Below are 56,571 nucleotides of genomic sequence, written 5' to 3'. Positions count from 1 at the left end.
TTCGGGGTACGGACGCAGCATCACCGTTTCACCTTCGATGCCGAGCACCGGCCGCACGTGCTGCCAGATTTCCTCGGTGACGAAGGGGATCAGCGGATGCAGCGCGCGCAGCAGCGTCTCAAGCACGTGCACGAGCGTGTAGCGCGTGGACGCGATCTGCGCGGCGTCGCCGCCGTTGAGCGCCGGCTTCGACAGCTCGAGGAACCAGTCGCAGAACTCGTTCCAGGTGAACTCGTACAGGGCCTGCGCGGCCTGGTCGAAGCGGTACAGCGCGAACTGCTCCTTCACCGTCGCCAGCGTGTCGCGCAGGCGCGTGAGGATCCAGCGCTCGGCTTCCGTCGTCGGCTTCGCGACCGCGACCGGACCGTCGCCGAGGTTCATCAGCACGAAGCGCGACGCGTTCCAGAGCTTGTTGACGAAGGCCTTGTAGCCGCCGCAGCGTTCGAGGTCGAACTTGATGTCGCGACCGTGCGTGGCGAGCGAGGCGAAGGTGAAGCGCAGGGCGTCGGCGCCGAAGGCGGGGATGCCGTCGGCGAACTCCTTGCGCGTGGCCTTCTCGATCTTCTCGGCCATCTTCGGCTGCATCAGCCCGCGCGTGCGCTTGGCGAGCAGCTCGTCGAGGGTGATGCCGTCGATGAGGTCGAGCGGGTCGAGGACGTTGCCCTTCGACTTCGACATCTTCTGGCCGTCCTTGTCGCGGATCAGGCCCGTGACGTAGACGTCCTTGAAAGGAACTTCGCCGGTGAAGTGGTCGGTCATCATGATCATCCGGGCGACCCAGAAGAAGATGATGTCGAAACCGGTGACCAGCACGTTCGTCGGCAGGTAGCGATCGAAGCCGCGCTCGGCCTGCGCTTGTGGATCCGGCCAGCCGAGCGTCGAATGGCTCCACAGCGACGACGAGAACCAGGTTTCGAGCACGTCGTCGTCGCGACGCAGCGGGCCGGCGTGGCCGAGCGCGTCGGCCTTCGCCCGCGCCTCGGTCTCGTCGTGCGCCACGACGATCGCGCCGCCGTCGGTGTACCACGCGGGGATCTGGTGGCCCCACGTGAGCTGGCGGCTGATGCACCAGTCCTGGATGTTGCCGAGCCAATGGCGATACGTGTTGATCCAGTTCTCGGGCACGAACTTCACGTGGCCCTGCTCGACCAGCTCGAGGCCGCGCGCGGCGAGCGTGTCCATGCGGATGAACCACTGCCACGTGAGGTACGGCTCGATGACCTGGCCCGTGCGGTCGCCGCGCGGCACCTGCAGCTTGTGCTTCTTCGTCTCGACGAGGAGGTCCTGCGCCTCCAGGTCGGCGAGCACCGCCTTGCGCGCGACGTAGCGGTCCATGCCGCGATACTTCTCCGGCGCCGCGTCGTTGATCTTCGCGTCGTCGGTGAGGATGTTGATCATCGGCAGGTTGTGCCGCTGGCCGATGGCGTAGTCGTTGAAGTCGTGCGCGGGGGTGATCTTCACGCAGCCGGTGCCGAAATCCTTCTCGACGTACGTGTCGGCGATGATCGGGATCTGCCGGTCGGAGAGCGGCAGCGCGAGCATGCGGCCGATCAGGTGCGCGTAGCGCTCGTCTTCCGGATGCACGGCCACGGCGACGTCGCCCAGCATCGTTTCCGGGCGCGTCGTGGCGACGACGAGTTCGCCGCTGCCATCGGCCAGCGGATAGCGGATCGACCAGAGCGACCCGTCTTCTTCCTCGCTGACCACTTCGAGATCCGAGATGGCGGTCTTCAGCACCGGGTCCCAGTTCACGAGCTTCTGGCCGCGGTAGATCAGGCCCTCGTCGTACAGGCGCACGAAGGTTTCCACCACGGCCTTGGACGGGCCCGGGTCCATCGTGAAGACTTCACGGCTCCAGTCGCCGGACACGCCCATGCGACGCATCTGGCGGCCGATCGTGCCGCCGGATTCTTCCTTCCACTGCCAGACGCGCTGGATGAACGCCTCGCGGTCGAAGTCGGCGCGCTGCTTGCCTTCGGCGTTCAGCTGGCGCGTCACCACCATCTCGGTGGCGATGCCGGCGTGGTCGGTGCCGAGCTGCCAGAGCGTGTCGTAGCCGCGCATGCGGTGGTAGCGCACGAGCGTGTCCATGATCGTGTGCTGGAACGCGTGGCCCATGTGCAGGGTGCCCGTGACATTGGGCGGCGGCAGCATGATCGTGTACGGCGTGCCCTTGCCGGACGGCTTGAAATAGCCGTTGGCCTCCCACTGGGCGTACCACTTCGACTCGATCTGGCTGGGCTCGAAACTCTTGTCCATGCGTGGGCTCTCGGCGCGCGCCGCGGCGGCGCGCTTTGGAAGACGTAAAGACCGCCATTGTAGGCGATACTTGCCTGATGACTGAACTCGAAGTGGCCGCGATCCTCGGCGCGGAGGGCCCTTTCGCCCGTGAAGTACCGGGATTCGCGCCCCGCGAGGCCCAGCAGCGCATGGCGGCCGCCGTGGCCACGGCCATCGGCGAGCGCGACATGCTCATCGCCGAGGCGGGCACGGGTACCGGCAAGACCTTCGCGTACCTGGTTCCCGCCCTGATGTCGGGGCGCAAGGTCATCGTTTCCACCGGCACCAAGGCGCTGCAGGACCAGCTGTTCTTCCGCGACCTGCCGCGCGTCCACGCGGTGCTGGGCAGCCGGGCCCGGACGAGCCTGCTCAAGGGGCGCGCCAACTACCTCTGCCTGTACCGCCTGGACCAGGCGGTACGCGAGGGCAATCCGGACCGCCAGCTGGTCTCCCAGCTCTCCGCGATCCGGGCATGGTCGGCGCGGACCCGGCGGGGCGACCGCATGGAAATGGTGGACATCCCGGAGGATTCGCCGGTCTGGCCGCGCGTGACCTCCACGCCCGAGAACTGCCTCGGTTCGGAATGCCGGTTCTTCGAGGAGTGCCACGTCGTGAAGGCGCGGCGCGAAGCGATGGAGGCCGACATCGTGGTGGTCAACCATCACCTGCTCATGGCCGACCTGGCGCTGAAGCAGGAGGGGTTCGGCGAGATCCTGCCGGGCGCCGACGCGTTCATCCTCGACGAGGCGCACCAGATTCCCGAACTGGCTGGCCAGTTCTTCTCGCAGAGCGTGAGTTCGCGGCAGATCGTCGAGCTCGGCCAGGATGCCCTGGCGGAGGCGCAAGGTGTCACCGGCGCGACGAGCCAGCTGCTGGAGCCCGTCGAGGTCATCGGCGATCTCGTGAAGCGGCTGCGCCTCGCCATGGACCCGTTGCCGAACCGGGGCCCGCTCGGCGCCCTCGATCGTGACCCAATGGTGCGCGAGACGCTCGTCGAGCTGCGCGACGTGATGGCGGCGCTGTCCGACCTGCTGGCGGCCCTCGGCGAGCGCTCGCGGGGACTGGCGAACGCTTACGAACGCGCGCAGATGCTGAGCCTGCGGCTGGATCGCATCGCCGAGGAGCATTCGGCCAGCGACGTGCGCTGGTACGAGACCTGGCCGCGCGGCTTCGCGCTGCATGCGACGCCGCTGGACCTCGCCTCGCCGCTGCGGGCGATGCGCATGTCGACCGACGCGGCGTGGATCCATACGTCGGCGACGCTGTCGATCGCGGGCGACTTCGGCCACTTCGCGCGTCAGCTCGGCCTCGAAGACCCGCGCACGTTGCACGTGGAGAGCCCGTTCGACTACCGGCGGCAGGCGCTCGCGTACCTGCCCAGGGATCTTCCGGACCCGGCCGCGCGCGATTACACCGATCGCGTGATCGCGGCCATCCGTCCCGTGCTCGAGGCATCGGACGGGCGGGCATTCCTGCTGTTCACGTCGCACCGTGCCCTGCGCCGTGCGGCGGAGTTGCTGGAAGGGCGCGTGCCGTGGCCGCTGTTCGTGCAGGGCACCGCGCCGCGCCACCGTCTTCTGGAGGAATTCCGCGCGAGTGGCCGCGGCGTGCTGCTGGGCGCGGCGAGCTTCTGGGAAGGCGTGGATGTCGCCGGCGAAGCGCTCAGCGTCGTGGTGATCGACAAGCTGCCGTTCGCGATGCCCGACGATCCCGTGCTGCAGGCGCGCCTGGAAGCCCTGGAGGAGGCCGGCATCAATCCGTTCATGGGCTGGCAGGTGCCGACCGCCGTGATCGCGCTCAAGCAGGGCGCCGGACGCCTGATCCGCGACGTGCACGATCGCGGCGTGCTGGTGCTGTGCGATCCGCGCCTGAGCACCAAAGGCTACGGGCGCCTCTTCCTGGCCAGCCTGCCACCGATGCCGCGGACGCGCGAGCTCGCCGACGTGGTTTCGTTCTTCGCGAAGGACGCCGCGCCGGGTTGATCGCCGATACGATCGGCTCCCACCCTTCGGTAGCAAGGTGCCGCCGCGATCGACGCGGCGATCTCATGAAGCGCCTTCGTCCTGGACGATCATCACCGTCGCGCCGGCCGGACCCGCCACGCCGTGATGCGGCGAACCGGCCGCAGGCTGGATGCTGTCGCCGGGACGGATCACCTGCAGGTCGCCCGTCGGCGCCTGGACGCGGAGCTCGCCCGATACGACATACCCGGCGTCGCCATGCCGCCATGGCAACGACGCGCCCGGTCTGATCGACACCTGCAGCATGCGCAACGCCGGCCGGCCGTCGATGAGCCCGGACACGCCCGCGTTCCCCTCGCCGGAAAGGCGAAGGGTGCTGGCGAGTTCGCGAACGTCTGTTCGTGGCGGTGTCGTCGTGGCGGCGATGGCCGCGCCGATCATGAGGGCGGCGGGTAGCGCTAGCTGGACGGGCGGCATGGCGGCGATCCTTGCGACGTGGGGTGCGGGCATCGTCCTTGCCCGCGTGTGCGCTGTCATGAGAACACTCTCATTCGCATGACTTATTCAGCGTTCGGCCAGCGAACGCCCGCTTCCCGCCACAAAGCCAGCCGCTCCGCAACACGCCGGGCCGCGACGATCCGGGTTCCCATGCCAAGGAGTTCCGCCATGTTCCGCTGGACGCAATCGATCACCGCGAAGGTGCTGGGCATCGGCGCCCTCGCACTGATCATGCTCATTCCGCTCACGCAGGCCGATGGACTGGTGCGCGAGCGCCAGGCGATGCGCGAAGCCGCGTCGGTGCGCGTCGCCGAGGGCTGGGGAGGGCCGCAGACGATCGGCGGGCTCGTCGTCGCCGTTCCGACGCGGCACGAGATCGCCGGCAGCGACGGGCGAATCGCAAGCGTGCGCGACGGCACGGAAATCGTGCTCGCCGATCAGCAGTCGACCGTCGCGGACCTCACCGTCGAGCGCCGGCACGTCGGCATATACGAGGTGCCTGTGTACACGGGCGACGTGACGCTGCGCGGCCGCATCCTTCCCGACGATCTGCGCCGTTTCGCCGCCGACACGGGCTCGACCTGGGCGATGGGCAAGGCCGAGCTGCGCCTGCTCGTCGCCGACACGCGCGGCGTGCAGGACATCACGTCCGTGACGGTCGACGGGCGGCCCGTGCGGTTCGCGTCGTCCGCGGCGCGCATGGGACCTTACACGGTGCTCTCCGCGCCGCTTCCGATCGACGCCGGGCGGACGACACCCATCGATTTCGCGGCCACCCTGCGCATCGCCGGCACGGAATCGTTCTCGGCGTTGCCGCTGGCACGCACGAACAGCGTGCGCATCCGCTCGGCGTGGCCCGACCCCGGGTTCACCGGCGCGCTGCTCCCGGCCAAGCGCAGCGTGACGAAGGAGGGCTTCGACGCCGCATGGCAGGTGCTCGACCTCAATCGCGACTACGGTCAGCACTGGGACGCGGCGAACACGGAAGTTGCCGGCCGCCTCGCGTCGTCGACCTTCGGCGTGAAGCTGCACCAGCCGGGCGGCGTCTACCAGCAGAACGACCGCGCGGGGAAATACGGCCTGCTGTTCATCGCGCTGACGTTCGTCGCGTTCTTCCTCTTCGAGATACTCAAGGGACTGCGCCTGCATCCCGTGCAATACCTGCTCGTGGGCGCGGCCATGACGAGCTTCTACGTGCTGCTGCTCGCGCTCTCCGAGCAGATCGGGTTCGGGGCCGCGTACGCCGTGGCGGCCTCGACCGTGGTGCTGATCGTCGGCGGTTACGCGACGGCGGCCCTACGGGCGCGTGGCGCGGGGCTCTGCCTCGGCGGCGTCCTGGCGCTCGTTTACGTCATACTCTACGGCCTGATCGGCGCGGAACAGTACGCGTTGCTGATCGGTTCGGTGGTTCTGGTGACGGTGATCGCGCTGCTGATGTACCTCACCCGCCGCATCGACTGGTACGCCTACGGCACGCCGCCCCTGCCTTCGACGGAATCGCCATGAACTTCCTCGCCATCGAAACCTCCACGGAAGCCTGCTCGGTCGCGCTCGTCCACGGCGACGAAGTGATCGAGCGCAGCGAGATCGCGCCACGCCGACACGCCGAGCTGGTGCTGCCCATGGCGGACGAACTGCTCGCCGAGGCCGGCCTGAAGCGCGAGGCCCTGAACGGCATCGCGGTGGGTAGCGGCCCAGGTGCGTTCACGGGCGTGCGTCTCGGCGTCTCCCTCGCGCAGGGCATGGCCATGGCGCTCGACGTGCCCGTGGTCACGGTCTCGTCGCTGGAGGCGCTGGCGCTGGAAGCGCCGGAGGACGATGCGGCGATCCTCTCGGTGATCGATGCGCGCATGGGCGAAATCTACGTCGCGGCCTGGCGTCGCGAAGGCGACGGCAGCGTCACGCTGATGGATCGCGAACGCGTGGATACCGCGGCCGCGCTCGTGCTGCCCGAGGCGTCCGGCTGGCACGTGGTGGGTACCGGCTGGGCGACCTACGAAGCCGCGCTGCGCGAACGCATCGCCGCGCCGATCCGCTCGGCGGACGGCGCGCGTTTCCCCCAGGCGCGGCACGTGGCGGAGGTCGCCGCGCGCCGCTTCCGCGACGGGCGGGCCGTGGCGCCCGAACTCGCGCTGCCGGTCTACCTGCGCGACAAGGTGGCGCTGACGCTGGTGGAGCAGGGCAAGGCCTGAGCGGGACCCGCTGCCTTTCGCCAGGAGCTGCAGGTCCTGTTGCCGGGCGTCGAAAAGCTGTCGCGGCCAGGTCCGCTCCCACCAAAGGCCGTGTCCCTCTGACTGTGGGAGCGGACCCGGCCGCGACGGCTCTTCGCGAAGAGCGGCAGGTCCTGCTGCCGGGCGTCGAAAGCTCTCAGCGGGACACAAGCACCGCTTCGATCACGGAGCACACGTGCTCGAACGCGGGGTCGTCGAGCCAGGGACTGTTGGTGATCGTCAGCGTGCGCGCCGCGAAGTCGTGCGCGTTCGGCACGTCGTCGCCGCCGGCCATCCCGCCGAGATAGTCGTAACCGGGCAGCGCGTGGATGAACATCCGCGCCACGCCGTGCCGCGACGACCACAGTCTCGCCAGCACGGCGTCGCGCGTCGTGCGGTCGGGGAGTAGCAGCATGAAATACGGCCAGGTGCCGCCGTCGTCGCGGAACACGGTGACGCCCGGCAGCGTGGCGAGCGCCGGAAGGCGTGACTGCGCCTGCGCGGTCGTCGCGGCGATGAACGGAGGCAGCCGCGCGAACGCCCTGGCGCCGACCGACTGACGCCAGCGGCCCACGCGGTGCAACGGGAAGTCCGGATCGAAGTGCTCGCCCGCGGCGCCGAGCAGATCGTCGCGCCGCAACGCGCGCCGCATCGGACGTCCGTACGCCAGGCCGAGCCCGCGCGGGCGATACAGCGCCGCGTATCCGGTCAGCTCGATCATTCGTCGGGCCTCCCATACCGGGTGCCAGCGCGCGATGCGCCGCGAGGTCCGGGCGAAGCGCTCGCGCCATGCCGCGTCGCGGGAGACGAGGAGTCCGCCTTCGAAGATCGACAAGCCCTTGCCCGCGGCGAGGCTGAAGAAGCCGACATCGCCGAGCGTGCCGGCGAAGCGTTCGCCGCTGCGCGCGCCGAGGGCCTGCGCGGCGTCCTCGACGGTGAGGGCGCCCACGGCGTGAGCGATGGCGTTCGCCGTCGTCACGTCGGCGAGGCGGCCGCCGAGGTGCGTCGGAACGACCGCCAGCGTGCGCTCGCCGCATGCGGCGGCGAGCCGGTCCGGGTCCATGTCGAAGTGACCGGGCGACAGGTCGACGAGCCGCGGCACGAGCCCGGCCCGGCGCACCGCCAGCGGCACGAGCGGGCAGGTGAACGCGGGAATCGCCACCTCGGTGCGGGATCGCGCGTGCTCCGACAGCGTGCGCAGCGCGACCGTCAACGCGGCCGTCCCCGAGCATTCGAGCTGCGCGCCATCCGTGCCGAGCCAGTGCGCGGCGAGGGCCGTCAGGGGAGCGGGCACGTCGCCGCGCAGGTCGGCCAGCCGCAACGGCAGGCCGGCGGTTGGCGGCGCCTCGCGCTCAGGCCGGAACGGCATGGGCGTCGGCCTCTTCGTCGCCTTCCGCGATCGCGAGGCAGACGATGCCCGCGACGATCGCGATCGCTCCGGCGATCTGCGTCGGCGTGACGGGTTCGGCGAAGAGCCACCACGACAGCGCCATCACGCTCACCACTTCGAGATGCGACGCGGCGAACGCGGGCCCGATCGGCGCGTGCTTGAGCAGGCTCATCCAGGTGACGAACGCGCCGATGTAACCGAGCACCGCGCCGTAGATCCAGGGGTGCGCGAAGACGCGCGCGAGCCATGCCGTGCTCACCTCGACGGGCAGCGCGTGCGCGCCCGCCATCTTGAAGCAGACGAGGTTGAGCGAATCGAACGCGAGCAGCAGCGCGAAGCCGACGAGGTAGAACCGTTTCACGATCCCGCTCCGACGATGGCCACGCCCGCGGCGACGAGCAGGATGCCGGTCACGCGCAGCGGGCTGAGTTTCTCGCGGAACAGGATACGGCCCGCGATCATGATGGCCACGATGTTGATGGAGCCCAGCAGCACGCCCTCGGACAGCGGCACCAGCGAGAGGAACGCGATCCACACGACGAATTCGGCGACGTAGCAGGCGATGCCCGTCCAGATCCAGGGGCGCGCGAACATGTAGCGCCAGCGCGCGAGGCCGTCGCCGGCGCGTTCGTCGCCGGCCGCCGCCTTGAACGCCAGCTGGCCGGCCGTATCGAGCAGCACGTTCGCGATCCATAGGGCGAGCACCAGTCCGTGCATCGTCACGCCGCCATGCGCGGCGAACGCGTGTCGCGTGCGACGCGGTTGAAGAAGTCGGCGGTGCGCTCGATCAGCATGCGGCGTTCTCGGTCGATCGTGATCATGTGGTAACTGTCGGCGAGCAGCAGCATTTCGATCGGGCCGCGCACGCGTCGCGCCACGAGGTCCGCGTTCGCGATGCTGGCGACGTCGTCGTCCGCCGCGTGCGCGATGAAGCACGGCGCGACCACCTGCGGCAGCCGGCGGCGCACGTCGCGCGACAGCTTCACCATCTCGGCGAGCGCGGGCCACGGATTGCCGGGCAGGCCGGCGGCCTCGCTGTCGCCCGAGAACATCGCCGCGCTGACCTGCGCGCGCAGTCGCTCGTCGCGAATGCCGTAGGGCGGCTGTTCGATGAAGCTCCGGCGCTGGCCGATGCCGAGGCGCTTGAACAGCGGGAGCAGGAACGAGAGCCTGCCCGTCCAGCCGATGGACCAGCCGTCGTAACGGAAGGTGGCGCCGAAGACGCCGACGCCGTCGATCCAGTCCGGCCGCATGGCGGCCAGCCGCAGCGCGAGCAGGGCGCCCATGGACAGGCCGGCGACGAACAGGCGGTCGACGCGTCCGCGGAGTTCCTCGGCGGCGGCTTCGACGCTCGCGTACCAGTCCTGCCAGGTGGTGGCGAGCAGGTCGTCCTCGCTGCCGCAGTGGCCGGCCAGCTGCACGCCCACGACGGTGTAACCCGCGCGGTTCAGGCCCTTGCCGACCAGACGCATCTCCGTGGGCGTGCCGGTGAGTCCGTGGATGAGGAGGACACCGTCACGACCGCCTTCGAACTGGAATGCCGCCGAATTGCTCACACCGACGCCTCGCGCCTTCGCTTCGATGTGCCCATGGTCCCAGCGAGGAGTTTCAGGCGCCTTTCCGGCCCTGTTACCGTGGGAGCGCACCTGGGCGCGATGGGGGCTCGCGGCACGTTCCCATCGCGCCCAGATGCGCTCCCACGGGCTAGGCGGTCGTCGCGGCCGGGAAGTGGAGTTCGACGCGCAGGCCGCCGGACGCGGCGTGGCGGAAAGCCACCCGTGCGGCGTGGCGTTCGGCGATGCTCTCCACGATGGCGAGGCCGAGGCCCGTGCCGTCCTCGTCGACGCCGGGCACGCGGAAGAAGCGTTCGCCCAGCTGGTCGAGGAACGCGTCGTCGACGCCGGGGCCATCGTCCTCGACGGCCAGCAGGGCCTCGTCGTCCGAGCGTCCGAGCGAGACGGTCACCGTGTGTCCGCGGCCGGCGTAGTGGAAGGCGTTGTCCACGAGGTTGTCGATCACCTCCTGGATCTGCAGCGCGTCCCCGCGGATCGGCACGGGTCCGTCGACGCCCTCGTAGCCGAGGTCCACGCCGAGGTTCAGGGCCTGGTGGACGCGCATGCCCACGGCCTCGGGCACGACGCCCGCCAGGTCGATGATCGCCATGCCGTCGTGGTCGGGCAGGTCGGGCGACTGCGTGCGCGTGAGGGCCAGCAGCTGCGCCGACGTGCGCGCGGCACGCGCGGCGAGGCGGTGCACGTGCGCCAACGCGTCGGCCCGCGATGCCGGGTCGTCGGAGGCTTCGAGCCGCTCGACATGCAGCTGGATCCCGGCCAGGGGCGTGCGCAACTGGTGGGCCGCGTCGGCGATGAAGCGTTCCTGCAGCCCGAGCATGTTGCGCATGCGGGCGAAGAGATCGTCGATCGTGCGGGTGAGCGGGAGTATTTCCACCGGCACATCTTCCTCGCCGATCGGGCCGAGATCGTGCTCGCGCCGCCGCAGGCGGGACATCAGCGGCTCCAGCACGCCGAGACCGTGGCTCACGCCGAACCACACGAGCGAGAGCACCGCGACGATGAGCAACGCCTGCATGGGCAGGCTGAGGAAGAGGATCTCGCGCGCTCGGATGTGGCGGTCGCGCAGGTTCTCGGCCACGGTGATCGTGAGCGTGTCGCCGGGATCCTGGTGGCTGGGCACGCGCATCACGGCGGCGCGCAGCGGCCGATGGCCGAGCATCGTGTCGTACAGCAGCGGCACGGCGTCGACGGCGACCTTGCGCTCCGGTCCCTTCAGCTCGGCATTGCCGATCATCCGTCCGTGGCGATCGCTGATCACCTCGTAATAGTTGCGGCCATCCGGGTCGTACTCGAGCAGGAAGCGCGCCTGTGCGGTCAGTTCGCCGCGCAATGCGTCGTTGCCGATCATCTCGGAAAGGGTCAGCGCGGAGTCCGAGAGATCGGCGTCGTGCACCCGGTTGGAGTACGCCAGCGCCGCGTAGTACGCGATGACGGCGTCGAGCAGCAGCACGCCGAGCACGGGAACGAGGAGGAACGTGAGCAGGCGCCGGCGCAGGCTGGGACGTGCCGGCCGGCGCGGGGCCGCGTGGCGGCGTTCAGGCATCCGCCGATTCTTCGAGCATGTAGCCGAGGCCGCGTATGGTCCGCACGCTCGTGCCGGACCCTTGCAGCTTCTTGCGCAGCCGGTGCAGCGCGATGTCCAGACCGTTGTCGGTGAGGTCCTCGTCCCAGTTGCACAGGGCTTCGACCAGCTGCGCGCGGCTGGTCACCTTGTCCGCGCGCGCGGCCAGCGCTTCCATCAGGCCGAATTCGCGCGCGGTGAGGTCGAGGGCGGCGTCGCCGATCCAGGCGCGGTGGCCGGGAATGTCCAGGCGCAGCCTGCCGATGCGGAACTCCGGCGTGCCGTTGGTGGTGCGGCGACGGAGGAGGGCGCGCACGCGCGCTTCGAATTCCGCCAGGGCGAAGGGCTTCACGAGGTAGTCGTCGGCGCCGAGGTCGAGCACGCGCACACGTTCCTTGAGGCCTTCGCGCGCCGTGACCACCAGCACCGGCACGCCCGAGCCGCGCTTGCGCGCGCGGGCGAGCACGTCGCTGCCGTCCACCATGGGCAGGCCCAGGTCGAGCACCAGGAGGTCGTAGTCGTGATCGCGCAGGGCGTGGTCGGCGCTGGCGCCGTCGGCGACGTGATCTACGGCATGGCCGCCCTGCTGGAGGGAGCTCTTCACGGCCGCGGCGATCGCGGCGTCGTCTTCGGCGAGAAGGATGCGCATGGCGGGAGGATACGCTCCGGAGTGGGTGCGGCGCATGCTGCCGCGGGAGGCTTTCCGGCGTCTTTCCTGCCACTGCGGCGGCTTGCACCGGGCAACCGTTGCCGCTCAATTGCGAACGATTCGCATTGTGGTTTACCATGACCGCCTGTCGAATCAGCGTTTCACAGGGGCGTTCCAGCACATGCGCGATACCGTCGACCGGCAACGCCGCGCGTTCTGGCTGAAGCACCTGCACCGCTGGCACTGGATCAGCTCCGCGGTCTCGCTGGTCGTCCTGCTGCTTTTCTCGGTGACCGGCTTCACGCTGAATCACGCCGCGCGGATCGAAGCGTCGCCACGTGTCGAGCGGCATGCCGCGACCCTTCCGGCGCCGATGGTCCGCACGCTGGCCGGATCGCATGGCAAGTCTGGCCCTCTACCCGATGATGTCGCCGCCTTCGTGGCCGACCGCACCGGCGTGGATCCCGCCGGCCATTCCGGCGAGTGGAGCGAGGACGAGGTCTACGTCTCGCTGCCGCGTCCCGGCGGCGATGGCTGGGTCAGCGTCGACCGGGAGACCGGCGAGGTGGAGTCGGAGGTGACGGACCGCGGCTGGCTCGCGTACCTCAACGACCTCCACAAGGGTCGCAACACCGGCCCCGTCTGGAGCTGGTTCATCGACGTGTTCGCGCTGGCCTGCCTGGTGTTCGCGATCACGGGACTGCTGCTGCTCAAGATGCACGCCGGCCAGCGCGGCATGACGTGGCCGATGGTCGCGCTCGGCTTCGTGCTGCCGGCGGTCATCGCCCTGATCTTCATCCACTGACGGGAACCCCCATGCGTCGACGCCTGCCGCTCGCCCTCTGCCTTGCCTTCGCCGCGCCGGTCGGCGCGGCGGACCTGAACATCACCGTGGAGATCCCCACGCTGAAGGTCAGCGAATACCACCGGCCGTATGTCGCGGTGTGGATCGAGCGCGACAACGCGACGGTCGCCAACCTCGCCGTCTGGTACGAGATGAAGAAGGGCGACGGCGAAGGCACCAAGTGGCTGAAGGACATGCGCCAGTGGTGGCGCCGCGGAGGCCGCGACCAGACGATGCCGATCGACGGCGTCTCCGGCGCCACGCGTCCGGCGGGCCAGCACCAGTTGCGCTTCACGGAAGGCAAGGCGCCGCTCGGCACGCTGGCGCCGGGCCATTACGAACTCGTCGTCGAGGCCGCGCGCGAAGTCGGTGGGCACGAAACCCAGCGCATCGCATTCGACTGGCCGGCGAAGTCCACGCAGCACCTGTCGGCGAAGGGCGCGGAAGAGCTCGGCCAGATCACCCTCGACATCAATCCCTGAGAACCGGAGCTTATCGATGAAGCACGCCATTGTTCGCACCGCGCTCTGCGCCGCCCTCGTCCTGCCGCTCGCCGCGCACGCCCACAAGATGTGGATGGTGCCGTCGGCCACCGTGATCTCCAGCGACGACGCCTGGGTGACCGTCGACGCGGCGGTGTCCAACGATCTCTACTACCCGGATCATTTCCCGGCGAAGCTCGATCAGCTGGTCATCACCGCGCCGGACGGCTCGACGGTGAAGCCCGAGAACGCGTCGACCGGCAAGTACCGCAGCACGTTCGACCTGGCCGTGCCGCAGAAGGGCACCTACCGCCTCGCGCTGGTCAACCAGGGTGTGTTCGCGAACTACGAGGTCGACGGCAAGAAGCAGCGCTGGCGCGGCACCGCCGACGAACTGAAGGGCGCGATTCCCGCGAACGCGAAGAACGTGCAGGTCGCCGAGATGGCCTCGCGCGTCGAGACGTTCGTGACGCAGGGCTCGCCCAGCGTCGGTGCGCTGAAGCCGACGAACAAGGGCCTGGAACTCGTGCCGGTCACGTCGCCGAACGACCTGATGGCCGGCGAGAAGGCGACGTTCCAGCTGCTCATCGACGGAAAGCCGGCGGCCAACCTCAAGGTCGTCGCGATCGACGGCGGCACGCGTTACCGGAACAAGCAGGACGAGCTCGACACCACGACCGACAAGGACGGCAGGTTCAGCTTCACGTGGCCGGAAGCGGGCATGTACTGGGTGAACGCCTCCACGGAAGACGACAGGACTTCGGTCAAGGATGCGAAGCAGCGTCGCCTCGCCTATACGGCGACGCTCGAAGTGCTCCCGCAGTAAAAGCACGATGACGCACGACGACAGGAGCGGCCCCGGCCGCGACAGCACTTCGCGAGGAAGCTTGGGCTCCGTGGCTCGTGGCGTGGCAAGACGCGGCGCGCTCGCCGTGTTCATGGCGTTCCTGTCGTTCGCGTCCATCGCCTCCGCCACGGATGTCCGTCGTTTCGAAGGCGAGACCATGGGAACGACATGGTCGGTGAACGCGGTGCTGCCCGATGGCGCGGACGACCGCGCGATCGAGCGGGGCATCCAGGCCGAGGTGGATCGCGTCGTCGCGCAGATGAGCACCTACGAACCCGACTCCGACCTGAGTCGCTTCAACCGTGCTCCCGCCGGCACGTGGCAGACGCTGCCGCCGGAGTTCTTCGCGGTGCTTCGCTACGCCCTCGGTCTCGCGAAGGATTCCGGCGGCGCCTACGATCCCACCGTCGGCCCGCTGGTGAACCTCTGGGGCTTCGGACCCGACCACCGCCCGCACGAACCACCGGACGCCGCGGCCATCGCCGCCGCGCGCGCACGCGTCGGCTGGTCGAAGATCCGCCTCGACGAGCCGGGGCACCGCGCGTTCCAGCCCGGCGGCGTGTACGTGGACCTGTCGTCCGTCGCCAAGGGATTCGGTGTCGATCAGGTGGCGCGCTTCCTCGACCGGTCGGGCGTGCGGGCTTACCTCGTGGAGGTGGGCGGCGAATTGCGCGCGCACGGACGCAAGCCGGACGGCACGCCGTGGCATGTCGGCATCGAACGGCCCGGTGCGGCCACCGGTGCGGTGGACGATCCCGACCAGGTCGGGCGCATCGTGTCGCTGACGGACAAGGCGATCGCCACGTCGGGCGACTACCGGCACTTCTTCGAAAGCGGCGGCCGGTTCTTCTCGCATCACATCGATCCGCGCACGGGTCTGCCGGTCGCGCACCGGGTCGCCTCGGTGAGCATCGTCGCGGACGACTGCATGCACGCCGATTCGCTCGGTACGACGATGACCGTCCTCGGTCCGGAGGCCGGCATGGCGTACGCGACGAAGCACGGCATCGCCGTGCTGTTCATCCTGTACGGCGAGGACGGTCGTTTCGAGGAACGCGCGTCACCGGCGTTCGTGGCGGCGGCGAAGTCGTGAGCACGTCGTGAGGGCGCTCCTCGGTCAGCTGGCCATCGGACTGGCGCTGCTCGTCGTCGCGGCGTGCTGCTGGCGCCTGCAGGCACCGGCGAGCATCGGCGTTGGCTCGCCGCGGAACGTCGCCGCGGCCGGCGCCATCGCGCTCGCGTGGATCGGCTTCACCGTCCGGATGGCGGCGCGACGAACACCCGACGAACCCCATGACGCGGGCGGCATCCTCGTCGTCCACGCGTCGCAGACGGGTTTCGCGACCGAACTGGCGATGAAGACCGCCGACGAACTGCGCGCGGGCGGAAAGCCCGTCGACATCCGCGGCATCGACGACGTCACGCCCGCCATGCTCGCGCAGGCGACGCGCGCGCTGTTCGTCGCGAGCACCACGGGGGAGGGCGACGCGCCGGATGCGGCGACCGCGTTCCGCCAGCGTGCGATGCGCGCGCCCGCGGCACTCGGTGGACTCGCCTACGGCGTGCTCGCCCTCGGCGACCGCGATTACGACGACTTCTGCGCCTTCGGCCGCGAGCTCGATGCCTGGTTGCGCGCCAGTGGCGCAACGCCGCTGTTCGATCGCGTCGATGTCGACAACGGCGACGAGGGCAGCCTCCGTCACTGGCAGCACCAGGTCGCGCACGTGGCCGGTACGACCGGACTCGCCGACTGGCGCAGGCCCGCATATCAGCCGTGGCGTCTCGTCGAGCGGCGCCTGCTCAATCCCGGCAGTGCCGGCGGACCGTGCTTCCATGTCGCGCTCGCGCCGAGCGACGAGACACATCTCGCATGGGACGCCGGCGACATCGCCGAGGTCGGGCCTCGGCGGCACCGTGCGGATGAAGCGACGCACCCCCATCGCGAGTACTCCATCGCGTCGCTGCCGACGGATGGTGCGATCCACCTGGTCGTGCGCCAGATGCGTGGCGAGGATGGCGATCTCGGCATCGGGTCGGGCTGGCTGACCGAGCATGCGGCCATCGGCGACACGATCGATCTCCGCGTGCGTCGCAACGCGGGGTTCCATGCGCCCGCCGACGACCGGCCGCTGCTGCTCGTCGGCAACGGCACCGGTATCGCGGGACTCCGTGCCTTGCTCAAGGCGCGCATCGCGCAAGGGCGATATCGCAACTGGATGGTCTTCGGCGAGCGGCATAGCGCGGTCGACCGTCTGCATGTCGACGAGCTGGTCCAGTGGCATGCGGAGGGCGGGATCGAGCGCCTGGACCTCGTCTGGTCGCGCGAATCGGCGACGGAGCGCTACGTGCAGGATCGCCTGCGTGCCAGCGCGGAAGCGCTGCGCGGGTTCGTCGCGGACGGCGCGAGCATCCACGTCTGCGGCAGCCTCGCCGGCATGGCGCCGGGGGTGGATGCCGTGTTGCGTGCCACCCTGGGTGACGTCACGGTCGATGAACTCGCGTCGACGGGGCGCTATCGGCGCGACGTCTACTGACGCTCTCGCGAGCACCCATCGCCGATCGTATCGGCGATCCCGCGGCAGCGGGCCGAATGCCGGTGTAGCAGGATCGGCAGGAGGTCCTCAGACCACCCGAAGCAGCACCTTCCCTTCCCGCATGCCATCGAACCGCAGCGACGTCAGGTCCGTCACCCACTCGACGTTCGGGGGCACCTCTTCCGGATGATCGCCCGCGATGGCGATGACCCGCGCACCCGCGGCGAGGCCGGCGTCGATGCCCGCCTTCGCGTCTTCGAACACCAGGCAGTCCTTCGGATCGGCACCCATGCGCCGCGCACCGAGCAGGTAGCCCTCGGGATCGGGCTTGCCGAGCGTCACGATCTCGCCCGTCACCATGCGAGGCGGCGGCACGATGCCCGCGGCGCCGAGACGTGCCTTCGCCAGTACGGTGTCGGCCGAGGTGACGATGGTCCACGCCTCGGGCGGCAGCGAGGCGAGGAGTTCCACGGCGCCCGGAATCGGCACGATGCCGTCGACATCTTCGACCTCCTCGCGATAGAGGCGCTGGTACACCGCCTCCACGTCCATGCCGGGCTTCGCGAACATCTCGACCGAATCGCGCATGCGCACGCCATGCAGTCGCGGCAAGACCGTGTGCCAGTCGATGCCGTTCTCGTCGCACCAGCGCTTCCAGATCTTCTCGACGACGACGCGCGAATCGATCAGCGTGCCGTCCATGTCGAACAGCAGGGCCTGTGCCTCGATGACCGTGCCCGATTGAAGTCGCATGATGCCTCCGGAAGGTGGAAAGCCTTCCACCATACCGGAGCATCGTCGTCGCGTCAGCGCACCGCGGTGGCCGCGCGGTTGCGGATCGCCTCCGCGACGATCGCGTTCACCTCGTCGGCGGCCTTGCGCGAGGCGGCGGCCTGCTGGCGGCCCCATTCGGCCTGCGTCTTTCCGTTCATCGCACGGAGTTGACCCAGTTCGGCCATCTTCTTCGCGAGCTCCGCCTGCTCCTTGCCGATCGCCGCGTGGCCCGCCGCGTAAGCGGCGCGGTCGTCGGGACGCATCGGCATCGTCTCCTTCACGGCGAGCTCCGCCTGGCGATGCGCGAGCTTCGACATCTGCTCGTTGAGGATGGCCTGCTGGCGATCGATGTCCGCCATCTTCTCCGCGCTCATCCGGCCCGACTCGGCGGGAACGGCGCTGCGTGCGAAGGCTTTTTCGATCCGCTTGAGGTAGGCAGGATCCTTCAGCACCCACGCCTGCGCACCGTCGCGGTACCAGACGAACTCGCCCGCGCCGGCCCGCGCCGCTTCCGCGCGCTGGAAGTCGACGTTGCTGCCGTTCATCACGTGGATGTCGTCGCCGAAGTAGATGAACGCATGGTCGGGCAGGTGGCCTTGGCCGGGATGGTAGGCAGTCGCGGGTGTGGGCGGCGCCATGGGGGCGACGGGCGCGGGCGGCGGCACGGGCATCGCTACCGGATCCGCCATCGGAGCGGCAGGCGCGGCGGGTGCCGGCGGCGGCGCCGGCGCGGCGTCCATGAAGGCGACCGGCCGGGTCGTGGCGCTGTCCGCGGCGACCACGCGCCAGGGCGTGACACCGACGACCGCGATGGCGGCGACGAGGCAGAAGGCGAATACGGGGCGCGATGCCTGGGTGGCCTGACCGAGCATGTCGAGTCTCCTTTTCAGAGTGCGGAACGTGGGTGAGGCGCCTGCCAGCGCGTGATGCGGGTGCGGCGTGACGCCGAGGCGCAGGAGCATGCGTCCATAGGTCCGCGCCGCCTGACGGCCGCGCGAGACGACCAGGGCGTCGCAGGCCGCCTCGCGGCAGATCGCGTACTCGCGCGTCGCCAGGTGGACGAGGGGGTGGAAGAAGAACAGCGTGCGTGCGAGCACGGGAACCCAGCCGAGGACGAGGTCGCCGCGGCGCACGTGCGCGAGCTCGTGCATGAGCGCCATGTCTAGTTCGTCGTCGTCGAGACGCTCGTCCAGCGGCAGCAGGATCGTCGGGCGCAGGAAGCCGACCACCTGCGGCGAATCCACTTCGCGCGAGACCGCCAGCCGCGGCGAGCGACGCAGGCCGAGTTCGCGGGCGCGCTTCGCGCAGAGCGTGTCCACGCGGACGTCGTCGTGCGCCAGCGAGCGGCGCAGCACGCCGGCGAGCCGCGCGCCGCGCACGGCGGCGACGATGAGCTGCCCGAGAATTCCAATGGCCCAGAGGCCGAGCACGATGGCTGTCCAGGAGACTGGACCGGCGCCACCGGCGGTGGTCTGCAGCGCGCCAGCGTCGGGAACCGGCGAAGCGTCCATGACGACCGCTCGCGGACTCGCGGGTGCAGGTAGCCACGGCAGTTCGAACGGCGTGGGGGCGACGATGCCCACGATCAGCTGTGCGCCGAGGAGCCACCACAAGAGGCTGCGCGTCGACGCGGATAGTGACGGGAACGACCGGCAGACGGCGTAGACGAGCGCACCGAGCAGCAGGGCCTGCGCGGAGGCGAAGGCGAGCCGGGTGGACAGCGTGTCGAGGAAGGCGTCCATGTCAGCGCTTCTCGCGACGCGACTGCAGGGTATCGACCAGTGCCTCGAGTTCGGCCAGCTCGCTGTCGCTGACCTGGCCGCGTTCGGACATCCACGCGACGAACGGCGAGACCGATCCCTGCAACGTGTTCTGGACGAAGCGCGCGACCGCGCCCGTCATCACCACGCCGGTGCCGTTGATCGCGCTGTAGCGGAAACTGCCGTCGATCCGGCGGCGGGTGAGGTAACCCTTCGCGCGGAGGCGCTCCATCATCGTCAGCACCGTCGACCGCGCGAGGCCGCGCGACTCGCCATACCCCGCGACAACCTCCGCCACCGAACTCTTCGGGGCATCCTCGATGTACTGCAGCAGCGCCAGTTCCTGGTCGCCGATCGTCTTCTTGCTCATGCCGCCCGCTCCTGACTACAGCTGTAGGCAGAGTGCGCCTGACGACAGCTGTAGTCAAGCATGACTTCCGGGAGGGGCACCGGTGTGGGAGCGGCCCTGGCCGCGACAGCTTCTCGCGAAGAGACACAGGTCCTGCGGCTCTTCGCGAACGGCTGTCGCGGCCAGGGCCGCTCCTACAGGCGGTTTCTTACCAGCGGTACGCGACCCGCGTGTAGAGATAGCGGCCGCTGTAGCCGAACGGCGAGTAATCCGGGTACGGCCAGGTGCCGCCGACGGCACCGTCGCTGCCCGCCTTGTACTTCTGCGGATACACGTTGGTCAGGTTGTCCACGCCCGCCGTGAACGTCCATCCGGCCGTGGCGAAGCTGGCCGACAGGTCGAGCAGCCAGCGGGCGGGGAAGACCTGGTCGTAGCCCGAATTGCTGATCGGATCCTGGTTCTGGCGGAACTGCCCGTAACGCGTGAGCGCGCTGTGGAAGTTCCACGCACCGAGCGTGTAGTCGCCGCCGAGCGCGATCTTGTCGCGTGGCGCGCCCTCGGTGATGTAGCCCTGCGCGATATGGCCCACGCGCACCAGTTCGAGCCCGTTCTGTGCGAGCTGCGGCGGATTCGGCGCCACCGACAGGATCGACGTGTGGTTGCGGTTGTACGCCGCGGTCAGCTGAAGCAGCCCGGCGTTGCCGAGGTCGAGCCGGTAACCGCTGCTGAAATCGACGCCGCGGGTGCGCGTCTTCAGGGCGTTGGTGAAGTAACTGCCGCCCTGGATGTTGGTGTAGCCCTGGCTCGTCAGGTAGGCGCGGACGTCGTCGCCGACGAGGTTCTCGGAGGGCACGATGCGATTGCCGATCGTGATCTGGTAGACGTCGAGCGAGAACGTCCAGTTGCCCGGCAGGTACGTCGCGCCCAGCGTGTAGTTGTGCGACTTCTCGGCTTTGAGCGGTTCGGCGCCCAGTGCGCGAGCGACGGGATCGCTCACCGCGAAGTTTCGGATCTGTGTCGGCACGCCGCCGATCACGTTGGTCGACGTCGTGGTGTAGAACTGCTGTGCGAGCGACGGCGCCCGGAATCCGGTGCCGGCCGTGCCGCGCAGGGCGAACGTGTCGGTGAAGTCGTACCGTGCCGAAAGCGTGCCGGAGGTCGTGTTGCCGAAGTCGGTGTAATCCTCGTGGCGCACGGCGAGCGAGCCGCTCAGTTTGTCCGTGATCTGGTTCTCGAGGCTGATGTACTCCGCGACGTCGTGTCGGGCGTGGTAGCCGGAGTCGCCGGGTGTGAAGCCCGGGAATCCCTGCGACCCCGTCCCGAAGTACGACGACGGATCGCCCGCTTCGATGCCATAGCGCTGGTAGAGGTATTCGACGCCGAACGCGAGGGTGACCGGGTTCTGCAGCCAGCCCACCGCGAGGTCCTTCGCGATGTTGACGTCGAACGCCTTCTGCGTGGCGATGAGCCGGCCCGCGTTGAAACGCGTCGGGCTCGTCGCGCCGAGATCCACGTTGAGCGTGTGGATCGGGTCGATGCTTACGTGGTCGCGTCCGTAGTTGCCGCTGACGTCCCATCGCCATCCGCTCGCGGTCGTGCCGCGCACGCCCGCGACGAGGGCGCTGTCGATCGAGCGCACGTCGTTGAGGGGCAGGAAACCGTTCGGATAGATCGAGCGTATGTTGCGCGCGCTGTTATAGGTGCGGAAAAGCGCGGGCGACGTGCCCTCGCGGCTGCTCGTGCTCGCGAACGCGTAGAAGTCGGCGTTCGACGTCACGGCGTACTGCACGTTGAGCAGCGCCTGGTGGTTGCTGATGTCGGGCTCGCCGATGCGCTGCGTGCGCTGGCCGTAGACCGGCGAGGACGGATCGCGGAAGTCGCGACCGCCGCGGTTCGTCGCGTCGGCATGCCCCTGCACGACGCTCAGGCGGGCCCAGCCCTTGTCGCCGCCAAGCGGCACGCCGATGCTCGCCTCGCCCTGCCATTGCTTGCCGTCGCCCGCGCTATATCGGCCCGCGGTGATGCTCGCCGAATTGCTGCCTTCCTTCGCGGCGCCCTTGAGGACGATGTTGATCACGCCCGCGATGGCATCGGAACCGTATTGCGCCGAGGCGCCGTCGCGCAGCACCTCGATGTGATCCACGGCGGAAATCGGGATCGAGTTCAGGTCGGCGGGCGCCGAGCCGCGTCCCAACGCGCCCTGCAGGTTGAGCAGGGCCGTGGTGTGCCAGCGCTTGCCATTGACGAGCACGAGCGTCTCGTCCGGCGACAGCCCGCGCAGCGCGGCCGGACGCACGATGCCCGAGCCGTCGTTACCGGGAGCGCGCGGGAAGTTCAGCGACGGCACGAGTCGCGACAACACGGCACCCAGCTGCGTGTCGCCCACCGACTGGAGGTCCTTCGCCGTCACGATGTCGATCGGCGAGAGCGAGCTTTCCTGGCTGCGGTTGACCGAGCGCGTGCCCGTCACGACCACCGATTCCAGGTTCGTGGGAGGCTTGGCCTGCGCATCGGAGGGTGTGTCCTGCGCATGCGCGGCCGGCGCGAGGGCGGCGGCGATCAGGACGGGAAGAGCGAGGCGACGGAAGGGGAGGTGAAGCATGGGGGCGATCCTATGGGGTAGCGATGGATGAACGACGCCATTCGCGACACGCACGCGAACGACGCTAGCTCGCCGCGAGGGCGAAGGCTTGGAAAAACGGGGATGGCAGCGACGGACCGCGATCGGGCGGCCGTTCGTTCGCGAAGGGGGAGCGCTACGCCGGAGGCGTCAGCGCGAGGCGTTTACGCCCGACAACAGCGACAACACGCCGCGACCAGCAGGGTGGTCGGCAGGGAAGGCGTGTTGACGATGTGCTGCGGGTTCGGGTTCACGGATGCCTCGTGTGGGTGGCCCGGTGAGACGTCTGGATGGCCAGATCGTCGGGCCATGCTGTGGCATGGGGAAAACGATGTCAACCGGGCGACAGCGGAGCGCTTGACGCATCCTCGTGGACCGGGGCCGTGGACCCCGGCGTGCGCCGGGGTGACGGTCGTGGATGTCGGGGCGTGGCGGCCCCTCACGCGCACCGGCGTGCGCCGGGGTGACGGTTGTGGATGTCGGGGCGTGGTGGCCCCTCACGCCGGTGCCCACGGCGAGGCGCTCGGTTGTCGCGGCGAAATCCCATAAAAAAAGCCCCCGCCGGAGCGGGGGCTTTCGGTTGCCTCGTCGGTCGCGGTGGCGAACCACCGCGAAGGATCAGGCGGCCGCGTCCTTCAGCTTCTTGAGCGGACGCACCTTGACCTTGACGGACGCCGGCTTGGCGGCGAACCAGCGCTCTTCACCCGTGAACGGGTCCTTGCCCTTGCGCTTCGGCTTCGCGGCGACGGCGACCGAGGTGATCTTCAGCAGGCCCGGCAGCGTGAACGTGCCAGCGCCCTTCTTGTGCACGGACGCGGAGATCGCGCCTTCGAGCGAGGCCAGCACGGCCTTCACGCTCTTGCTGTCGACGCCGCTCTGCTCGACGATGTGCGAGACGAGCGAGGACTTCGAAAGCGGATCCTTGATGGGCTTGAGGGCGGCCGGCGCCTTCGCAGCCTTGGCGGGAGCCTTGGCAGCGGCCTTCTTCGCCGCCGTTTTGGTGGTCTTGGCCATGGTTATCCTTGTCACTTTGTTCGAAAGAGGCGGCCTTTCCGGCCGGTGCCCAGCGGGCGACTCACTCTAGCGTTGCTTTCGTCCGCTGAAAATAGGGTCCGCGAAAAAATATTGGCCTTTTGGAGTCTTTTTTTCAGACTCCTCGTGACGCGCTGCGGAAAAACGCCGGTCAGATACCCGCGTACCACTCGTAACCGTTGTCTTCCCAGTAACCGCCCCTGCCTTCGCCGATGCGCGCGAAGCTGTCGACGAGCTCGATCCGGCGAAGGTACTTGGCGTGCTTGTAGCCGAGCTGGCGCTCGACGCGAAGCCGCAGGGGCGCGCCGTTGGCGACGGGCAGCGTCGCGTCGTTGAGGGCGTAGGCGAGCAGCGTCTGCGGATGCCGCGCTTCCGTCAGGTCGATGCTCTCGTAGTACGGCGTGTCCTCTTCGATGTGGTCGAAGCAATGGAACACCACATAGCGTGCATCCGGCCGGGGTCGCACGTGGTCGAGCACGGCGCCCAGCGGGGTGCCGGTCCACTTGCCGATCACGCTCCAGCCCTCGACGCAATCGTGACGCGTGATCTGCGTACGCGTTCCCAGCGCCCTGAGCGCATCGAGCGAGAACTGCGTGGGCCTGGCGACGAGGCCACCCACGTCGAGACGGTATCCGGCGAAATGGTCGCGCATGAGCGCCTGGTACTCGGGCGTGTCGGGGAGGGTGCTTCCGTTCGCCTTGAACACCGGGGAGATGTCGGCCTCCGTGAACTCCTTCGCGAGCGCGGTGGAGGGCGAGAGCAGGCGCTGGACGCGACGCGTCACGCCTTCGGCCGAATCGAGCACCTTCGCACCGGTATCGCTCTGCGAGATCGCGTCGCATCCGGCGAGGGCCGCGCCTCCCATCGCGAGCACCGCGTTGCGCAGGAAACGGCGGCGGTCAGTCATGGGGCACCTCCTTGCGATCCGCGCGCACGCGGTACCAGCCGGTGATCATGCCGCGGAGCTGGTTGAGCGGCCCGCTGACCAGGACCTCGAACACGTGGACGAGAACGAACGCGACGAACGCCATCGCGATGACGAAGTGAATCGTCCGCGCGGACTGGCGGCCGCCGACGAGATCGACCAGCCAGTGCAGGACGGCGTCCATGCGCGGCGACATGGCGAGCCCCATCAGGACGATGCCGCCACCGAGCACGACGATCGCGAAGAGGTAGGCCAGGCGCTGCAGCACGTTGTAACGCAGGGCGTCGTCGCCTTCGGGATGACGGAATCGCAGGTGGTCGACGATCGAGCGGCCGATGCCGCGCCAGTCGCGGCGGGTCGGCACGAGGTCGCGTGCGAAGTGGCGGCTCGCCAGCGACCAGCCCACGTAGGCGATGCCGTTGGCGACGAAAAGCCAGCCGAAGAAGAAGTGCCAGCGTCGTCCCATGGCGAGCCAGCCGGGGCCGGGAATCGTCGCCCACGCGGGAAAGCCCCGCGCCGTCCACTCGCCATCGACACGGGACGCCCCGAGCACGCCCGTCGTATCGAACGAGTGGCGGCCGATGCGTGTCGTGCCGACGGGCCGGCCGGCCGGGTCCTGTCCGCCTTCGAGCGCGAGCAGCGGCGTGTCGAAATGGGAACGCTCGCCCCAGTACAGCGCCGGGTGGGCGTTGAATATCTGCAGGCCGCTGCCGAGGAGGACGCAAAGGCAGACCACGTTGATCCAGTGCATCACGCGGACGGGCCAGCGATGGCGGTAGACGAGACGCGTGTCGGTCACGACGGCACTCCGTGGGGACGCGTCGAGTATGCGCTCTCAGCCGGACGTGTCCACCCAGCCCGCCGCGATGGCGACACGGAGATCGTCGAGGTCGTCCAGGTCGTGCGCGAGCGTGTCGGCGCGAACGGTGCGGGGATCCGCATCCGTCCAGAGCCGCCGGAATCCGGTATCGCCCCGCAGGGTCGCGGCGCGCGCGAACGTCGAAGCGCGCAGGACGGCCGGCACGCCCTGCGCGTCGCCGTACGCACTCGCCGTGTCGCGGTCGTCGCGGTGGGCGTCGAGCAGCGCGCGAAGGTGCGAATCGTCGAGCGCGGGCTGGTCGACCACGGTCACCAGGACCGGCCTGTCGCGCCCCGCGAGCGAGCGCGCGGCCGCGCGCAGCGACGAGGCCATGCCTTCGGTCCACGCGTCGTTCGTGACGATCTCGATGTCGAGGCCCGACGTCGCCGCGGCGACCTCTTCGCGATGGGCGCCGGTCACGACGATCGTGCGCGCCGGCGCGGTGGCCAGCACCAGTCGCGCGACGCGGGCGACCAGCGTTTCACCGTCCCGGCGGAGCAACTGCTTCGGACGTCCGAGGCGCCGGCTGCCGCCCGCCGCGAGGATCACGGCGTCGTGCGCGGGCGTCACGGTTGCCGTGCGCGATCGCGCTGGCAGACCTGGGCGAGGATGGACAGCGCGATGCCGTGAGGCGTCTGCGCGCCGATGGGGAGCCCGGCGGGCAGGTGCAGGCGATCGAGCTCGTCGTCGCCGAGGCCGTCGTCGCGCAGGCGCTGGATGCGCGAGCCGATCTTGTTCCGGCTACCGAGCACGCCGACCGCGAACGCCGGTGAATTCAGGGCATGCGCCGCCACGGCGTGATCGATTTCGGCGTCGTGGCTGAGCGAGTACACGGCGGTGCGATCGTCGATCGCCAGGGCCGCGAGCGAGACGGGCAGAGCGCGCGGGTCGTAGAGCACCGGCGCGATACCGGGGGGTGGCTGCATCGGGCCATGCGGCCGCAGCAGGGCGACCTCCACGCCCACCATCGGGGCGATCGTGGCGACGGCGAGGCTGACCGGGTCGCCGCCGACGACGACGAGTCGCAGCGGTGGCCGGTGGACGACGGCATACGACCCCGGCTCGGCGGCGTGCTCGCCTTCCTCGACACGCCATTCGCCGTCCGTCCCGGCGACGCGCACCGTGACGGTGCGCCGCTCGCGCCGGGCGACGGCGAGCTCGTTCATGTACCGCGACGGCTCGCGCAGTTCACGAACGAAGATGCCGATGCGGCCGCCGCAGGTCAGCTGGATGTCGACCACCTCGCTGCCCACCCCGTAGTCGAGCAGGCGGGGTCGCCCCTCCGCCAGCACCATGGCGGCCTCGCTCGCGACGGCCGCCTCGACGCATCCGCCCGAGACGTAGCCGGCGACGCGGCCGTCCGCCGCGATCGCCATTTCGCTGCCGAGCGGGCGTGGGGAGGGGCCCTCGGCGGTCACCAGGGTGGCCAGGGCCACCCGGCCGGCATGCGCGAACTCGCGCAGCGAGGGCAGGAGATCCTCCACGAGGGCGTATTCGGGCCACGCGGGCCACGCGGGCATGATGGTCTGGTCCAAGGCACTCATGGTGGAAGTCTGGCACGATTGCACCCATAGGACGTGACCGGGCCGAAACACCCGTCTCACGCCACCCGTGTTCTGCTAAGGCGACCATGTCACCCCTCATCGACCGCCACGGACGTACCAAGCGCAAACTGCGGATATCGCTGACCGATCGCTGCAATTTCCGCTGCACGTACTGCATGCCCGAGCATCCGGACTGGCTGCCCCGCGCGAGCCTGCTGGAGCGCGACGAAATCGTGCGCCTCGCCGGCCTGTTCGTGGACCACGGCATCGACCAGATCCGCCTCACGGGCGGCGAGCCGCTCCTGCGCCGCGACCTGCTGGAATGCGTGCGCGCGATCGACGGCCTGCGCGCGCGTGGCCTGGCGCGGCTGTCGATGACGACGAACGCGTCGCGCATCGCGCCGAAGGCTCGCGAGCTCATCGCGGCCGGCATCGACGACTTCAACGTGAGCCTGGATGCCCTCGATCCGGAAACCTTCCGCCGCCTGACCCGTCGCGAGATCGCGCCGGTGCTGGACGGCATCGACGCGCTCGCGGACGCCGGGGCGAACGTGAAGCTCAACGCCGTGGTGATCCGCGGCGACAACGAAAAGGATGTCGTCCCGCTGCTGGACTGGGCCATGGCGCGCGGCCTGCCGCTGCGCTTCATCGAATACATGCCGCTGGACGCGCCGGGACACTGGAAGCGCGACGCGGTCGTGTCCGAGGCCGAGATCCTCGACGCGATCCGCGTGACGCACCGGGTCGACGTCGTGCCGCGGAGCCACGATCCGGCCACGCCTTACCTGGTCGACGGGCACTATCCCCTCGGCATCATCTCCACCGTCTCCCATCCGTTCTGCGCCACGTGCGATCGCCTGCGCATCACCGCCACCGGCGAGCTGTTCACCTGCCTGTTCTCCCCCGTGGGAACACCGCTGGGCGCGCGCATGCGCGAAGGCATCGACGACGAGGCCCTGGCCGCGCACGTCGCCCGCGCCGTCTGGCTGAAGGACGCCGGCTACGCCTCGCGGCCCGGCCCGGTCGACCGGCCGCTGACCATGCACGCGATGGGCGGATGACTCACCTCGTAACGGAATGTCCATGACACCGATCGTCTTCGAACTCTATGCCAACCTCGAACGGCTGGCCGGCGGCAGCGAATGCCGCGTCGAAACCGACGCCGACGTCGCCACGGTCGGCGACGCGCTGACGCTGCTGGCGCGCGAACGGCCCGAACTGGCCGGCTCGCTGGAACGCTGCGCCTGCGTTTCGGGCGACACCATCATCCGCCGTGCGGACGCGCTGCCCGCCGACCGGCGCATCGCACTGCTGCCGCCCGTGGCGGGAGGCTGACCATGACCCACGTTCTCTCGCACGACCCCGTCGCCGTCGAACCGCTCCTCGAGCTCGACGCCCATCCGGAGTGCGGCGGCCTCGCGCTGTTCGTCGGCACGGTGCGCGACCATCACGAGGGGCGCTCGGTGCGCCACCTCAAGTACACGGCGCACGAGCCGCTCGCGGCGAAGGTGATTCGCGACGTCGAGCACGCCACGCGCGAACGCTACGGGGTACCGTACGTGCGCATCGTGCATCGCCTGGGCGACCTCGCGATCGGCGACATCGCCATCGTCTGCGTCGTGCGCGCGCCGCACCGTGCGGAAGCGTTCGACGCCTGCCGCTACGCCGTCGACGCGGTGAAGCATGGCGCGCCGATCTGGAAGGAAGAGTTCTACACCGACGGCAGCAGCGCGTTCGTGGAAGGCTGCTGCATCCGCGACGACCTCGACGAGCCGGCCCCGGCGGCGCACCGCCACCACACGCACACGAGCCACGGATGAAAGACGTCAGCCAGAAGCCGGATTCCCTTCGCGTCGCACGCGCCACCGCCACGTTGCATGCTCCCGCCCACTGCATCGCGCTGCTGCGCAGCGGCGATACCGAGAAGGGCGATCCCCTGAAGACCGCGCGCGTCGCCGGCATCCTCGCCGCGAAGCGCACCGACGAGCTGATCCCGCTTTGCCATCCGCTGCCGATCCATCGCGCGGATGTCGCGTACGAGCTCGCCGAGACCTCGGTGCGCGTGATCGCGGAAGTGCAGACGATCGGCCCGACGGGCGTCGAGATGGAAGCGCTGACCGCGGCGAGCCTCGCGGCGCTCACGATCTACGACATGCTCAAGCCCTATGCCGAGCCCGATGAGCTGCACATCGAGGATTGCCGCCTCGAACGCAAGACGGGCGGCAAGTCGCATTACAGGCGCACGCTCGCCGCGCCGCGCAGCGCGGCCGTGGTGGTGCTGTCGGACACCGTCGCCAGCGGCGCCAAGCCGGACACCGCCGGGGCGTACGTGCGCGATGCCCTGATCGAGGCCGGATTCGATCCGGTGGAATACGCCGTGATCGCGGATGACGCCGAGGTCCTCGGCGACCTGTTGCGCTCGCTGGTCGACGGCGGCGTGAACCTCGTGATCACCGTCGGCGGCACCGGCCTCGGGCCGCGCGACATCACGGTGGACACGGTGCGGCCGCTGCTCGACGTCGAGATTCCAGGCATCATGGAGACCGCCCGCGCCTTCGGACAGAAACGCATGCCCTTCGCGATGCTGTCGCGCGGCGTCGCGGGGTACGTGCGCGACACGCTCGTGGTCACGTTCCCGGGGAGCCGGGGCGGTGCGGGCGAATCGCTGGCCGCCGTGTTGCCGGGCCTCGTGCATCTGCTGGAGACCGGTCGCACGGGTGGCCGCCATCCCGGCGGCTACGGCGAGGCGCACTGACATGGCGCTGCTGCCGATCGCCGAGGCGCTGGAAGCGTACGCCACCGCCGTCCGCTCGCTGCCGACGCATCGCGTGCCGCTCGAGCTGGCGCTCGGCGCGGTGCTGGCCGAAACGCCGCGCGCGCGCATCGCGCTGCCGCGCTTCACGCAGAGTTCGGTCGATGGCTACGCGGTCCGGGCCGACGACGGCACGGCGCAGCGCCGTCTGGTCGGCACCGCAGCCGCCGGACAGCCCGCCGCCGTCGCCATCGGTCCCGGTGACGCCGTGCGCATCCTCACCGGCGGCGTCCTGCCCGAGGGCGCGGATGCCGTGGCACGTCAGGAGATCGTCGAGCGCACGGGCGAGGGCATCGTCCTTCGCGAGGCCGTGCGCAAGGGCGAGGCGATCCGTTACGAAGGCGAGGAGCTCGCGGCGGGTGCCGCGCTGGCGGAGCCGGGGCGCCGCATCGGCGCCGGCCTGCTCGCCGCGATGGCCATGGCGGGCATCGACACCGTCGAGGTGTATCGGAGGCCTCGCATCGCGGTGCTGGTCACCGGCGACGAAGTGGTGCGCGCCGGGGAGCCGCTCGAACCCGGGCAGGTCTACGACGCCAACGGTCCGCTGCTGCGCGCGTGGTTCGTGGAAAACGGCTATGGCGAGCCCGTCGTCGCGTACGTGCGCGATGACGAGACGGCGCTGGAAGAAGCCATGAGCGCGGCGCTGGATAGCGCCGACCTCATCGTGACCAGCGGCGGCGTATCGGTGGGCGACCGGGATTTCATTCCGGTGGTGGCCGACCGGCTGGGCGTGCGCAAGGTGTTCTGGAAGGTTTCGCAGAAGCCGGGCAAGCCGCTCTGGTTCGGCATGCGCGACGGCCGCGCGATGCTCGGCATGCCCGGGAATCCCGCCGCGGTGCTCGTGTGCCTCGCGGTGCATGCGCGCGCGGTGCTCGCGCGCCTGGAGGGCGAGGCGGAGCCTCAGCCCGCGTGGCGTCGCGGCGTGCTCTCGGGCGAGGTGGATGCCGACGAGGAGCGCGATCGCCTGGTCCGCATGCGGCTCGATCTCTCGGACGGCACCGCCTCGTTGGGCCTGCTGCCGCGGCAGGACTCGCACATGCTCAGCAACCTGGCCTCGGCGCATGCCCTGGTCTGGCTGCCGGCGCGACGCGCGCCGTTCGCGGCGGGCGAGAAGGTGCGCTGGCTGGCGATCTGACAGCGCACGATTCGCCCGGACCGCGGGTCCGGGCGTGGGTCTTACCAGGCCTTCACATCGGTCACGACGACCGTGTAGTCCTGCATTTCCGGCGAGTAGCGGAACAGGCGGCCGAGATCGAAGTCCACGGCCTTGCCCGGCTCGATGTTCGACGTGCCGGCCGGCCAGCCCTGCTTGCTCGCGATGACCTTGCCCGAGGCGTCCTTCGCATCGATGCGGATCTGCGCGGCCGCGGCTTCGGCGCACTTGTTGACCAGGTTGCCCTTCATGCTGAAGCGCGGCTGGCCCGAACCCTGCTGCAGCTTCACGGCGAAGTCGTCGATGGCGAAATCCTTGGCGGCGCAGGCGGCGTGGGCGGACAGCGGGGCGGCGAGGAACAGCGCGGCGGCGATGGCGATCTTCTTCATGGGTGTGACCTGTCGATAGGGGATTGGATAACGCACGAAGGGCGTTCCACCTACCTATCGGCAAGGTCCGGGAGGACTTGAGGGATTTCTGCGACGCGTCAGACCGCGACGGCGAAGAGGTCCGCCATCGGTTCGATCTCGGGCTCGAACCAGCGCTTCACGGGGGCGAAGCTGCGCCGGTGGGCGTCGCAGGGGCCGAGCCGTCCCAGGGCTTCGAGGTGTTCGGGCACGGCGTAGCCCTTGTGGCGGGCGAAGCCGTAGCCCGGGTGCAGCGCGTCGAGGGCATGCATGTGCCGGTCGCGACTGACCTTGGCGAGGATGGACGCCGCGCTGATCGCGGGCTCCGTGGCGTCGCCGCCGATCACCGCGCGGCCTTCGCAGGGCAGGGTGCGCGGCAGGCGGTTGCCATCCACCAGGGCGATCTGCGGCGCGAGCGACAGTCCCATCAGCGAGCGCGTCATGCCGACCATCGTCGCCTGGAAGATGTTGATGCGGTCGATCTCCTCGCGCTCGACGAAGATCACGCAGTGCGCGAGCGCCCGTTCGACGATGCGCGCGTAGAGCTTTTCCCGCACGTCCTCGGCCAGCTGTTTCGAGTCGTCGAGGCCGCGGATCGGGCGTGCCGGGTCGAGGATCACGGCGGCCACCACCACCGGACCCGCCAGGGGGCCGCGGCCGGCCTCGTCGACGCCCGCGACGACGAGATCGCGACCGAGCTGGGAGGTGACGTTGCGCTTGCGTGGCATGGGCGGAAAGCCTAGTCGCCGACGCGGCCGGTGGGCAAGCGCCGGTCGATCAGTTCGGCCACCGCGGCGGCCGCGTGGTCCGCGGCGCGCCCGTCGAGGCCGCCGCGCAGCGCCCGGTGCAGGACTTCGAAGGCCGCCACGACCTGGCCGCGCCGCTCGCTGTCGGCCAGCAGGTCGAGCGTGGCCCGCGCGAGGTTTTCCGGCGTGCATTCGTCCTGCATGTATTCCGGAACGAGACGCTCCTCGCCGAGGCCACAGGCGCGGGCGAGGATGTTCGGCAGGCTGTAGACGTCGGTCTTGAGCATCTTCAGCAGCTTCGCGATGCGGTAGCTGGTGGGCGAGACGCGATAGCCCACGACCATCGGCCGCTTCGCGAGCATGGCCTCCAGCGTCGCGGTGCCCGAGGCCAGCAGCACGGTGTCGGCCGCGACCATCGCCTCGTGCGAATGGCCGTCCGTGAGCAGGGGCGGCGTGCCGGGAAAATCCGCGAGCAGGGTGGTCAGCCGGGCCCGCACGCGCTCGTTGGCGGCGGGCACGACGATCCGCAGCTGCGGCATGGCGGCGGCGACGCGCTTCGCCGCCTCGATGAAGGTCGCGCCGATGCGCTCGATCTCGCTCGGGCGGCTACCCGGGAGCACCGCGAGCACGGGCTGGTCGTGGGGCAGGCCCAGCGTGTCGCGGGCGGCGTCGCGATCCGAGACCATGGGGAAGCGATCGGCGAGCGGATGCCCGACGAAGCGGGCGTCGATGCCGTGCTTCGCGTAGATCGGCGGCTCCATCGGGAAGAGACACAGGACACGGTCCGCCGAGCGCCCGATCTTTTCCGCGCGCTTCTCCCGCCATGCCCAGACGGAGGGGCTCACGTAATGGACGGTGGCGAGGCCGGCGTCCTTGAGCTTCCGCTCGACGCCCAGGTTGAAGTCGGGGGCGTCGATGCCGATCACGATCGTCGGACGGGCAGCGAGGATGCGCGCGAGCAAGGCCTTGCGCAGCTTCAGCAGGCGCGGAAGGTGGCTGACCACTTCCGCGAAGCCCATGACGGAGAGCTCGCGGATGTCGTACCAGGACTCGAAGCCGCGCGCGAGCATGCGCGGGCCGCCGATGCCGGTGAAACGGGCGTCCGGATAGCGCGCGCGCAGGGCGTCGATGAGGTCGGCGCCCAGCTGGTCGCCGGAATCCTCGCCCGCGATCAGGACGATCAGCGGCGATGTCGCGTCGGGGATGGTCTGCTGCATGGTGATGGGTCTCCCGCAGCCGGCGTCCCGGCCTTGCGAAACGCCGGCGCCGCGTGGCGCCGGCGGTTGTTACCGGGCGAGCGAGCGCTCGCTGCGATCGATGAACTCGAGCATCTGGCGGACGTCGTCGCTGGTTTCCGCCTGCGCGAGCAGCTGCTCGCGCGCTTCGGCCAGCGGCAGGCCGGCCATGTACAGCGTGCGATAGGCGCGCTTGATGGCGGCGATGCGGTTGGTGTCGAAGCCGCGACGCTTCAGACCTTCGCTGTTGATGCCGCGCGGACGGCCACGGGTCTCGTTGGCCATCATCACGAACGGCGGCACGTCGGAACCGACGAGGCAGCCCATGCCGATGAACGCGTGCGCGCCGACCTTGCAGAACTGGTGCACGCCGGAATAGCCCGACATGATGGTCCAGTCGCCGATCTCCGCGTGGCCCGCGAGCGCCGAGTAGTTCGAGAACACCACGTGATTGCCCACCTGGCAGTCGTGCGCGATGTGCACGTAGGCGAGCAGCCAGTTGTCGTTGCCGATGCGCGTGATGCCGCCACCGTCGCCGGTGCCGCGGTTGATCGTGACGAATTCGCGGATGAGGTTGCGGTCGCCGATGATGACTTCCGTGCGCTCGCCCTGGAATTTCTTGTCCTGCGGAGCGCCGCCGATGGACGCGAACTGCGAGATGCGGTTGTCGCGGCCGATGATCGTGGGACCTTCGATCACCACGTGCGGACCGACGGTGGTGCCCTCGCCGATGACCACGTCGGCACCGATGATGCTGTACGCACCGATGCTGACGTTGTCCGCGATGCGCGCGGACGGATCGATCTGCGCCGTGGCGTGGATCATTTGTCGCTCCTCGCCGCGCACATCAGCTCGCAGCAGGCGACCACCTTGCCGTCGACCGTGGCCTGCGCCTCGAACAGGCCCATGCCGCGGATCAGTCGCTTCAGCGACACGTGCATGACGAGCTGGTCGCCCGGCGCCACGACGGCGGAGAAGCGCGCGTTGTCCACCTTCACGAGGTAGAAGAGCGGGCTGCCCGACTGGCCGTCGACCTGGCTGGTGATCTGCGTGAGCAGGCCGGCCGTCTGCGCCATGGCCTCGACGATCAGCACGCCCGGCATCACCGGGTGGCCGGGGAAATGGCCCTGGAAGAACGGCTCGTTGATCGTGACGTTCTTGATCGCCGTGATCGTCTTGCCCGGATCGATCGCGGTCACGCGATCCACCAGCAGGAACGGATAACGGTGAGGCAGGAGTCGCTGGATCTGCTCCACGTCCACGGGAAGCGTCACGGCGGCTTTCGGTTCGGTCATTGCCCTTTGTCCTTTTCCAGCGCCGCCAGGCGGCGCGCGTACTCGTCGAGGTGTTTCATGCGCGCCGCGTTGCGCCGCCACTGGCGGTTTTCCTGCAGCGGGGAGCCGGACGAGTATTCGCCCGGCTCCCTGATCGATGCCGTCACGAGGCTTTTGGCCGTGATGGTAACCCGGTCGGCCAGTTCGAGGTGGCCGAGGATGCCCGCGTTGCCGCCGATCAGGCAGTAGCGGCCGATCTTCGCGCTGCCGGCGACGGCGGAACAGCCGGCCATCGCGGTGTGCGCGCCGATATGGACGTTGTGGGCGATCTGGATCTGGTTGTCGAGGCGGACGTCCTCCTCCAGCACCGTGTCTTCCAGCGCCCCACGGTCGATCGTGGTGTTGGCACCGATCTCGCAATCGTCGCCGATCCGCACGCCGCCGAGCTGGGGCAGCTTCACCCAGTGGTCGCGATCGAAGGCGATGCCGAAGCCGTCCGAGCCGATCACGGCGCCGGGATGCACCAAAACGCGCTTGCCCAGCGTGACCCGGATCACGAGCGTGACGCGCGCCACGAGGCGGCTGCCGGCGCCGACGACGCAGCCGGGGCCGATCGTGCAATGCGGGCCGAGGATCGCGCCTTCGTCGATCACGGCGCCGTCTTCCACGACGCAGCAGGGACCGACGCTCGCCGTCGGATGCACGCGCGCGGAGGGCGAGACCACGGCGCTGGCATGGATCCCTCGCGGCGCGGCGGCATGCTTCTCGAAGAGGGCCGCGATCTTCGCGTAGGCGACATAAGGGTCCTTCGCGACGAGCGCGGCGCCGGTGCGCAGGGGCAACGCGTCGGCGTTCAGCACGACGATGCCGGCCTGCGATTCCGCCAGCTGCGACGTGTATTTCGGGTTGGACAGGAAGGTGAACTGGGACGACGTGGCGCCCGAGAGCGTGCCCACCCCGTCGACGACGGTCGCGGGATCGCCATGGGCTTCGAGGCCGAAGCGCTCGGCCAGTTCGGCCAGGGTGAATTGCGGGTTCCCGCTCACGGAAAGCTCCCAAAAGAAAGGGGTGGCGGGGCTCGTGCCCGGCCACCCCCGGATTCTACAGGCGTTGTCGCCGATGCCTGCTTAGAACGTGTTGCCGAACGTGAACTGGATGCGCTCGACGAAGCGGTTGTCGGCGTCCTTCTTACGGAACGGCACGGCGAAGTTGATGATCAGCGGTCCGATCGGCGCCTGCCACTGGAGCGACAGACCGGTCGAGGCGCGCAGGTCGCTGGCGTCGAACGAACCGTAGTCCTTGTAGACGTTACCGACGTCGACGAACCACGACACGCGGGCGGTGTTGACGTCCTTCAGGAACGGCAGCGGCAGGAACACCTGCGCGGTACCGAGCACCTTGAACGCGCCACCGACCGGCTGGCCGTAGCTGTAGTAGCCGCCGCTGCAGCGACCCTTGCTGTCGGGGACCGAGCTCGCGCTGCCGCCGTCGCAGAGGCGGGGACCCAGGGTGTTGTCCTGGAAGCCGCGCACGTCGCGCACGCCGCCCGCGTAGTAGTTCTCCCAGAACGGGAACTCGACGCGGTCGCCCTTGCTGTAGATCTTGGTCGGCGGACCGCTCGGGTTCGCCGGATCCGGGGCGTAACCGTCGTGATCGTACGTCTGGCCGTAGGTCTTGCCGTAACCGACCTGGCCATCGAGGTAGAGCACGAAGCCCTTGCCGATCGGCCAGTAGTGGTTCGCTTCACCGAACAGCTTGTAGTACTGGACCGTGGAGCCCGGCAGCGCGCCGGAGACCGACGCGGTCAGCTGGCCGCCGCGCGTCGGCGCCCAGTAGCTGTTGCGCGTGTCGTGGGTGTAGCCGAGGCTCGACGTCCACGAATGGATGGTCTTGTTGCCCAGCGCGTCCTGGTAGGCGATGAGCGGCGCCGGCGTGTAGAACGACGTGTTGATCTTGTTCGAGCTGATGCCGAGGCTGGTCGAGATCGAGTCGAAGTCCGTGATGGGAATCGACAGCGTGGTCTCGAACGACTTGGTGCTGTACTGGTAGTTCGCCAGATCGGTGTCGCCGTAGTCGAGCTTGCTGTAGCCCAGGTTGTAGCCGATCGCGATGCCCGAATCCGTGAGGTACGGGTTCGTGTAGCTGGCGTTGATGCGCTTGTAGTACGTGCTGGTTTCCGCGCCGATCGAGAAGCGGTCGCCGGTACCCAGGAAGTTGTTCTGCGACACCGACGCCGACAGGATGATGCCGGAGTACTGCGAGTAGCCCACGCCGAACATCAGCGAGCCGGCCGACTGTTCCTCGACCTTGGCGGTGAGGTCGACCTGGTCGACGGTGCCGGGCACGAGCGCCTTGTCGATGTCCACGGTCTTGAAGTAGCCGAGGCGCTGCAGGCGGGTCTTCGAGCGGTCGATCGCGCCCTGGGAATACCACGAGCCCTCGAGCTGGCGCATTTCGCGGCGGAGCACGGTGTCTTCGGTGCGCGTGTTGCCCTGGAAGACGACGCGGCGGACGTACACGCGCTTGCCCGGCTCGATGAAGAGCGTGAGGTCGGCGGTGCGCTTGTCCTTGTCGAGCTTCGGGATCGGCGTGACCTTCGCGAACGCGTAACCGATGTTCGCGAGGATCGCCTTGATCGCGTCGGTGCTGGCTTCGATCGCCGCGCGGTTGAACGTGTCGCCCTTGTGGATGTAGACCAGCTTGCGCAGGGTCTCTTCCGGCAGGATCAGTTCGCCGAGCAGCTTCACGTCGGAGACGGTATAGACCTCGCCTTCCTTCACGCTGGCGTCGACGTACATCGCGCGCTTGTCCGGGCTGATCGCCACCTGCGTGGAGTCGATGCCGAAGTCGGCGTAGCCGCGGTTCATGTAGTAGTTGCTGAGCTTCTCGAGATCGCCCGAGAGCTTTTCGCGCGAGTACTGGTCGTCCTTCGAGTACCAGGACAGCCAGTTGGAGGTGTTCGACTCGAAGCCGTCGCGGATCGCCTTGTCCGAGAACGCCTTGTTGCCGATGACGTTGATCTCCTTGATCTTCGCCGCCTTGCCTTCGCGGATCTCGATGTCGATCGCGACGCGGTTGCGATCCAGGCGGGTGACGTGCGGTTCGACCGAGACGTTGTACTTGCCGCGGTTGTAGTACTGGCGGATCAGCTCCTGCTGCACGCGGTCGAGCGAGAGGCGGTCGAAGGTCTCGCCTTCGGCCAGGCCGATCTCCTTGAGACCCTTGCGCAGGTCGTCTTCCTTGATGTCCTTGTTGCCGCGCAGCGTGAGCTTGGCGATGGCCGGGCGCTCGACGACCTTGATCACCAGGATGTCGCCCTGGCGGTCGAGTTCGATGTCGCTGAAGAACTTGGTCTGGTACAGGGCGCGGATGGCGGCCTGTGCCTTGTCGTCGCTCAGGGTCTCGCCCTTCTCGATCGGCAGGTAGCTCAGCACCGTGCCCTGCGCGATGCGCGTCAGGCCGTCGATGCGGATGTCGGAAACGACGAACGGCTCGAAGGCAAGCGCATTGGCGGACAGGGAGGCAAGCAGGATCAGGGCGGCGATACGCTTCATCGTCGATTCCGTTGGGTTAATTCCAGCCGACGGCGGACGAGGCCGGCGACCGAAGAGGAGCACGCGCTGGGCTCATGCCCGGCGTCGTTCGGCGCGGGACGCGGAAGCGCCCGTAACCTGGGTGAAGCGAAAAGCGCTGCGCGAAGGAACGCGCGTGGCAGGGGCCGCCCGAGGCGGTGGCCTGACTCACGAGACGAGCATTCGCTGGATGTCGTTGAAGAACGCCAGCCCCATCAGCGTGAACAAGAGGACGATGCCTACGTACTGGCCGGCGATCATGGTGCGTTCGCTGACCGGGCTGCCCTTGATCAACTCGATAAGGTAATACAGCAGGTGTCCACCGTCCAAGACCGGGATCGGCAGGAGGTTCAAGATCGCCAGGCTCAGGGAGACCAGCGCGAGGAAGTTCAGGAACCAGCCGAGGCCGCGGTTGGCGGAATCGTTCGCCACCTGGGCGATGCCGATCACGCCGGAGAGGTTCTTGGTCGAGGCCTGGCCGGAGAGCATCTTGCCGATCAGGTTGAAGGTGGAGGCCGTGCCGGTCCACGTGGCGCGCAGCGATTCGCTGAAGGCGCGCACGGGGCCGTAGCGGAGCGTGGCCTCTTCCATCGGCCGCGGCGCCACGCCGATGAGCCAGCGCGTCGGCTGCCCCTGCTCGGACTTCATGCGGGCCGTGACGTCGAACGTCTGCGTGCGGCCGTCGCGCTGGACCGCCACGGCGATCTTCGGCGAGATGGCGGCCTGCGCCGGCACGAGCCTGGTGAAGTCGCCGAAATCGGAGACCGGCTTGCCGTTGACGCTGAGGATGCGATCGCCCGGGCGGATGCCTGCCAGCGAAGCCGGGTCGCCCGCCACCACCTGGCCTACGATCGCGGGCAGCTGGAGGCCGAGGCCGAGCTGGTCGAACTTCTTGCCGATGTCGCCGCCCGCGGTGAGGTTCTGCAGCGGCAGGACGACGTCGCGCTGCGCGCCGTCGACGCCCGTGACGCGAACCGGCAGGGGATCGCTGCCGAGCAGACCGTTGGCCAGGACCTCGGTGGCCTCGCTCCAGTTGTTCACCGGATCGCCGTTCATCGCGACGATGCGGTCGCCCGGACGGATGCCCGCCACGGCGGCCACGCTGCCGGCATCGGCGGTGACCACCGGCGCGACATCGGGCTTGCCGATCATGTACATCGCCCAGAAGGCCGCGATGGTGAAAATGAGATTGAATGCCGGACCCGCGGCGACGATGGCGATACGCTTCCACACGGACTTGCCGGTGAATTCCTCGTCGCGCTCCGCCGCGGGAACGTCGCCTTCGCGGGCGTCGAGCATCTTCACGTAGCCGCCCAGCGGAATCGCGGCGATCTGGTATTCAGTGCCGTCCTTCGCCACGCGGCGCCACAGCGGGCGGCCGAACCCGACGGAGAAGCGCAGCACGCGCACGCCACAGCGGCGCGCGACCCAGTAGTGGCCGAATTCGTGGAAGGTCACCAGCACGCCGAGCGTTACCAGCAGCCAGAACACGGAACCTAGGACGGGGCTCATCGGGGAGGGTGGGTCTCGGTCGAAAAACGTTGGGTGGAACGAGTTTAGCAGTAAGCGCGGTGCAGCACGTCCCGTGCCGTCCGCCTTGCCTGCGCATCCCGCCCCACGAGGGTCTGGACATCGACCACGGGTTCGGCCGGCAGTTCCTCAAGAACGCGTTCGACGAGCTCGGCGATGCCGAGGAAGGGGAGGGAACCGGCCAGGAAGGCGTCCACGGCGACTTCGTTGGCGGCGTTCAGGATCGCCGTGGCGTCACCGCCCGCGCGCAGGGCCGCGAAGGCGAGGGCGAGGCAGCGGAACGTGTCGGTGTCCGGCCGCTCGAAGTCGAGGCGGGCGTGGGCCGCGAGGTCCAGCGGGGCGACCCCGGCCTCGATGCGTTCCGGCCAGGCCAGGGCGCAGGCGATGGCCGTCCGCATGTCCGGGTTGCCGAGCTGGGCCAGCACCGAGCCGTCGACGTAGTCGACCATGGAGTGCACGAGGCTCTGCGGGTGGACCACGACCTCGATCGCGTCGACCGGCGCGGCGAACAGGTGGTGGGCCTCGATGACCTCGAGGCCCTTGTTCATCAGCGTGGCGGAATCGACCGAGATCTTCCGGCCCATGGACCATTTCGGATGGGCGCAGGCCTGGTCGGGCGTGACGCCGGCCAGATCGGCGCGCGTGCGGCCGCGGAACGGACCGCCCGAGGCCGTGAGGATCAGCCGGCGGACGCCGACCTTGTCGAGGTCGGGCCGGCCGCCCGGCAGGCATTGGAAGATCGCGTTGTGCTCGGAGTCGATCGGGATCAGGTCGCCGCCGCCCTGGCGCAGGGCCTCGAGCAGGAGGGCCCCGGCCATGACGATCGATTCCTTGTTGGCCAGCAGCAGCCGCTTGCCCGCGCGCGCGGCCGCGAGCGTCGACTCAAGCCCGGCCGCGCCCACGATCGCCGCGACCACCGTGTCGCACAGCGGCCCGGCGGCCGCCGCGGTCACCGCGTCGGCACCGGAGGCGACGTCGCACTGGACGCCCGCGGCGGCGAGCCGGCGCGCGAGATCGGCTTCCATCGCGGGATCCGCGACGATCGCCAGATCGGGGCGGAAGCGTTCGCACAGGGCCGCTAGGCCGGCGGTGTCTCGGTGGGCGACGAGCACGCTGGCGCGGAAGCGCCCGGGATGCCGGGCGATGACGTCGAGGGTGCTGCCGCCTATGGAGCCGGTGGCGCCCAGGACGGCGACGTGACGCGGCGACATCCTCAGAGCCCCAGCAGGAGCTTGCCGGCGACGAACACCGGGATGGCGGCGAAGACGCTGTCCAGGCGGTCGAGCAGGCCGCCGTGACCGGGGAAGATGTTGCCCGAGTCCTTCACCGAGGCATGCCGCTTCATCAGGCTCTCGAAGAGATCGCCCACGACCGCCACGGCCACGGTGACGACGCCGAGGACGAGCAGGCCGACGAGCTGCCCGCCGTCACGCACGCCGAGCAGGAAGCCGCCGAGCAGGGCGACCAGGCCGCCCGCCGCGACGGCGCCGTACACGCCGGCCCAGGTCTTCCCCGGGCTGATGCGCGGCGCGAGCTTGCGGCCGCCGAAGCGGCGTCCGCTGAAATAGGCGCCGGTATCCGCGGCCCAGACGATCACGAGGGCGAGCAGCACCCACCAGGGGCCGCGCTCGCCATCGTGCAGCAGCGCGGCGGCCGCGAGGGTCGGCACGATCACCAGCGCGCCGGCGCCGAGCTTGACCATGCGGTTCTCGGCATTCGGCGCCGCGGCGAACGTGAAATGGCGCAGCCAGAAGCAGCAGCCGATCCACCAGGCCACGCCGGCGATCGTCAGCGCCGTGAGCAGTCCGGGCGTGCGCACGAGCAGCAGCGCGACGAAGATCGCGGCGGCCGCGGCGGCCACGATGCCGCGACCGACCATCGTGCGGCAGCCGGCGAGCAGGCTCCATTCCCACGCGGCGGCGACGAAGACGAGGGCGACGACCGAGGCGAAGAAGCCGGTCGGCGGCAGCAGGATCAGGGCCAGGACCAGCGGAATGAGGATCGCGGCGGTGGTGATGCGTTGTCTGAGCATGGGTGTCCGGCGTCAGCCCGTGACCTGCTCGCCGGTGCGTCCGTAACGGCGCTCGCGACGGGCGTAGTCGTCCAGCGCCTCGGCGAGGCGGTCCTGGTCGACGTCGGGCCACAGGGTGTCGGTGAAATAGAGCTCGGCGTAGGCGATCTGCCAGAGCAGGAAGTTGCTGACACGGGTTTCGCCTCCCGTGCGGATGAACAGGTCGAGTGGTGGCTGGTCGGCCAGGCAGGTGTAGCCGTGCAGGCGTTGCTCGTCGATCTCGTCGAAGCCGAACTCGCCGCGGGACGCGGCCTCGGCGGCGAGGCGCGCGGCGCGCGCGATGTCCCAGCGACCGCCATAGTTCACCGCGACGTTGAGGTTCAGCGCCGTGTTGCCGGACGTGCGTTCCATCGCGCCGCGCATGCGCGCGTGCAGTTCGGGCGCGAACGCGTCGAGGTCGCCGACGAAACGGATGCGTACGCCGTTGCCGTGCAGCTCGTCGACCTCGCGGTCGATCGCCTTGAGGAACAGTTCCATCAGCGCCGACACCTCGGTGGGTGGGCGCTGCCAGTTCTCGCTGGAGAAGGCGAACAGGGTGAGCGAGGCGATGCCGCGGCGCAGGCAGAACTCGACGGCTTCGCGCACGGCCTTCTGGCCGGCGTGGTGGCCGAACGTGCGCGGGCGAAGGCGCTGCTTCGCCCAGCGACCGTTGCCATCCATCACGATGGCGAGGTGACGGGGAACCCGTGCGTCGGTCCTCGCTGTCATGGGTGGCATCCGATGGCGCGTCAGAGCGCCATCAGCTCCTTTTCCTTCTCGGCGACGACGCTGTCGACTTCCTTGACGTACTTGTCGGTCAGCTTCTGGATGTCGTCATCCGCGCGCTTCTTGTCGTCCTCGGTGATCGTCTTGTCCTTCAGCAGCTTGTCGACGTGCTGGATGGCGTCGCGACGCACGTTGCGGATGGCGATCTTCGCGGACTCGCCTTCCTTCGACACGCTCTTGGCGAGCTCCTTGCGGCGCTCCTCCGTCGGCGGCGGGAAGTTCAGGCGGATGTCCATGCCCATCGTCGTCGGCGTGATGCCGAGGTCGGAGGCCATGATGGCCTTCTCGATCGGGCCGACCATGCTCTTGTCGAACGGCTTCACGGAGAGCGAGCGGGCGTCCGGCGTGGTCACGTTGGCGACCTGGGCGAGCGGCGTGGGCGTCCCGTAGTAGGGCACCACGATGTTCTCGAGGATCGACGGGTTGGCGCGACCGGTGCGGATCGTCTTCAGGTCGTGCTTGAGCGAGTCGATGCTCTTGCCCATGCGGGTCTCAGCATCTTTCTTGATGTCGTTGATCATGGGCTTGTTTCCGGTGGAACGGGTCAGCAAACGAGTATAGCAGGGGCTCGCGGCGCGGCCGTGCCGCACCGCGCCAAGGCGCCCGGCAGGCGGGGCGTCAGCCGGCGTCGACGAGGGTGCCGACGGGCTCGCCGCGCATGATCTTCATGAGGTTGCCCGGCTGGGTCATGTCGTAGATGCGCAGCGGCAGCTTGTTCTCGCGGCACAGCGCGATGGCAGCCGTGTCCATGACCTCGAGGCGGCGCTCGATGACCTGGTTGTAGGTGAGGTGCTCGTAGCGTTCCGCGGTCGGGTCGCGTTTCGGATCGGCCGAGTACACGCCGTCGACCTTGGTGGCCTTGAGCAGCAGGTCGGCGCCCACTTCGACGGCGCGCAACGCGGCGGCGGAGTCGGTCGTGAAGAAGGGGTTGCCGATGCCGGCCGCGAACAGGGTGACGCGGCCCTTCTCGAGGTGGCGGATGGCGCGGCGGCGGATGAAGTCCTCGCAGACCTCGTTGATCTTGATCGCGCTCATGGTGCGCGCCTCGCCGCCGAGCTTCTCGATGGCGTCCTGCATGGCCAGCGCGTTCATGACGGTGGCGAGCATGCCCATGTGGTCGCCGGTGACGCGGTCCATGCCGGACGCGGCCAGGCCGGCGCCACGGAAGATGTTCCCGCCGCCGATCACCACGCCGACTTCGACGCCGGCGTCGCGGACTTCCAGGATTTCCTTGGCGAGACGGCCGATCACCTTGGGATCGATGCCGTAGTCCTCGCTACCCATAAGGGCTTCACCGGAGAGCTTGAGCAGGATGCGGCGGTGGTTCAGCGGGTTGCTCATGGGGGTCTCCGAATTGTGTGGGGCAAAACGGGCGTAGTTTACCGCGCGCCGTTTGTTACGGGCAGATGAAATGCCGATCCACGTCACGAATGCCGGATGCCATGGTGGGAGCGCCTTGGGCGAAGGGCATGGCGACATAAAAAAGGCCCCGTCTCCGGGGCCTTTTCGTTCAGCGGAGCGATGTGGCTTTACGCCAGGCCCGCCTGCTTCATCACTTCGGCGGCGAAGTCGTCCACCACCTTCTCGATGCCTTCGCCCACGGCCAGGCGCTGGACCGAGACGATCTCGGCACCGGCCTTCTTGAGGGCCTCGGCGACGGTGACGTCGCCGTCGAGCACGTACGGCTGGCCGACGAGGGTCACTTCGGCGAGGATCTTGTTGACCTTGCCCGAAACGATCTTCTCGAGGATCTCGGCCGGCTTGGCCTTTTCCTTGTCGGACATCTTCGAGAGCTCGATTTCCTTTTCCTTCTCGAGGAAGTCGGCCGGAACGTCCTTCTCGCTGACGAACTTCGGGTTCATCGCGGCGACGTGCATCGCGATGCCCTTGGCCAGCTCTTCCGAGCCGCCCTTCAGGGCCACCAGCACGCCGATGCGGCCGCTGTGCGAGTACGCGCCGATCGGGCCGTCGTTCTCGACCTTGGCCATGCGGCGGACTTCGAACTTCTCGCCGATGGTGAGGGTGAGGGCCTTGGCGCCTTCCTCGACCGTGGCGTCGCCGAGTTTCGCGGCCTTGAGGGCCTCGATGTCGGAGGCGCCGGACTCGAGCGCGACCTTGGCGACGTCCTTGGTGAACTGGATGAACTGCTCGTTGCGCGACGAGAAGTCGGTCTCGCTGTTGACCTCGACGAGGACGGCCTTGCCGGCGTCCTGCGCGACGGCGATCAGGCCCTCGGCGGCGACGCGGTCGGCCTTCTTGTCGGCCTTGGCCAGACCGTTCTTGCGCAGCCATTCCATCGCCGCTTCGATGTCGCCGTTGTTTTCGACGAGCGCCTTCTTGCACTCCATCATGCCAACGCCGGAACGCTCGCGCAGATCCTTGACGAGGCTTGCAGAGATCTCAGCCATGGTAATTCCTCAAAGTTTGATGGGCGCCGCGGCGAGGTGCCGCGGCGCCGGTGAAACGGAAGAGCGTGTTACGGGGCGGGGCGCTTACGCGCGGCCACGACCACCGTCACGGCCGCCTTCGCGACGCGGGGCACCCTTCTTGGCCGGGGCGCCACGACGCTCGCCGCGCGGGGCTTCGTCCTTGGCGACCGGGTTGCCTTCCTCGTCCAGCTCGACGAACTCGTTCGCGTCGCCGCGGGCGGCGTTCGGAGCGGCGGCCTTGCCTTCCAGGATGGAGTCGGCGGCGGCACGGGCGTACAGCTGGATGGCGCGGATGGCGTCGTCGTTACCCGGGATGGCGTAGTCGACGAGGGCCGGGTCGTAGTTGGTGTCGACGACGGCGACGACCGGGATGCCGAGCTTGCGGGCTTCCTGGACGGCGATGTCTTCGTGGCCGATGTCCACGATGAAGAGGGCGTCCGGCAGGCGGTTCATGTCCTTGATGCCGCCCAGCGAGTTCTGCAGCTTCTCGCGCTCGCGGCGACGGGCCAGCACTTCGTGCTTGACCAGGCGGTCGAACGAACCGTCGGTTTCGGCGGCTTCGAGTTCCTTCAGGCGGGCGACCGACTGCTTGACCGTGCGGAAGTTGGTCAGCATGCCGCCGAGCCAGCGGGCGGTGACGAACGGCTGACCGGCGCGGCCGGCTTCCTCGGCGAGGGCCTCGCGGGCCGAACGCTTGGTGCCGACGAACAGGATGGTGCCGCCCTTCTGGGCCAGGCCCGAGAGGAAGTTCATCGCGTCGGTGAAGAGCGGAAGGGTCTTCTCGAGGTTGATGATGTGGATCTTGCCGCGGGCGCCGAAGATGTACGGAGCCATCTTGGGGTTCCAGTAACGGGTCTGGTGACCGAAGTGGACGCCGGCTTCCAGCATCTCGCGCATGGTGACTTGTGCCATGGAATTACTCCTGGGCGAACCGCTCGTGCGGTTCTATGGGGGTTGGGACCTCCACGCATCCCCGGCTTCGACCCGACCCGGCCGCGGCGCCTTTCGCGACGACGGTGGGGCAGGCACCCCGAAGGCGGTGCCGATGCGTGTGTGGCGTTAAAAGCGATGGCCTCGCGCCGGGCCAAGAATGGCGCCGTGCGGTTACAATCGCGCTTCGATTCGCCGCCGTGGCCACGTGACAGTGGCTTCGCCGGACAGCAAAACTCGCTAATTGTAGCCTCCGGCTCCCCCTGGCCGCAAGTCGGGGTGGAATTCCGGCGGGGGCGCCGCCATCTCCGCTGGCAGGCCCAATCCCCTGACGGCAAAGGAAAATTCAAAGAGACCCGCCATGGCAGTGCAACCGAAGACCCCCGAAGAGATCCAGGCGATGCGCGAGGCCGGCCGTCTGGCCGCCGAGGTGCTGGCGATGCTGGTGCCGCACGTGAAGCCCGGCGTCACCACCGAGTACCTCGACAAGCTGGCCTACGACCACATCGTCAACGTGCAGAAGGCGATCCCGGCGAACGTGGGTTACCGCGGGTATCCGGCGACGACCTGCACCTCGGTCAACCACGTGATCTGCCACGGCATCCCGAGCCCGACCAAGGTCCTCAAGGACGGCGACATCGTCAACATCGACGTCACCGTCATCAAGGACGGCTGGCACGGCGACACGAGCCGCATGTATTTCGTGGGCACGCCGAGCGTGCTGGCGAAGCGCCTCGTCGAGACGACCTACGAGGCCATGATGAAGGGCATCGAGGCCGTGAAGCCGGGGGCCACCCTGGGCGACGTCGGCGCCGCGATCCAGAAGCACGCCGAGGCGGCGGGGTTCTCGGTGGTCCGCGAGTACTGCGGCCACGGCATCGGCAAGGTCTACCACGACGAGCCGCAGGTGCTGCACTACGGGCGCGCCGGCACGGGCCTGGAGCTGAAGCCCGGCATGACCTTCACGATCGAACCGATGATCAACGCCGGCAAGCCGCAGACGAAGTCGCTGCCGGACGGCTGGACCGTGGTGACCAAGGATCATTCGCTTTCCGCGCAATGGGAGCACACGATCGCGGTGACCGACGACGGGTTCGAGATCCTCACCCCCTGGCCGGACGCGGCCTGAGGGGGTCGATCCGACATCCGGGGCGACCGCCCCACAGGGACCGACGACACACCGACGAGGGGCTCCTGACGTGACGCTGCCACCGCTACCACGCCTGCCCGCGGTGGTCCCCCGCTCGGGCGTATCGCCCGAGGCGCGACGCTCGCTGCGTCAGTTGCTCGGCGACATCGACCGCGCGCTCACGGTCGCGTTTCGCGACGGCGAGGACGCCTCGGCCCTCGCGCGGCGTCGCGCGGAGATCGTCGATCGCATCGTGGTGCATGTCTGGGGGGCCTGCCTCGGCGACATCGCCGCCGGCGCGCTCTTCGCGGTCGGCGGCTTCGGGCGCGGCATGCTGTTCCCGCGGTCGGACGTCGACCTGCTCGCGCTGGTCGGCGAGACGTCGCCGGCGCTGAACCGCGCGCTGGAGAATTTCTTCGCCTGCCTCTGGGACATCGGCCTGAAGCCGGGGCACGCGGTGCGCACGATCCAGCAATGCCGCGAGCTCGCCGCTCGCGACATCAGCGTGTTCACCAGCCTGCTCGATGCCCGGCGCCTCGCGGGCTGGCCCATCCTGGCCAGCGAACTGCGCGGCATCCTCGACGATCCCGCGATCTGGCCGCCCCGCGAGTACCTCGCCGCCCGGCTGGCCGAACGCGACGCGCGCCACGCGCGCTACGACGACACCGCGCAGAACCTCGAACCGAACCTCAAGGACGGCCCCGGCGGACTGCGCACGCTCGACGCGCTGCGCTGGCTCGGTCGCCGCCTCGCCGACGCGCCCGATTTCGACGCCATGGTCGCCGAGGGACTGCTGGAGCCCGTGGAGGCGACGCGCCTGACGCGCGCGGAGGAAACGCTGCGCCGCTATCGCTACGCGCTTCACCTGGAGGCGGGCCGCGCGGAAGAGCGGCTGCTGTTCGACTACCAGCGCGCGCTCGCGACGCGCCTGGGCTTCGAGGACGAGCACGCGAAGAACCTGGGTGTCGAGCAGTTCATGCAGGGCTACTACCGCGCGGCGACCCAGATCGAGCGGTCCGGCACGCAGCTGGTGGAGCGCTTCGAGGAAATGCTCGATCCCGATGTCGAGCCACAGCCGGTGGGAAGCGACTACGTGCGCTACGGATCGCGCATCGCGCCGCGCAATCCGCACCTTTTCGTGCGCCGGCCTTCCGCGCTCGTGGAAATCTTCATCGCGCGCCTGGACGAGCCCGGCATCACCGGCTTCACCGCGGAGACCATGCGCCGCATCCAGCACGCCGTGTCGCAACACGGCGAATCCCTGGCCGACGATCCGCAGGTGCTCGCGGCGTTCCTCGCGCTGTTGCGTCGCGGCGCGCCGGCCGTGGAGGCGCTCTGGCGCATGAACCGGCATGGGCTGCTCGCCGCGATCCTGCCCGCGTTCGGCAAGGTGGTCGGCCGCATGCAGTACGACCTCTTCCACGTGTACACCGTCGACGAACACACGCTCCGCGTGCTGCGCAACGTGGCGCGCTTCGCCGATCCCGCCGCGCGCCGCGAGTTTCCCATCGCCTGCGAGATCTGGCCGCACCTGGAGCGGCCGGAGCTGCTCCTGCTGGCCGCGCTGTTCCACGACATCGCGAAGGGTCGGGGTGGCGACCACTCCGTGCTGGGCGAAGAAGACGCCCGCGCGTTCTGCGGCCGGCTCGGCCTGCCGGAAGAGCAGATCGATCTCGTCGCCTGGCTGGTGCGTCACCACCTCTCGATGAGCACGACCGCCCAGCGCCAGGACATCACCGATCCCGACGTCGTGCACCGGTTCGGGGCCGAAGTCGGCGACTGGGAACACCTCGACCACCTTTACCTGCTGACGATCGCCGACATCATCGGCACCAGCCCGAAGCTGTGGAACGCGTGGAAGGACCGGCTGCTCGCGGACCTCTATACGTCCACGCGCTTCGCGCTGCGCAGCGACCTCAAGCCGCCCGGCCACTCCGGCGTGCGCGTGCGTGAATGCCGCGAGCGCGCGCTCGTGATGCTCGCCGCCGAGCGCGTGCCGGCGGACGACATCGCGTCGGTCTGGGCGGAATTTCCGGACACGAGCTTCCTGCGCCATCGCCCCGAGCAGATCGCGTGGCAGACGGCGGCGATCCTGCGCGCCCATGGCGCCACGCCGCTGGTCGAGGTGCATCCGTTCTCCGTGCGTGGAAGCACCGAGCTGTTCATCTACACACCCGACCGCGACGGCCTGTTCGCCACGGTGACGGCCGTTCTCGATCGCCTGCGTTTCTCCGTGGTCGAGGCGCGCATCCTCGTCTCGAGCACCGGCAAGGCGCTGGACACCTTCCTGCTGCTTGAGTCGGATTCGCAGGCACCGGCCTCGTTGCAGCGCGCGGAGGAGCTGCGCGCGCGCATGCTGCACGCGCTGGAGCAGGCGGCCGGGCATGCGCCGACCAAGCGCGGCATTTCCCGTCACCTGCGTCATTTCCAGATGGCGCCGCGCATCGAGTTCGTCGACGCGGGCGAGCGCACGCAGCTGGCGCTGGTCTGCACCGACCGGCCGGGCCTGCTCGCCGCGGTCGCGCAGGCGCTGGCCGAAGCGGAAGTGCGCGTGCATGATGCGCGTATCGCCACGTTCGGCGAACGCGTCGAAGATTTCTTCCAACTAACCGATCGCAGCGACGCGCCGTTGTCTCCCGAGCGCCGGGAGATCCTGCGCGCGTGCCTGCTGCGTCACATCGGTTCCGAAAGCCCCAGGACTCCCGTACATGCAGATGCAAACCCTTGAATCCCTGATCGACGACGCCTTCGAGCGCCGCGCCGACCTCACGCAGAACGAGATCGAGGGCAACCTGCGCGAAGCCGTCGACCAGGTGCTCAACCTGCTCGAATCCGGCGAACGCCGCGTCGCCGAACCCGATGGCAAGGGCGGCTGGACCGTCAACGCGTGGCTGAAGAAGGCGGTGCTGCTGTACTTCCGCATGAATGGCAATCGCGTGATGGACGGCGGCCCCTCCAGCGCGTTCGACAAGGTACCGCTGCGCTTCACCGACGGCGACGCCACCGAATACGCGAGCCTCGGCGCTCGCGTGGTGCCGGGCGCGCTCGTCCGTCGCGGCGCGCACATCGCGAAGGACGCGGTGCTGATGCCGAGCTATACCAACATCGGTGCCTACGTGGGCGCCGGCACCATGGTCGACACCTGGGCCACCGTCGGCTCCTGCGCGCAGATCGGCGCGAACGTGCATCTTTCCGGCGGCGTCGGCATCGGCGGCGTGCTGGAACCGCTGCAGGCCAACCCGACGATCATCGAGGACAACTGCTTCATCGGCGCGCGCTCCGAAGTCGTCGAGGGGGTCGTGGTGGAGAAGGGTTCCGTGATCGGCATGGGCGTGTTCCTCGGCCAGTCCACCCGCATCTACAACCGCGCGACGGGCGAGGTGACCTACGGCCGCGTTCCGGCCGGCAGCGTCGTCGTTTCCGGCAGCCTGCCGTCGAAGGACGGCAGCCACAGCCTCTACGCCGCGGTGATCGTGAAGCAGGTCGACGAGAAGACGCGTTCGAAGACCGGCATCAACGAACTCCTGCGCAGCGGCGACTGATCCATGACGATCACGCTCTATGGCCTGCCGACCTGCGACACCTGCAAGAAGGCGCGCAACTGGCTCGACCGCTTCGGCGTCGGATACACGTTCGTCGACTATCGGGCGAATCCGGTGGCCGCGCCCACGCTGAAGGCGTGGGCGGAGAAACTCGGCGGATGGGAAAAGCTGATCAACAAGGCGTCGACGACGTGGCGCACGCTGCTCCCGCAGCGCAAGGATCCGCGTACCGACCCCGAGTGGACCCTCCTGCTCAAGGAATACCCGGCGCTGATCAAGCGGCCCGTCGTGGTCGACGGCGACGACGTGTCGGTCGGCTTTTCCGACAACGCCTTCAAGAAGCGGTTCGGGAAGTGATCCGGCCAGCCACTCCCGTCGCACCGGCGCACGCCGGTGCCCACGGCGGAACGCGCGGTTTTCGCGACCACGCTTCCCAGGTAACGATCCAGCCATGACCCCCGTGCTCGCCCTCACCAAAGACCTCATCGCCCGCCGTTCGGTCACGCCCGAAGACGCCGGCTGCCTGCCGCTCATCGCGGCGCGCCTCGAAAAGCTCGGCTTCCGTATCGAGCACCTGCGCTTCGGTGACGTCGACAACCTTTGGGCCACCCACGGGACGGAGGGCCCCGTGCTGGCCTTCCTCGGCCACACCGATGTCGTGCCCACCGGCCCCGAGGATCGCTGGCGCTTTCCGCCCTTCGAGCCGACGGAGCACGAGGGCATGCTTTACGGGCGCGGCGCGGCGGACATGAAGGGATCGGTGGCCGCGATGGTGGTGGCGCTGGAGCGCTTCGTCGGCGCGCACCCTTCGCATGCCGGTACCGTCGGCCTGCTGCTCACCAGCGACGAGGAGGGCGTGGCGCTGCACGGTGTGCGCGAGGTGGTGGAACACTTCGCCGCGACGGGCCAGCGCATCGACGCGTGCGTCGTGGGAGAGCCTTCGGCGAAGGAGCGCCTCGGCGACCTCATCCGCGTCGGTCGACGCGGCTCGCTCTCGGGCACGCTCACCGTTCGCGGTGTGCAGGGCCACGTCGCCTATCCGGAAAAAGCGAAGAACCCGATCCACGCGTTCGCACCGGCGCTCGCCGCGCTGGCCGCGGAGCGTTGGGACGAGGGCAATGCCGATTTCCCGCCGACCTCGTTCCAGGTGTCCAATCTCAACGCAGGCACGGGCGCCAACAACGTGATCCCCGGCGAGCTCGTGGCGCTGATCAACTTCCGTTTCTCGACGGCGAGCACGGCCGATGCGCTGCGCGAGCGCGCCGAGGCGATCCTGCGCGCGCACGACGTCGATTTCGCCATCGACTGGCACCTGTCGGGCCATCCGTTCCTGGCGCCGCCGGGCGGCCGGCTGCGCGAGGTCGTGGCCGGCGTCTGCCGCGATCTCTGCGGCATCGATCCGGAACAGAGCACGGGCGGCGGCACGTCCGACGGACGCTTCATCGCGCCGATGGGCGCCGAGGTGATCGAGCTGGGGCCGGTGAACGCCACGATCCACAAGGTCGACGAATGCGTCAGCATCGCCGACCTGGAACGTCTGCCGGATCTCTACGAGGCGATCTGCGAGCGGCTGCTCGGCTGATACATCCGCCCGCGCGCCGTTGACGATGCTTCGCCGCGGCGTAGGATGCGGTGTCCGGACATCGGATGGCGAGGTCTCGCATGGACGTGAGAATGGCGCTGGTCGCGCACGACGCCGCGAAGGCCACGATGCTGTCGTTGGCCAGCGAATACATGGACGTGCTGCGTGCCTGCCGGGTGTGCGCCACGCGCACGACCGGCAAGATGCTCAGCGAGCGCCTGGCCCTCGACGTGGAATGCCTTCATTCCGGGCCGCGAGGTGGCGACATCCAGATCGCCGCCCGAATCGCCGGCGGCCTGATCGACGCACTGATCTTCCTGCGCGATCCGCTCGCCGCTCACCCGCACCAGGCCGACGTGTCGGCGTTGCTGCGCCTGAGCGATCTCGCCAACGTCGTCTGCGCGACGAACGAGGCCACGGCCCGTGTCGTGCTGGACGCGCTCCGCTGCGCGCGGACGGCGGGCGCCTGAGTCGCTACGATCACCGGCGTTTCGGGTACACCGCGACCATGCCGGCGTAGGGTTTGGTCATGAACGCCGGAGCGCCGACGTAGCCGTCGTCGGGGGTGTAGAACTGCGAGATCGTGCCGTCGAGGAATAGGGCGTCCTTGCAGCCGATCTCGTCGCGGAACAGCCGCGCGAAACTATGGAAGTTGACGGGCGTCCGGCTGACGACGAACACCACCTCGCGAGGCGTGCGCGCGCAGACGCCGCTGCGCCACTTCATGCTGTCCGAGCCGTTCTCGAACTGCGTGTTGATCTGTCCGTCGATGACGAGCATCGGCCCCGACTGCGTGGCCCAGCGCGGCTTGCGGGCCGCGGCGCGGAAGGCGTCGCTGGTGTGCACGTCGGCCGTGCCGTCGTCGTAGATCGCGAAGACGCCGTTGGGCAGCAGCGAAAAATTGCCCGAGCGGGGATTGCCGTGCGCGAGGTTCAGCGGCACGACGGTCTTGCCATCCTCGACGTAGAGCCCGAGTGGCTTGAAATCGCGATCGTAGATGCCCGCGTTGGTCGCGAAGACCAACGGGCGACCCTTGCCGGCCGTCCACGTCCGCAGCGTCTCGATGGTGGCGAAGGGCTGGCCGTTGTCGGGATTGCGCCAGTGCAGCTCGATGTCTTCGCGGGTCAGATCCACGCTGACCGTGAAATACGACTGGCTGTCGAACACGATGTCGTGGCCTTCCAGCGCGTCGGCGGCGTCGGCGCACGCGCCGGCCGCCGCGACCAGTGCCGCGGCGATGGTGAGGCGGGGAAGGGTCCGACGGATGAAACGGGGGAGGCGAGGGAACAGCATGTCCCGGATGTTCGCCGGGGCAGGCGGGCGGCGCAAGGGGGCGGCGACGCGCTCTTCGCGTGGAGGGCGTAAACTCCGGCGTTTTTAACCGATTCCCTCCACCGCCATGCCCTATACGCCCATCGTCGCCACGCTCGGCTACGTGCTGTCCCCGGACGGCAAGCGCGTGCTCATGATCCACCGCAACGCCCGCAAGGACGATCATCACCTGGGCAAGTACAACGGCCTGGGCGGAAAGATGGAGCCGGAGGAAGACATCGCGGCGTGCATGCGCCGGGAAATCCGCGAGGAAGCCGGCATCGAGTGCCTGGAGATGCGTCTGCGCGGCACGCTGAACTGGCCGGGCTTCGGCAAGCACGGCGAGGACTGGCTGGGCTTCATCTTCGTGGTGACGCGCTACGAGGGCACGCCGCTGGAGTCGAATCCCGAAGGCGCGCTCGAATGGGTTCCCGTCGACGCCCTGGACACGCTGCCGATGTGGGAGGGCGACCGCCACTTCCTCCCACTGGTGTTCGATGCCGACCCCCGGCCCTTCCACGGCGTGATGCCGTACAAGGACGGCCGGATGGTGTCCTGGAACTACACCCGGCTCTAGCGCACCGTCTTCAGGTAGGAGCGCGCCCTGCGCGCGACAGCTTTGCGCCCCGGTCCGCGGGGCTGGCGCGCCAGCTCGTGGGTTCGGCTCCAGAACATGTCGCGCGCAGGGCGCGCTCCTACGAGGTGGCGATCATCCGGTGGTCTCGATCCGCTCCACGCGCCTTCCACGGCGTGATGCCGTACAAGGACGGCTGGAACTACACCCGGCTCCGGCGCACCGTCGTCGGGTAGGAGCGCGCCCTGCGCGCGACAGCTTTGCGCCTCGGTCAGCGGGCTGGCGCGCCAGCTCGTGGGTTCGGCTCCAGAACATGTCGCGCGCAGGGCGCGCTCCTACGAGGCGGCGATCATCCGGTGGTCTCGATCCGCTCCACGCGCCGCAGGCCGCGTGGCAGCACGCCGCCGCGCGTGGCGCGATTGCCGCCGTATTCCACGAGATCCGCCCACTTCAGCGTGAGCTTGCGCTGCCCGGCATACAGGGTGACTTCGCCCTTGCCCTCGGCCACGACGGCGACGCCGACCACGCGTTCCTCGCCCGAGGCGAGCTTCGCCTTCGGAATCTCGATCAGCTTGTTGCCCTTGCCCTTGTCGAGTTCCGGCAGTTCGGCGACCGAGAACATGAGCAGATGCCCCTCGCCCGTGACCACGACCACGCGGTCGCGCGACGGATCGGCGGTGATGACGGGCGCCAGCACGCGCGCGCCGTCGCTCAGCGAGATGATCTGCTTGCCCGCCTTCTGGCGGCCCGTGAGGGCTTCGAAACGCGTGACGAAGCCGTAGCCGAAGTCGGTGGCGAGGATCACGCGGGTGTCGTTGTCGGCGGTCACGACCGCGTCGAAGCGCGCGCCGGCCGGCGGGCTGAATCGACCCGTCAGCGGCTCGCCGTTGCCGCGTGCCGACGGCAGCGTGTGCGCCGGCGTGGTGTACGCGCGGCCGGTCGAGTCGATGAACGCGACCTGCTGCGTCGTGCGCGCGCGCGAGATCGCCAGCAGGCTGTCGCCCTCGCGGTAGGACAGCGCCTCGCCGTCGACGTCGTGCCCCTTGCCTGCGCGCACCCAGCCCTTCTGCGAGAGCACCACCGTCACCGGTTCGGACGCGACCAGCGCGCTTTCATCCAGCGCCTGCGCGGCGCTGCGCTCGACCAGCGGCGAACGGCGCTCGTCGCCGTATTTCTCGGCGTCGCTGCGCAGTTCTTCCTTGATCAGGCCCTTCAGCTTCGCCGGCGACTTCAGCAGCACGTTGATGCGCGCGCGCTCTTCCTCGAGCTTGTCGCGCTCTTCGTTGATCTTCATTTCCTCGAGGCGGGCCAGCTGGCGCAGCTTCGTCTCGAGGATGTAATCGGCCTGCTCGTCGTCGAGGCGGAAGCGGGCGATGAGCACCGGCTTCGGTTCTTCCTCGGTGCGGACGATGCGGATCACCTCGTCGATGTTGAGATAGGCGATGCGCAGCGCCTCGAGCAGGTGCAGACGCCGTTCCACGCGCCCGAGACGGTGGTTCAGGCGACGCGTGACCGTATCGGTGCGGAAGCGCAGCCATTCGCCGAGGATCGTCTTGAGGTCCTTCACCTGCGGCCGGCCGTCGAGGCCGATCATGTTCAGGTTGACGCGGAAGCTCTTTTCCAGATCGGTGGTGGCGAAGAGGTGCTGCATCATCTCCTCGACGTCGACCCTGTTAGAGCGGGGGACGAGGACGAGGCGGATCGGGTTCTCGTGGTCGGATTCGTCGCGCAGGTCCTCGATCATCGGCAGCTTCTTCGCGCGCATCTGCGCGGCGATCTGCTCGAGGATCTTCGACGGAGAGACCTGGTGGGGCAGGGCCGTGATGACGATGTTGCCGTCGTCCCGCTCGTAGATGGCGCGGGCGCGCACGGAGCCCGTGCCGTTCTGGTACATCGCCGCGAGTTCGCGCCGCGGGGTGATGATCTCGGCCGAGGTCGGGTAGTCCGGACCGTGCACGTGCTCGCAGAGGTCGGCGATGGTGGCGTCCGGATCGTCGAGCAGGCGGATGCAGGCGCTGGCGACCTCGCGCAGATTGTGCGGCGGGATATCGGTGGCCATGCCGACCGCGATGCCCATCGAGCCGTTCAGCAGCACGTGCGGCACGCGGGCCGGCAGCCACGACGGCTCGTCCATCGTGCCGTCGAAGTTCGGCACCCAGTCCACGGTGCCGTGACCCAGCTCGGACAGCAGTACCTCGGCGATGGGCGTCAGGCGCGACTCCGTGTAACGCATGGCCGCGAAGCTCTTCGGATCGTCCGGCGAGCCGAAGTTGCCGTGGCCGTCCACCAGCGGATAGCGGTACGAGAAGGGCTGCGCCATGAGGACCATCGCCTCGTAGCAGGCCGAATCGCCATGGGGATGGAACTTGCCGATCACGTCGCCGATGGTGCGGGCGGACTTCTTCGGCTTGGCGGTGGCGCCCAGCGCCAGCTCGCTCATGGCGTACACGATACGGCGCTGGACCGGCTTCAGGCCGTCGCCCACGAAGGGCAGGGCGCGATCCAGCACCACGTACATCGAATAGTCGAGATAGGCCCGCTCGGCGTAGTCCTTGAGCGGGATCTGTTCGTAATTGGCTTGCAGATTCATGGGTTTCGGCATCCGGCAGGCGCGCCACGGCGCGTCGTTAACCGGGCGATGTTGCCAGAAAGCCGTCTCAGGAGCGAAGACTGCCAGCACATATGACAGCGGCGAACCCTGTGGGAGCGGCCTTGGCCGCGATGGGTGCGGGCCCCCCGCCCCCCTCGCCGCCCCCGGCCCGCCCCCCCCAGCCACGACCCCCACATCATCGGCGTTGCCCCCAACCCAAACCAGA

General features: G+C 69.0%; 54 protein-coding genes (1 of these 54 only partly in view). 20 read left to right on the top strand and 34 right to left on the bottom strand.

What is annotated here, in order from left to right:
* A protein-coding gene (locus tag J2X58_RS10175) for a valine--tRNA ligase (protein ID WP_090051955.1) crosses the window boundary here: on the bottom strand, positions 1-2,259 show its 5' portion. The gene continues 495 nt to the left of window position 1, outside the view; 2,259 of the gene's 2,754 nt are visible here — the first part of the coding sequence; it begins with the start codon at positions 2,257-2,259; its stop codon lies off the left edge, out of view.
* A 77-nt stretch (positions 2,260-2,336) separates the two neighbouring features.
* Between J2X58_RS10175 and J2X58_RS10170 the strand changes: the two genes are divergently transcribed.
* Entirely contained in the window at positions 2,337-4,262 is a 1,926-nt protein-coding gene (locus J2X58_RS10170) for an ATP-dependent DNA helicase (RefSeq protein ID WP_310047997.1), read from the top strand.
* Positions 4,263-4,325: 63 nt separating this feature from the next.
* Here J2X58_RS10170 and J2X58_RS10165 read toward each other — a convergent pair whose 3' ends face one another.
* Entirely contained in the window at positions 4,326-4,718 is a 393-nt protein-coding gene (locus tag J2X58_RS10165) for a hypothetical protein (RefSeq protein WP_310047995.1), read from the bottom strand.
* Between the two features lie 189 nt (positions 4,719-4,907).
* On the opposite strand from J2X58_RS10165, the gene creD reads away from it, so the two are divergent.
* Both creD and tsaB read left to right on the top strand, forming a co-directional pair.
* Positions 4,908-6,245, top strand: a complete 1,338-nt coding sequence (gene creD, locus J2X58_RS10160; protein WP_310047993.1) for a cell envelope integrity protein CreD — start codon at positions 4,908-4,910, stop codon at positions 6,243-6,245.
* The gene (gene tsaB / locus J2X58_RS10155) at positions 6,242-6,931 is read left to right on the top strand and encodes a tRNA (adenosine(37)-N6)-threonylcarbamoyltransferase complex dimerization subunit type 1 TsaB (RefSeq protein ID WP_310047991.1); all 690 of its coding nucleotides are present in this window, start codon (positions 6,242-6,244) and stop codon (positions 6,929-6,931) included. Before creD ends, tsaB begins: the two co-directional genes overlap by 4 nt.
* A gap of 175 nt (positions 6,932-7,106) precedes the next feature.
* Here tsaB and J2X58_RS10150 read toward each other — a convergent pair whose 3' ends face one another.
* From J2X58_RS10150 to J2X58_RS10125, 6 genes are all read right to left on the bottom strand, one after another.
* Positions 7,107-8,318 (bottom strand): DegT/DnrJ/EryC1/StrS family aminotransferase, encoded by a 1,212-nt coding sequence (locus tag J2X58_RS10150; protein ID WP_310047988.1) that lies wholly within the window; start codon positions 8,316-8,318, stop codon positions 7,107-7,109.
* Positions 8,302-8,700: an EamA family transporter gene (locus tag J2X58_RS10145; protein WP_310047985.1), complete on the bottom strand. Its 399-nt coding sequence runs from the start codon at positions 8,698-8,700 to the stop codon at positions 8,302-8,304. Before J2X58_RS10145 ends, J2X58_RS10150 begins: the two co-directional genes overlap by 17 nt.
* Entirely contained in the window at positions 8,697-9,056 is a 360-nt protein-coding gene (locus J2X58_RS10140) for an EamA family transporter (RefSeq protein ID WP_310047984.1), read from the bottom strand. Before J2X58_RS10140 ends, J2X58_RS10145 begins: the two co-directional genes overlap by 4 nt.
* Positions 9,057-9,058: 2 nt before the next feature.
* Positions 9,059-9,895, bottom strand: a complete 837-nt coding sequence (locus tag J2X58_RS10135; protein WP_310047980.1) for an alpha/beta fold hydrolase — start codon at positions 9,893-9,895, stop codon at positions 9,059-9,061.
* A 148-nt stretch (positions 9,896-10,043) separates the two neighbouring features.
* On the bottom strand, positions 10,044-11,456 hold the full coding sequence (locus J2X58_RS10130; RefSeq protein ID WP_310047978.1) for a sensor histidine kinase N-terminal domain-containing protein: 1,413 nt from the start codon (positions 11,454-11,456) through the stop codon (positions 10,044-10,046).
* Positions 11,449-12,123 (bottom strand): response regulator transcription factor, encoded by a 675-nt coding sequence (locus tag J2X58_RS10125; protein ID WP_090055516.1) that lies wholly within the window; start codon positions 12,121-12,123, stop codon positions 11,449-11,451. Before J2X58_RS10125 ends, J2X58_RS10130 begins: the two co-directional genes overlap by 8 nt.
* A gap of 181 nt (positions 12,124-12,304) precedes the next feature.
* Between J2X58_RS10125 and J2X58_RS10120 the strand changes: the two genes are divergently transcribed.
* From J2X58_RS10120 to J2X58_RS10100, 5 genes are all read left to right on the top strand, one after another.
* The gene (locus J2X58_RS10120) at positions 12,305-12,928 is read left to right on the top strand and encodes a PepSY-associated TM helix domain-containing protein (protein ID WP_310047975.1); all 624 of its coding nucleotides are present in this window, start codon (positions 12,305-12,307) and stop codon (positions 12,926-12,928) included.
* Between the two features lie 11 nt (positions 12,929-12,939).
* Entirely contained in the window at positions 12,940-13,449 is a 510-nt protein-coding gene (locus J2X58_RS10115) for a DUF2271 domain-containing protein (protein WP_090051969.1), read from the top strand.
* Between the two features lie 16 nt (positions 13,450-13,465).
* A complete protein-coding gene (locus J2X58_RS10110; RefSeq protein WP_310047974.1) occupies positions 13,466-14,275 on the top strand; it encodes a DUF4198 domain-containing protein in 810 nt (269 codons plus the stop codon).
* 82 nt (positions 14,276-14,357) lie between these two features.
* The gene (locus tag J2X58_RS10105) at positions 14,358-15,389 is read left to right on the top strand and encodes an FAD:protein FMN transferase (protein WP_310047973.1); all 1,032 of its coding nucleotides are present in this window, start codon (positions 14,358-14,360) and stop codon (positions 15,387-15,389) included.
* Between the two features lie 7 nt (positions 15,390-15,396).
* Positions 15,397-16,830, top strand: a complete 1,434-nt coding sequence (locus J2X58_RS10100) for a sulfite reductase subunit alpha (protein ID WP_310047971.1) — start codon at positions 15,397-15,399, stop codon at positions 16,828-16,830.
* 87 nt (positions 16,831-16,917) lie between these two features.
* Here J2X58_RS10100 and J2X58_RS10095 read toward each other — a convergent pair whose 3' ends face one another.
* The 9 genes from J2X58_RS10095 to J2X58_RS10055 form a co-directional block, all read right to left on the bottom strand.
* Positions 16,918-17,583, bottom strand: a complete 666-nt coding sequence (locus tag J2X58_RS10095) for an HAD-IA family hydrolase (protein WP_310047969.1) — start codon at positions 17,581-17,583, stop codon at positions 16,918-16,920.
* Positions 17,584-17,636: 53 nt separating this feature from the next.
* Positions 17,637-19,346: a M56 family metallopeptidase gene (locus J2X58_RS10090; protein WP_310047967.1), complete on the bottom strand. Its 1,710-nt coding sequence runs from the start codon at positions 19,344-19,346 to the stop codon at positions 17,637-17,639.
* A 1-nt stretch (position 19,347) separates the two neighbouring features.
* The gene (locus tag J2X58_RS10085; RefSeq protein ID WP_310047965.1) at positions 19,348-19,734 is read right to left on the bottom strand and encodes a BlaI/MecI/CopY family transcriptional regulator; all 387 of its coding nucleotides are present in this window, start codon (positions 19,732-19,734) and stop codon (positions 19,348-19,350) included.
* A gap of 187 nt (positions 19,735-19,921) precedes the next feature.
* Entirely contained in the window at positions 19,922-22,315 is a 2,394-nt protein-coding gene (locus J2X58_RS10080; RefSeq protein WP_310047963.1) for a TonB-dependent receptor, read from the bottom strand.
* A gap of 636 nt (positions 22,316-22,951) precedes the next feature.
* Positions 22,952-23,347 (bottom strand): HU family DNA-binding protein, encoded by a 396-nt coding sequence (locus J2X58_RS10075; RefSeq protein ID WP_072321789.1) that lies wholly within the window; start codon positions 23,345-23,347, stop codon positions 22,952-22,954.
* Positions 23,348-23,516: 169 nt separating this feature from the next.
* Complete coding sequence (locus J2X58_RS10070) at positions 23,517-24,272, bottom strand: molybdopterin-binding protein (RefSeq protein WP_310047959.1); 756 nt, start codon at positions 24,270-24,272, stop codon at positions 23,517-23,519.
* Positions 24,265-25,089, bottom strand: a complete 825-nt coding sequence (locus tag J2X58_RS10065; RefSeq protein ID WP_310047957.1) for a cytochrome b/b6 domain-containing protein — start codon at positions 25,087-25,089, stop codon at positions 24,265-24,267. Before J2X58_RS10065 ends, J2X58_RS10070 begins: the two co-directional genes overlap by 8 nt.
* Positions 25,090-25,125: 36 nt before the next feature.
* Positions 25,126-25,719 (bottom strand): nucleotidyltransferase family protein, encoded by a 594-nt coding sequence (locus tag J2X58_RS10060; protein ID WP_310047956.1) that lies wholly within the window; start codon positions 25,717-25,719, stop codon positions 25,126-25,128.
* Entirely contained in the window at positions 25,716-26,693 is a 978-nt protein-coding gene (locus J2X58_RS10055; protein ID WP_090051981.1) for an XdhC family protein, read from the bottom strand. The genes J2X58_RS10060 and J2X58_RS10055 overlap by 4 nt, the downstream gene beginning before the upstream one ends.
* A gap of 86 nt (positions 26,694-26,779) precedes the next feature.
* On the opposite strand from J2X58_RS10055, the gene moaA reads away from it, so the two are divergent.
* The 5 genes from moaA to J2X58_RS10030 are packed head-to-tail and all read left to right on the top strand — an operon-like array spanning position 26,780 to position 30,640.
* Positions 26,780-27,754, top strand: coding sequence for a GTP 3',8-cyclase MoaA (moaA, locus tag J2X58_RS10050; protein ID WP_090176833.1), 975 nt, complete (start codon positions 26,780-26,782; stop codon positions 27,752-27,754).
* Between the two features lie 22 nt (positions 27,755-27,776).
* Complete coding sequence (locus tag J2X58_RS10045; protein WP_175472727.1) at positions 27,777-28,028, top strand: MoaD/ThiS family protein; 252 nt, start codon at positions 27,777-27,779, stop codon at positions 28,026-28,028.
* Between the two features lie 2 nt (positions 28,029-28,030).
* A complete protein-coding gene (locus J2X58_RS10040; protein ID WP_090051986.1) occupies positions 28,031-28,513 on the top strand; it encodes a molybdenum cofactor biosynthesis protein MoaE in 483 nt (160 codons plus the stop codon).
* Positions 28,510-29,448 (top strand): bifunctional molybdenum cofactor biosynthesis protein MoaC/MoaB, encoded by a 939-nt coding sequence (gene moaCB, locus J2X58_RS10035; RefSeq protein ID WP_090051988.1) that lies wholly within the window; start codon positions 28,510-28,512, stop codon positions 29,446-29,448. The genes J2X58_RS10040 and moaCB overlap by 4 nt, the downstream gene beginning before the upstream one ends.
* 1 nt (position 29,449) lies before the next feature.
* Positions 29,450-30,640 carry a molybdopterin molybdotransferase MoeA gene (locus J2X58_RS10030; RefSeq protein WP_090051989.1) on the top strand — a complete coding sequence of 397 codons (1,191 nt, stop codon included), beginning with the start codon at positions 29,450-29,452 and terminating at the stop codon, positions 30,638-30,640.
* A gap of 41 nt (positions 30,641-30,681) precedes the next feature.
* Here J2X58_RS10030 and J2X58_RS10025 read toward each other — a convergent pair whose 3' ends face one another.
* From J2X58_RS10025 to rpsB, 15 genes are all read right to left on the bottom strand, one after another.
* On the bottom strand, positions 30,682-31,047 hold the full coding sequence (locus tag J2X58_RS10025) for a hypothetical protein (protein WP_090051991.1): 366 nt from the start codon (positions 31,045-31,047) through the stop codon (positions 30,682-30,684).
* Positions 31,048-31,145: 98 nt separating this feature from the next.
* Positions 31,146-31,793 (bottom strand): ribonuclease HII, encoded by a 648-nt coding sequence (gene rnhB / locus J2X58_RS10020; RefSeq protein ID WP_090176824.1) that lies wholly within the window; start codon positions 31,791-31,793, stop codon positions 31,146-31,148.
* Between the two features lie 11 nt (positions 31,794-31,804).
* Entirely contained in the window at positions 31,805-33,028 is a 1,224-nt protein-coding gene (gene lpxB / locus J2X58_RS10015) for a lipid-A-disaccharide synthase (protein WP_090176822.1), read from the bottom strand.
* A gap of 69 nt (positions 33,029-33,097) precedes the next feature.
* Positions 33,098-33,871: an acyl-ACP--UDP-N-acetylglucosamine O-acyltransferase gene (gene lpxA / locus J2X58_RS10010; protein ID WP_090051996.1), complete on the bottom strand. Its 774-nt coding sequence runs from the start codon at positions 33,869-33,871 to the stop codon at positions 33,098-33,100.
* On the bottom strand, positions 33,868-34,341 hold the full coding sequence (gene fabZ / locus J2X58_RS10005) for a 3-hydroxyacyl-ACP dehydratase FabZ (protein ID WP_090051997.1): 474 nt from the start codon (positions 34,339-34,341) through the stop codon (positions 33,868-33,870). The genes lpxA and fabZ overlap by 4 nt, the downstream gene beginning before the upstream one ends.
* Positions 34,338-35,366, bottom strand: coding sequence for a UDP-3-O-(3-hydroxymyristoyl)glucosamine N-acyltransferase (gene lpxD, locus J2X58_RS10000; RefSeq protein WP_310047948.1), 1,029 nt, complete (start codon positions 35,364-35,366; stop codon positions 34,338-34,340). Before lpxD ends, fabZ begins: the two co-directional genes overlap by 4 nt.
* An 81-nt stretch (positions 35,367-35,447) precedes the next feature.
* Positions 35,448-37,874, bottom strand: a complete 2,427-nt coding sequence (gene bamA, locus J2X58_RS09995; protein ID WP_090052000.1) for an outer membrane protein assembly factor BamA — start codon at positions 37,872-37,874, stop codon at positions 35,448-35,450.
* A 186-nt stretch (positions 37,875-38,060) separates the two neighbouring features.
* Positions 38,061-39,404 carry an RIP metalloprotease RseP gene (gene rseP, locus J2X58_RS09990; RefSeq protein WP_090052002.1) on the bottom strand — a complete coding sequence of 448 codons (1,344 nt, stop codon included), beginning with the start codon at positions 39,402-39,404 and terminating at the stop codon, positions 38,061-38,063.
* 44 nt (positions 39,405-39,448) lie between these two features.
* Positions 39,449-40,633: a 1-deoxy-D-xylulose-5-phosphate reductoisomerase gene (locus J2X58_RS09985; protein ID WP_310047946.1), complete on the bottom strand. Its 1,185-nt coding sequence runs from the start codon at positions 40,631-40,633 to the stop codon at positions 39,449-39,451.
* Positions 40,634-40,635: 2 nt separating this feature from the next.
* On the bottom strand, positions 40,636-41,454 hold the full coding sequence (locus tag J2X58_RS09980) for a phosphatidate cytidylyltransferase (protein ID WP_090052006.1): 819 nt from the start codon (positions 41,452-41,454) through the stop codon (positions 40,636-40,638).
* Positions 41,455-41,466: 12 nt separating this feature from the next.
* Positions 41,467-42,201, bottom strand: a complete 735-nt coding sequence (uppS, locus tag J2X58_RS09975) for a polyprenyl diphosphate synthase (protein ID WP_310047945.1) — start codon at positions 42,199-42,201, stop codon at positions 41,467-41,469.
* Between the two features lie 20 nt (positions 42,202-42,221).
* Positions 42,222-42,779, bottom strand: a complete 558-nt coding sequence (frr, locus tag J2X58_RS09970) for a ribosome recycling factor (RefSeq protein ID WP_090052010.1) — start codon at positions 42,777-42,779, stop codon at positions 42,222-42,224.
* 97 nt (positions 42,780-42,876) lie between these two features.
* Positions 42,877-43,599, bottom strand: a complete 723-nt coding sequence (pyrH, locus tag J2X58_RS09965) for a UMP kinase (RefSeq protein WP_090052012.1) — start codon at positions 43,597-43,599, stop codon at positions 42,877-42,879.
* Between the two features lie 188 nt (positions 43,600-43,787).
* Positions 43,788-44,666, bottom strand: coding sequence for a translation elongation factor Ts (gene tsf / locus J2X58_RS09960; RefSeq protein WP_090052014.1), 879 nt, complete (start codon positions 44,664-44,666; stop codon positions 43,788-43,790).
* Between the two features lie 84 nt (positions 44,667-44,750).
* Entirely contained in the window at positions 44,751-45,599 is an 849-nt protein-coding gene (gene rpsB / locus J2X58_RS09955; protein WP_090052016.1) for a 30S ribosomal protein S2, read from the bottom strand.
* A 379-nt stretch (positions 45,600-45,978) separates the two neighbouring features.
* On the opposite strand from rpsB, the gene map reads away from it, so the two are divergent.
* The 6 genes from map to J2X58_RS09925 all read left to right on the top strand — a co-directional run bounded on the left by map (position 45,979) and on the right by J2X58_RS09925 (position 52,340).
* On the top strand, positions 45,979-46,746 hold the full coding sequence (map, locus tag J2X58_RS09950; RefSeq protein WP_090052017.1) for a type I methionyl aminopeptidase: 768 nt from the start codon (positions 45,979-45,981) through the stop codon (positions 46,744-46,746).
* 70 nt (positions 46,747-46,816) lie between these two features.
* A complete protein-coding gene (glnD, locus tag J2X58_RS09945; protein WP_254778963.1) occupies positions 46,817-49,474 on the top strand; it encodes a [protein-PII] uridylyltransferase in 2,658 nt (885 codons plus the stop codon).
* A complete protein-coding gene (gene dapD, locus J2X58_RS09940; RefSeq protein ID WP_310048662.1) occupies positions 49,461-50,288 on the top strand; it encodes a 2,3,4,5-tetrahydropyridine-2,6-dicarboxylate N-succinyltransferase in 828 nt (275 codons plus the stop codon). The genes glnD and dapD overlap by 14 nt, the downstream gene beginning before the upstream one ends.
* A gap of 3 nt (positions 50,289-50,291) precedes the next feature.
* Complete coding sequence (locus J2X58_RS09935) at positions 50,292-50,645, top strand: Spx/MgsR family RNA polymerase-binding regulatory protein (RefSeq protein WP_310047938.1); 354 nt, start codon at positions 50,292-50,294, stop codon at positions 50,643-50,645.
* Between the two features lie 94 nt (positions 50,646-50,739).
* Positions 50,740-51,870, top strand: a complete 1,131-nt coding sequence (gene dapE, locus J2X58_RS09930; protein WP_310047936.1) for a succinyl-diaminopimelate desuccinylase — start codon at positions 50,740-50,742, stop codon at positions 51,868-51,870.
* Between the two features lie 80 nt (positions 51,871-51,950).
* Positions 51,951-52,340: a methylglyoxal synthase gene (locus J2X58_RS09925; protein WP_310047933.1), complete on the top strand. Its 390-nt coding sequence runs from the start codon at positions 51,951-51,953 to the stop codon at positions 52,338-52,340.
* 10 nt (positions 52,341-52,350) lie between these two features.
* Here J2X58_RS09925 and J2X58_RS09920 read toward each other — a convergent pair whose 3' ends face one another.
* Entirely contained in the window at positions 52,351-53,163 is an 813-nt protein-coding gene (locus tag J2X58_RS09920; RefSeq protein ID WP_090052024.1) for a phosphodiester glycosidase family protein, read from the bottom strand.
* A gap of 106 nt (positions 53,164-53,269) precedes the next feature.
* On the opposite strand from J2X58_RS09920, the gene J2X58_RS09915 reads away from it, so the two are divergent.
* Complete coding sequence (locus J2X58_RS09915; protein ID WP_090052025.1) at positions 53,270-53,758, top strand: 8-oxo-dGTP diphosphatase; 489 nt, start codon at positions 53,270-53,272, stop codon at positions 53,756-53,758.
* A gap of 346 nt (positions 53,759-54,104) precedes the next feature.
* Here the strand turns inward: J2X58_RS09915 and parC are convergent, their stop codons facing one another.
* The gene (parC, locus tag J2X58_RS09910) at positions 54,105-56,345 is read right to left on the bottom strand and encodes a DNA topoisomerase IV subunit A (protein ID WP_090176802.1); all 2,241 of its coding nucleotides are present in this window, start codon (positions 56,343-56,345) and stop codon (positions 54,105-54,107) included.
* Positions 56,346-56,571: the final 226 nt, after the last annotated feature.

The sequence above is a fragment of the Luteibacter sp. 3190 genome (genome assembly GCF_031456385.1).
GTDB lineage: Bacteria > Pseudomonadota > Gammaproteobacteria > Xanthomonadales > Rhodanobacteraceae > Luteibacter.
Note: the sequence above shows the minus strand (reverse complement) of the source record. Positions and strands in the feature narration are given on the sequence as shown.

Bases quoted from the DNA above. Each gene is read 5' to 3' on its own strand.
- J2X58_RS09935 (WP_310047938.1), top strand. From the start codon at position 50,292: ATGACGATCACGCTCTATGGCCTGCCGACCTGCGACACCTGCAAGAAG.
- J2X58_RS10115 (WP_090051969.1), top strand. From the start codon at position 12,940: ATGCGTCGACGCCTGCCGCTCGCCCTCTGCCTTGCCTTCGCCGCGCCG.
- J2X58_RS10125 (WP_090055516.1), bottom strand. From the start codon at position 12,123: ATGCGCATCCTTCTCGCCGAAGACGACGCCGCGATCGCCGCGGCCGTG.
- moaCB (WP_090051988.1), top strand. From the start codon at position 28,510: ATGAAAGACGTCAGCCAGAAGCCGGATTCCCTTCGCGTCGCACGCGCC.
- J2X58_RS10070 (WP_310047959.1), bottom strand. From the start codon at position 24,272: ATGACTGACCGCCGCCGTTTCCTGCGCAACGCGGTGCTCGCGATGGGA.
- rpsB (WP_090052016.1), bottom strand. From the start codon at position 45,599: ATGGCACAAGTCACCATGCGCGAGATGCTGGAAGCCGGCGTCCACTTC.
- map (WP_090052017.1), top strand. From the start codon at position 45,979: ATGGCAGTGCAACCGAAGACCCCCGAAGAGATCCAGGCGATGCGCGAG.
- J2X58_RS10075 (WP_072321789.1), bottom strand. From the start codon at position 23,347: ATGGCCAAGACCACCAAAACGGCGGCGAAGAAGGCCGCTGCCAAGGCT.
- J2X58_RS10055 (WP_090051981.1), bottom strand. From the start codon at position 26,693: ATGAGTGCCTTGGACCAGACCATCATGCCCGCGTGGCCCGCGTGGCCC.
- J2X58_RS10090 (WP_310047967.1), bottom strand. From the start codon at position 19,346: ATGGACGCCTTCCTCGACACGCTGTCCACCCGGCTCGCCTTCGCCTCC.
- dapE (WP_310047936.1), top strand. From the start codon at position 50,740: ATGACCCCCGTGCTCGCCCTCACCAAAGACCTCATCGCCCGCCGTTCG.
- J2X58_RS09920 (WP_090052024.1), bottom strand. From the start codon at position 53,163: ATGCTGTTCCCTCGCCTCCCCCGTTTCATCCGTCGGACCCTTCCCCGC.
- J2X58_RS10130 (WP_310047978.1), bottom strand. From the start codon at position 11,456: ATGCCTGAACGCCGCCACGCGGCCCCGCGCCGGCCGGCACGTCCCAGC.
- tsf (WP_090052014.1), bottom strand. From the start codon at position 44,666: ATGGCTGAGATCTCTGCAAGCCTCGTCAAGGATCTGCGCGAGCGTTCC.
- J2X58_RS10110 (WP_310047974.1), top strand. From the start codon at position 13,466: ATGAAGCACGCCATTGTTCGCACCGCGCTCTGCGCCGCCCTCGTCCTG.
- dapD (WP_310048662.1), top strand. From the start codon at position 49,461: ATGCAAACCCTTGAATCCCTGATCGACGACGCCTTCGAGCGCCGCGCC.
- moaA (WP_090176833.1), top strand. From the start codon at position 26,780: ATGTCACCCCTCATCGACCGCCACGGACGTACCAAGCGCAAACTGCGG.
- fabZ (WP_090051997.1), bottom strand. From the start codon at position 34,341: ATGACCGAACCGAAAGCCGCCGTGACGCTTCCCGTGGACGTGGAGCAG.
- J2X58_RS10080 (WP_310047963.1), bottom strand. From the start codon at position 22,315: ATGCTTCACCTCCCCTTCCGTCGCCTCGCTCTTCCCGTCCTGATCGCC.
- J2X58_RS10165 (WP_310047995.1), bottom strand. From the start codon at position 4,718: ATGCCGCCCGTCCAGCTAGCGCTACCCGCCGCCCTCATGATCGGCGCG.
- uppS (WP_310047945.1), bottom strand. From the start codon at position 42,201: ATGACAGCGAGGACCGACGCACGGGTTCCCCGTCACCTCGCCATCGTG.
- J2X58_RS10040 (WP_090051986.1), top strand. From the start codon at position 28,031: ATGACCCACGTTCTCTCGCACGACCCCGTCGCCGTCGAACCGCTCCTC.
- rnhB (WP_090176824.1), bottom strand. From the start codon at position 31,793: ATGCCACGCAAGCGCAACGTCACCTCCCAGCTCGGTCGCGATCTCGTC.
- J2X58_RS10025 (WP_090051991.1), bottom strand. From the start codon at position 31,047: ATGAAGAAGATCGCCATCGCCGCCGCGCTGTTCCTCGCCGCCCCGCTG.
- J2X58_RS09915 (WP_090052025.1), top strand. From the start codon at position 53,270: ATGCCCTATACGCCCATCGTCGCCACGCTCGGCTACGTGCTGTCCCCG.
- J2X58_RS10085 (WP_310047965.1), bottom strand. From the start codon at position 19,734: ATGAGCAAGAAGACGATCGGCGACCAGGAACTGGCGCTGCTGCAGTAC.
- creD (WP_310047993.1), top strand. From the start codon at position 4,908: ATGTTCCGCTGGACGCAATCGATCACCGCGAAGGTGCTGGGCATCGGC.
- J2X58_RS09925 (WP_310047933.1), top strand. From the start codon at position 51,951: ATGGACGTGAGAATGGCGCTGGTCGCGCACGACGCCGCGAAGGCCACG.
- J2X58_RS10140 (WP_310047984.1), bottom strand. From the start codon at position 9,056: ATGCACGGACTGGTGCTCGCCCTATGGATCGCGAACGTGCTGCTCGAT.
- J2X58_RS10045 (WP_175472727.1), top strand. From the start codon at position 27,777: ATGACACCGATCGTCTTCGAACTCTATGCCAACCTCGAACGGCTGGCC.
- J2X58_RS10120 (WP_310047975.1), top strand. From the start codon at position 12,305: ATGCGCGATACCGTCGACCGGCAACGCCGCGCGTTCTGGCTGAAGCAC.
- J2X58_RS10170 (WP_310047997.1), top strand. From the start codon at position 2,337: ATGACTGAACTCGAAGTGGCCGCGATCCTCGGCGCGGAGGGCCCTTTC.
- frr (WP_090052010.1), bottom strand. From the start codon at position 42,779: ATGATCAACGACATCAAGAAAGATGCTGAGACCCGCATGGGCAAGAGC.
- rseP (WP_090052002.1), bottom strand. From the start codon at position 39,404: ATGAGCCCCGTCCTAGGTTCCGTGTTCTGGCTGCTGGTAACGCTCGGC.
- J2X58_RS10095 (WP_310047969.1), bottom strand. From the start codon at position 17,583: ATGCGACTTCAATCGGGCACGGTCATCGAGGCACAGGCCCTGCTGTTC.
- parC (WP_090176802.1), bottom strand. From the start codon at position 56,345: ATGAATCTGCAAGCCAATTACGAACAGATCCCGCTCAAGGACTACGCC.
- J2X58_RS09985 (WP_310047946.1), bottom strand. From the start codon at position 40,633: ATGTCGCCGCGTCACGTCGCCGTCCTGGGCGCCACCGGCTCCATAGGC.
- J2X58_RS10150 (WP_310047988.1), bottom strand. From the start codon at position 8,318: ATGCCGTTCCGGCCTGAGCGCGAGGCGCCGCCAACCGCCGGCCTGCCG.
- lpxB (WP_090176822.1), bottom strand. From the start codon at position 33,028: ATGCAGCAGACCATCCCCGACGCGACATCGCCGCTGATCGTCCTGATC.
- J2X58_RS10030 (WP_090051989.1), top strand. From the start codon at position 29,450: ATGGCGCTGCTGCCGATCGCCGAGGCGCTGGAAGCGTACGCCACCGCC.
- J2X58_RS09980 (WP_090052006.1), bottom strand. From the start codon at position 41,454: ATGCTCAGACAACGCATCACCACCGCCGCGATCCTCATTCCGCTGGTC.
- pyrH (WP_090052012.1), bottom strand. From the start codon at position 43,599: ATGAGCAACCCGCTGAACCACCGCCGCATCCTGCTCAAGCTCTCCGGT.
- lpxA (WP_090051996.1), bottom strand. From the start codon at position 33,871: ATGATCCACGCCACGGCGCAGATCGATCCGTCCGCGCGCATCGCGGAC.
- tsaB (WP_310047991.1), top strand. From the start codon at position 6,242: ATGAACTTCCTCGCCATCGAAACCTCCACGGAAGCCTGCTCGGTCGCG.
- bamA (WP_090052000.1), bottom strand. From the start codon at position 37,874: ATGAAGCGTATCGCCGCCCTGATCCTGCTTGCCTCCCTGTCCGCCAAT.